Origin of the sequence: Mesorhizobium sp. M0954 (assembly GCF_040319155.1) — a bacterium.
Taxonomy (GTDB): Bacteria; Pseudomonadota; Alphaproteobacteria; order Rhizobiales; family Rhizobiaceae; genus Mesorhizobium.
The window spans coordinates 56,496-114,032 of record NZ_JAMYNR010000019.1 but is presented as its reverse complement, the minus strand read 5'-3'; the positions used below and the strand labels follow the sequence as shown (position 1 = coordinate 114,032).

The 57,537-nt window shown below is 61.4% G+C and carries 50 protein-coding genes and 2 pseudogenes (2 of these 52 running past the window's edge); 33 read left to right on the top strand and 19 right to left on the bottom strand.

Annotated features, from left to right (window positions below; translation table 11 throughout):
- From NKH93_RS23810 to NKH93_RS23795, 4 genes and pseudogenes are all read left to right on the top strand, one after another.
- Positions 1 to 963: the 3' portion of a zinc-binding alcohol dehydrogenase family protein gene (locus NKH93_RS23810; RefSeq protein WP_352972365.1), read on the top strand. It extends 63 nt beyond the left edge of the window; the window shows 963 of its 1,026 coding nt (coding positions 64-1,026); its start codon lies beyond the left edge, outside the window; the stop codon is at positions 961 to 963.
- Positions 964 to 1,061: 98 nt separating this feature from the next.
- Positions 1,062 to 1,163: pseudogene (locus NKH93_RS23805) on the top strand (EamA family transporter); the annotation flags it as partial.
- 131 nt (positions 1,164 to 1,294) lie between these two features.
- Positions 1,295 to 1,522: a CopG family transcriptional regulator gene (locus tag NKH93_RS23800; protein ID WP_352569963.1), complete on the top strand. Its 228-nt coding sequence runs from the start codon at positions 1,295 to 1,297 to the stop codon at positions 1,520 to 1,522.
- Positions 1,467 to 1,959 (top strand): annotated as a pseudogene (locus NKH93_RS23795) (TA system VapC family ribonuclease toxin). The gene NKH93_RS23800 and the pseudogene NKH93_RS23795 overlap by 56 nt, the downstream one beginning before the upstream one ends.
- A gap of 141 nt (positions 1,960 to 2,100) precedes the next feature.
- Here the strand turns inward: NKH93_RS23795 and NKH93_RS23790 are convergent.
- From NKH93_RS23790 to NKH93_RS23775, 4 genes are all read right to left on the bottom strand, one after another.
- Positions 2,101 to 2,520 carry a type II toxin-antitoxin system VapC family toxin gene (locus NKH93_RS23790; RefSeq protein ID WP_352972349.1) on the bottom strand — a complete coding sequence of 140 codons (420 nt, stop codon included), beginning with the start codon at positions 2,518 to 2,520 and terminating at the stop codon, positions 2,101 to 2,103.
- Positions 2,521 to 2,536: 16 nt separating this feature from the next.
- Positions 2,537 to 2,779, bottom strand: coding sequence for a type II toxin-antitoxin system Phd/YefM family antitoxin (locus tag NKH93_RS23785; protein WP_352467423.1), 243 nt, complete (start codon positions 2,777 to 2,779; stop codon positions 2,537 to 2,539).
- A gap of 456 nt (positions 2,780 to 3,235) precedes the next feature.
- Complete coding sequence (locus NKH93_RS23780; protein ID WP_352972346.1) at positions 3,236 to 4,363, bottom strand: NAD(P)/FAD-dependent oxidoreductase; 1,128 nt, start codon at positions 4,361 to 4,363, stop codon at positions 3,236 to 3,238.
- Positions 4,364 to 4,427: 64 nt separating this feature from the next.
- On the bottom strand, positions 4,428 to 5,429 hold the full coding sequence (locus NKH93_RS23775; protein WP_352972343.1) for an SIS domain-containing protein: 1,002 nt from the start codon (positions 5,427 to 5,429) through the stop codon (positions 4,428 to 4,430).
- 103 nt (positions 5,430 to 5,532) lie between these two features.
- Here NKH93_RS23775 and NKH93_RS23770 point away from each other — a divergent pair, with 103 nt between their 5' ends.
- The 4 genes from NKH93_RS23770 (at position 5,533) to NKH93_RS23755 (ending at position 10,225) form a co-directional block, all read left to right on the top strand.
- Entirely contained in the window at positions 5,533 to 6,369 is an 837-nt protein-coding gene (locus tag NKH93_RS23770) for a PfkB family carbohydrate kinase (protein WP_352683779.1), read from the top strand.
- A 179-nt stretch (positions 6,370 to 6,548) separates the two neighbouring features.
- The gene (locus NKH93_RS23765; RefSeq protein ID WP_352972339.1) at positions 6,549 to 7,385 is read left to right on the top strand and encodes an ABC transporter substrate-binding protein; all 837 of its coding nucleotides are present in this window, start codon (positions 6,549 to 6,551) and stop codon (positions 7,383 to 7,385) included.
- 76 nt (positions 7,386 to 7,461) lie between these two features.
- The gene (locus tag NKH93_RS23760) at positions 7,462 to 8,991 is read left to right on the top strand and encodes an amino acid ABC transporter permease/ATP-binding protein (RefSeq protein ID WP_352972362.1); all 1,530 of its coding nucleotides are present in this window, start codon (positions 7,462 to 7,464) and stop codon (positions 8,989 to 8,991) included.
- Between the two features lie 88 nt (positions 8,992 to 9,079).
- Entirely contained in the window at positions 9,080 to 10,225 is a 1,146-nt protein-coding gene (locus tag NKH93_RS23755) for a LacI family DNA-binding transcriptional regulator (protein ID WP_352972337.1), read from the top strand.
- 234 nt (positions 10,226 to 10,459) lie between these two features.
- Here NKH93_RS23755 and NKH93_RS23750 read toward each other — a convergent pair whose 3' ends face one another.
- Positions 10,460 to 11,536 carry an FAD-binding oxidoreductase gene (locus NKH93_RS23750; protein WP_352972335.1) on the bottom strand — a complete coding sequence of 359 codons (1,077 nt, stop codon included), beginning with the start codon at positions 11,534 to 11,536 and terminating at the stop codon, positions 10,460 to 10,462.
- 91 nt (positions 11,537 to 11,627) lie between these two features.
- On the bottom strand, positions 11,628 to 12,485 hold the full coding sequence (locus NKH93_RS23745) for a LysR family transcriptional regulator (protein WP_352972333.1): 858 nt from the start codon (positions 12,483 to 12,485) through the stop codon (positions 11,628 to 11,630).
- 133 nt (positions 12,486 to 12,618) lie between these two features.
- On the opposite strand from NKH93_RS23745, the gene NKH93_RS23740 reads away from it, so the two are divergent.
- The 7 genes from NKH93_RS23740 (at position 12,619) to NKH93_RS23710 (ending at position 20,474) form a co-directional block, all read left to right on the top strand.
- Positions 12,619 to 13,701, top strand: coding sequence for an amidohydrolase family protein (locus NKH93_RS23740; RefSeq protein WP_352972331.1), 1,083 nt, complete (start codon positions 12,619 to 12,621; stop codon positions 13,699 to 13,701).
- 11 nt (positions 13,702 to 13,712) lie between these two features.
- Positions 13,713 to 14,066 (top strand): Rieske (2Fe-2S) protein, encoded by a 354-nt coding sequence (locus NKH93_RS23735; protein ID WP_352503722.1) that lies wholly within the window; start codon positions 13,713 to 13,715, stop codon positions 14,064 to 14,066.
- Positions 14,067 to 14,178: 112 nt separating this feature from the next.
- Entirely contained in the window at positions 14,179 to 15,786 is a 1,608-nt protein-coding gene (locus tag NKH93_RS23730) for an ABC transporter substrate-binding protein (protein ID WP_352972328.1), read from the top strand.
- Positions 15,787 to 15,880: 94 nt separating this feature from the next.
- A complete protein-coding gene (locus NKH93_RS23725; protein WP_352972325.1) occupies positions 15,881 to 16,927 on the top strand; it encodes an ABC transporter permease in 1,047 nt (348 codons plus the stop codon).
- A complete protein-coding gene (locus NKH93_RS23720; protein ID WP_352972322.1) occupies positions 16,924 to 17,808 on the top strand; it encodes an ABC transporter permease in 885 nt (294 codons plus the stop codon). The genes NKH93_RS23725 and NKH93_RS23720 overlap by 4 nt, the downstream gene beginning before the upstream one ends.
- Positions 17,798 to 19,429 (top strand): ABC transporter ATP-binding protein, encoded by a 1,632-nt coding sequence (locus tag NKH93_RS23715; protein WP_352972319.1) that lies wholly within the window; start codon positions 17,798 to 17,800, stop codon positions 19,427 to 19,429. The genes NKH93_RS23720 and NKH93_RS23715 overlap by 11 nt, the downstream gene beginning before the upstream one ends.
- A 187-nt stretch (positions 19,430 to 19,616) precedes the next feature.
- Positions 19,617 to 20,474 carry a protein-L-isoaspartate O-methyltransferase family protein gene (locus tag NKH93_RS23710; protein WP_352972316.1) on the top strand — a complete coding sequence of 286 codons (858 nt, stop codon included), beginning with the start codon at positions 19,617 to 19,619 and terminating at the stop codon, positions 20,472 to 20,474.
- Between the two features lie 91 nt (positions 20,475 to 20,565).
- Here the strand turns inward: NKH93_RS23710 and ftsH are convergent, their stop codons facing one another.
- From ftsH to NKH93_RS23690, 4 genes are all read right to left on the bottom strand, one after another.
- Entirely contained in the window at positions 20,566 to 22,500 is a 1,935-nt protein-coding gene (ftsH, locus tag NKH93_RS23705) for an ATP-dependent zinc metalloprotease FtsH (RefSeq protein WP_352972313.1), read from the bottom strand.
- Between the two features lie 462 nt (positions 22,501 to 22,962).
- Positions 22,963 to 23,325: a hypothetical protein gene (locus tag NKH93_RS23700; protein ID WP_352503729.1), complete on the bottom strand. Its 363-nt coding sequence runs from the start codon at positions 23,323 to 23,325 to the stop codon at positions 22,963 to 22,965.
- Positions 23,326 to 23,839: 514 nt separating this feature from the next.
- On the bottom strand, positions 23,840 to 24,457 hold the full coding sequence (locus NKH93_RS23695) for a glutathione S-transferase family protein (protein ID WP_352972310.1): 618 nt from the start codon (positions 24,455 to 24,457) through the stop codon (positions 23,840 to 23,842).
- A gap of 91 nt (positions 24,458 to 24,548) precedes the next feature.
- Entirely contained in the window at positions 24,549 to 25,622 is a 1,074-nt protein-coding gene (locus NKH93_RS23690) for a pyridoxal-phosphate dependent enzyme (protein WP_352972307.1), read from the bottom strand.
- Positions 25,623 to 25,709: 87 nt separating this feature from the next.
- Between NKH93_RS23690 and NKH93_RS23685 the strand changes: the two genes are divergently transcribed.
- The 6 genes from NKH93_RS23685 (at position 25,710) to NKH93_RS23660 (ending at position 31,216) form a co-directional block, all read left to right on the top strand.
- Positions 25,710 to 26,192 (top strand): Lrp/AsnC family transcriptional regulator, encoded by a 483-nt coding sequence (locus NKH93_RS23685; protein ID WP_352540712.1) that lies wholly within the window; start codon positions 25,710 to 25,712, stop codon positions 26,190 to 26,192.
- Positions 26,193 to 26,462: 270 nt separating this feature from the next.
- A complete protein-coding gene (locus NKH93_RS23680; RefSeq protein ID WP_352490781.1) occupies positions 26,463 to 27,125 on the top strand; it encodes a TetR/AcrR family transcriptional regulator in 663 nt (220 codons plus the stop codon).
- 111 nt (positions 27,126 to 27,236) lie between these two features.
- Entirely contained in the window at positions 27,237 to 28,100 is an 864-nt protein-coding gene (locus NKH93_RS23675) for a TauD/TfdA dioxygenase family protein (RefSeq protein WP_352771848.1), read from the top strand.
- Between the two features lie 24 nt (positions 28,101 to 28,124).
- Positions 28,125 to 29,072, top strand: a complete 948-nt coding sequence (locus tag NKH93_RS23670; RefSeq protein WP_352771849.1) for a carbohydrate ABC transporter permease — start codon at positions 28,125 to 28,127, stop codon at positions 29,070 to 29,072.
- On the top strand, positions 29,062 to 29,898 hold the full coding sequence (locus NKH93_RS23665) for a carbohydrate ABC transporter permease (protein ID WP_352470924.1): 837 nt from the start codon (positions 29,062 to 29,064) through the stop codon (positions 29,896 to 29,898). Before NKH93_RS23670 ends, NKH93_RS23665 begins: the two co-directional genes overlap by 11 nt.
- A gap of 28 nt (positions 29,899 to 29,926) precedes the next feature.
- A complete protein-coding gene (locus NKH93_RS23660) occupies positions 29,927 to 31,216 on the top strand; it encodes an ABC transporter substrate-binding protein (RefSeq protein WP_352972304.1) in 1,290 nt (429 codons plus the stop codon).
- Positions 31,217 to 31,619: 403 nt separating this feature from the next.
- On the opposite strand, the gene NKH93_RS23655 is transcribed toward NKH93_RS23660, so the two are convergent.
- Complete coding sequence (locus NKH93_RS23655; protein WP_352972301.1) at positions 31,620 to 32,093, bottom strand: phosphatidylglycerophosphatase A family protein; 474 nt, start codon at positions 32,091 to 32,093, stop codon at positions 31,620 to 31,622.
- Between the two features lie 271 nt (positions 32,094 to 32,364).
- On the opposite strand from NKH93_RS23655, the gene NKH93_RS23650 reads away from it, so the two are divergent.
- A complete protein-coding gene (locus NKH93_RS23650; RefSeq protein ID WP_352972298.1) occupies positions 32,365 to 33,027 on the top strand; it encodes a CDP-alcohol phosphatidyltransferase family protein in 663 nt (220 codons plus the stop codon).
- Positions 33,028 to 33,046: 19 nt separating this feature from the next.
- Here NKH93_RS23650 and NKH93_RS23645 read toward each other — a convergent pair whose 3' ends face one another.
- From NKH93_RS23645 to NKH93_RS23620, 6 genes are all read right to left on the bottom strand, one after another.
- Positions 33,047 to 34,066 (bottom strand): LLM class flavin-dependent oxidoreductase, encoded by a 1,020-nt coding sequence (locus NKH93_RS23645; protein ID WP_352972295.1) that lies wholly within the window; start codon positions 34,064 to 34,066, stop codon positions 33,047 to 33,049.
- Positions 34,067 to 34,228: 162 nt separating this feature from the next.
- Positions 34,229 to 34,435 (bottom strand): hypothetical protein, encoded by a 207-nt coding sequence (locus NKH93_RS23640; RefSeq protein WP_352490787.1) that lies wholly within the window; start codon positions 34,433 to 34,435, stop codon positions 34,229 to 34,231.
- An 18-nt stretch (positions 34,436 to 34,453) separates the two neighbouring features.
- A complete protein-coding gene (locus tag NKH93_RS23635; protein WP_352449105.1) occupies positions 34,454 to 35,596 on the bottom strand; it encodes a DegT/DnrJ/EryC1/StrS family aminotransferase in 1,143 nt (380 codons plus the stop codon).
- A 254-nt stretch (positions 35,597 to 35,850) separates the two neighbouring features.
- Positions 35,851 to 36,774 carry a carbohydrate kinase family protein gene (locus NKH93_RS23630; protein WP_352449104.1) on the bottom strand — a complete coding sequence of 308 codons (924 nt, stop codon included), beginning with the start codon at positions 36,772 to 36,774 and terminating at the stop codon, positions 35,851 to 35,853.
- On the bottom strand, positions 36,771 to 37,217 hold the full coding sequence (locus NKH93_RS23625) for an RbsD/FucU family protein (protein ID WP_352449103.1): 447 nt from the start codon (positions 37,215 to 37,217) through the stop codon (positions 36,771 to 36,773). The genes NKH93_RS23630 and NKH93_RS23625 overlap by 4 nt, the downstream gene beginning before the upstream one ends.
- Before the next feature lie 2 nt (positions 37,218 to 37,219).
- Positions 37,220 to 38,449 carry an ROK family transcriptional regulator gene (locus NKH93_RS23620; RefSeq protein WP_352972291.1) on the bottom strand — a complete coding sequence of 410 codons (1,230 nt, stop codon included), beginning with the start codon at positions 38,447 to 38,449 and terminating at the stop codon, positions 37,220 to 37,222.
- Positions 38,450 to 38,678: 229 nt separating this feature from the next.
- Between NKH93_RS23620 and NKH93_RS23615 the strand changes: the two genes are divergently transcribed.
- The 10 genes from NKH93_RS23615 to bglA all read left to right on the top strand — a co-directional run bounded on the left by NKH93_RS23615 (position 38,679) and on the right by bglA (position 54,688).
- A complete protein-coding gene (locus tag NKH93_RS23615) occupies positions 38,679 to 39,695 on the top strand; it encodes a sugar ABC transporter substrate-binding protein (RefSeq protein WP_352449223.1) in 1,017 nt (338 codons plus the stop codon).
- An 89-nt stretch (positions 39,696 to 39,784) separates the two neighbouring features.
- Positions 39,785 to 40,867 (top strand): ABC transporter permease, encoded by a 1,083-nt coding sequence (locus NKH93_RS23610; RefSeq protein WP_352449101.1) that lies wholly within the window; start codon positions 39,785 to 39,787, stop codon positions 40,865 to 40,867.
- Positions 40,864 to 41,652 (top strand): ATP-binding cassette domain-containing protein, encoded by a 789-nt coding sequence (locus tag NKH93_RS23605; RefSeq protein ID WP_352490791.1) that lies wholly within the window; start codon positions 40,864 to 40,866, stop codon positions 41,650 to 41,652. The genes NKH93_RS23610 and NKH93_RS23605 overlap by 4 nt, the downstream gene beginning before the upstream one ends.
- 174 nt (positions 41,653 to 41,826) lie before the next feature.
- Positions 41,827 to 44,295 (top strand): glycogen/starch/alpha-glucan phosphorylase, encoded by a 2,469-nt coding sequence (locus NKH93_RS23600; protein ID WP_352490792.1) that lies wholly within the window; start codon positions 41,827 to 41,829, stop codon positions 44,293 to 44,295.
- Positions 44,296 to 44,441: 146 nt separating this feature from the next.
- Entirely contained in the window at positions 44,442 to 46,655 is a 2,214-nt protein-coding gene (gene glgB, locus NKH93_RS23595; protein WP_352972287.1) for a 1,4-alpha-glucan branching protein GlgB, read from the top strand.
- 35 nt (positions 46,656 to 46,690) lie between these two features.
- On the top strand, positions 46,691 to 47,956 hold the full coding sequence (glgC, locus tag NKH93_RS23590; RefSeq protein ID WP_352490794.1) for a glucose-1-phosphate adenylyltransferase: 1,266 nt from the start codon (positions 46,691 to 46,693) through the stop codon (positions 47,954 to 47,956).
- Positions 47,957 to 47,959: 3 nt separating this feature from the next.
- A complete protein-coding gene (gene glgA / locus NKH93_RS23585; RefSeq protein WP_352972285.1) occupies positions 47,960 to 49,405 on the top strand; it encodes a glycogen synthase GlgA in 1,446 nt (481 codons plus the stop codon).
- Between the two features lie 3 nt (positions 49,406 to 49,408).
- A complete protein-coding gene (locus NKH93_RS23580; RefSeq protein WP_352490796.1) occupies positions 49,409 to 51,037 on the top strand; it encodes an alpha-D-glucose phosphate-specific phosphoglucomutase in 1,629 nt (542 codons plus the stop codon).
- Positions 51,037 to 53,070 carry a glycogen debranching protein GlgX gene (gene glgX, locus NKH93_RS23575; protein ID WP_352972283.1) on the top strand — a complete coding sequence of 678 codons (2,034 nt, stop codon included), beginning with the start codon at positions 51,037 to 51,039 and terminating at the stop codon, positions 53,068 to 53,070. Before NKH93_RS23580 ends, glgX begins: the two co-directional genes overlap by 1 nt.
- Positions 53,060 to 54,688: a beta-galactosidase BglA gene (bglA, locus tag NKH93_RS23570; RefSeq protein ID WP_352972281.1), complete on the top strand. Its 1,629-nt coding sequence runs from the start codon at positions 53,060 to 53,062 to the stop codon at positions 54,686 to 54,688. The genes glgX and bglA overlap by 11 nt, the downstream gene beginning before the upstream one ends.
- Positions 54,689 to 54,704: 16 nt before the next feature.
- Here bglA and NKH93_RS23565 read toward each other — a convergent pair whose 3' ends face one another.
- The gene (locus tag NKH93_RS23565; protein ID WP_352770566.1) at positions 54,705 to 56,489 is read right to left on the bottom strand and encodes a pilus assembly protein TadG-related protein; all 1,785 of its coding nucleotides are present in this window, start codon (positions 56,487 to 56,489) and stop codon (positions 54,705 to 54,707) included.
- Between the two features lies 1 nt (position 56,490).
- A complete protein-coding gene (locus tag NKH93_RS23560) occupies positions 56,491 to 56,970 on the bottom strand; it encodes a TadE family protein (RefSeq protein WP_084641571.1) in 480 nt (159 codons plus the stop codon).
- A 381-nt stretch (positions 56,971 to 57,351) separates the two neighbouring features.
- Here NKH93_RS23560 and NKH93_RS23555 point away from each other — a divergent pair, with 381 nt between their 5' ends.
- Positions 57,352 to 57,537, top strand: partial view of a peptide ABC transporter substrate-binding protein gene (locus NKH93_RS23555; protein ID WP_352771877.1) — the beginning only. 1,407 nt of this gene lie beyond the right edge of the window; the window shows 186 of its 1,593 coding nt (coding positions 1-186); its start codon is at positions 57,352 to 57,354; the stop codon falls past the right edge of the window.

The following is a 57,537-nucleotide window of genomic DNA, read 5'->3' as shown; positions in this document are numbered from 1 at the left end:
ACTCCACCCGAAGGCTGGGCACTGATCAATGTCGCCTATGTCGGGATATGTGGAACCGACTACCACATCTTCGAGGGCAGACATCCTTATCTCGCCTATCCGCGCGTCATGGGCCATGAGGTTTCGGGAACAATCGCGGCAATCAACGCGCCGGTGGACCTGTCGGTTGGAGAGCAAATCCTCGTCAACCCCTATTTTGCCTGCGGAAATTGTGCCGCCTGCCGCCAGGGAAAGCCGAACTGCTGCATGTCGATCGAGGTGCTTGGCGTGCACCGTGACGGTGCCATGAGCGAGCAGATTCTCGTGCCGGCGCAGAACTTGATACCAGCGGCCGGCCTGTCACCGGTGGAGGCTGCCACGGTCGAGTTTCTGGCCATCGGTGCTCACGCGGTCCGCAGATCCATGGCGGGGCCGGGCATTCGCGCCTTGGTTATCGGCGCCGGGCCGATCGGCCTCGGCACCGCGCTTTTTGCGCGCATAGCGCAACTCAACGTGACCGTCATGGACGTCGATGCCGAGCGGCTGGCCTTTGCCGCAAGGCAATTGGGCTTCCTGGTGATCGACGCGTCGAAGGGATCGATCGCCGAAACGATAGCGGAGCGAACTGCGGGAGCAGGTTTCGACGTCGTCTTCGACGCAACGGGAAACAGCCGTTCGATGCAGGCTGCCTTTGCCTATGTTGCCCATGGTGGCGTCATGGTGATGGTCAGCGTCGTGCCGGATGACATAACCTTCTCAGATCCAGAGTTCCACAAGCGGGAAATGATGCTGATCGGCAGTCGCAACGCGACGCGTGGCGATTTCCAGCACGTCATTGCCTCGATCCGCGCTGGAAAAATACCAATCGACCGACTCGTCACCCATCGCACCACCCTGCGCGACAGCCCACGCGACATCGCAATCTGGGCGCAGCAGAAGTCCGGTCTGATCAAGGCCGTTGTCGACGTGGCTGGATCTGGCTGAGGTCAGCAAACACAATCAAGATATGTGACCGCAGCCCTGATGCTGCATTATGGGGGGAGTTGCTCGGTGACGCCAGGCTAAGCGGCGCGCTTGACACAGTATTCGGAGTGGGTTTCCTCAGTGAACAATTGTCCCTGCCGAACTGGCTTGGCGTTTCACTGATTGCAGCGGGCGCAGTTCTCGTCGCATACAAAGGTTGAAGCCGTGAAGCGACGATCCTTCCGGCACAAAATGCGTTCACGCCAAGTCCGCCGGGTATTCGCACCGGTTGAGTATCCGACGTCGCTATTTTATATGATGCGTGATGTTGATGCGCACCAAGCAGGGCAACATGAGAACCACACTGGCGATCGATGACGATGTCCTGGTCGCGGCCAAGGCCATGGCCCGGCAGCAGGATCGCAGCCTCGGCGAGGTCATCACCGATCTCGCCCGGCGCTCGCTGCGCCGGCCTCAAGCCGGCGGCGAGCGCAACGGGATCCCTCTTCTGTCGCCTCGGCCGGATGCACCTCCCGTCACGCTTGAGACGGTCAACGCCTTGCGAGACGAACTGCCGTAACGTGCTCGATGTCAATGTGCTGATCGCACTGATAGATCCTGGCCACGTCGCCCATGACGACGCGCATGGAGTTCGAAGAGACCGGTAACTCGGCATGGCTACGTGTCCCATCACCGAAAACGGCGTCCTGCGCATCGTCGGCAACCAAAGATATCCCAATTCTCCCGGCTCACCAGCTGTTGTTGCGCGAATCGTTACCAAGTTGCGGACCCTGCACGGGCACAGCTTCTGGCCCGACGATGTGAGCCTGGTTGGCTCCGGCGACATTGATGCAGCCAAAATCCTGACCTCGGCGCAGGTGACGGCTACGCACCTTCTCGCGCTTGCCAAGGCGCGCGGCGGCCAACTTGCCAGCTTTGACCGCAAGCTGTCACAAGCTGTCAGCGGCGGCCGTGAAGGGCGGGAAGTCTGCACTGCATCTGATTCCAACAAGGTAGAGACTCTTCGGTGCGGTCTACCTCCGATCTTCTCGGGTTTCTTCGGCGAGAAAGTCGCGGAGGTCCAGAGTCAGCACGGAATCGAGAGCGTCAAAGACTTCTGCACGTCGAATAACATAGGCAGGTGGCCGAGCGAAGAGGTCAATTGCCATTCGCGAGCGGCCCGAGAATTTGGAGTCCCTGGCGGCGTGCGGCAAGTGCGAGCTTCCGATCGAGGGTGGCCAGCGGCAACTCGGTTTCGATTGCCAGCGCCAGACAGGCGGCGTCATAGGCGCTGAGCCCGTGCGAAGCCGCTAATGTCAGCACTGCGCCGTCCGACCCGCCGCCGGCGTCCTCCAGCGGCAATCGGCGCAGCCGTGCCATGGTGGTGGCAGCTTCGCCCGCCGCGATGCGGCCACGCCGCTCGGCCATCAATACGACGTTACGCGCCTCGTGCCAGAACAGGGAAGGGACAGGCGCGGTTGCTCCCGGCAATCGTCGCATCAGGGCGGCCGCCGCCTCGCTGTCTTCATCGGGAAGAATCCAGGCAGCCGCCACGGAAAGGTCGACAACGAAAGGCATCAGACGATGATCGCCATCAAGCGCGGCGCCCTTCATCGCGCCAGGCCCGAATTTCGTCCTGCGTCACGGGCTTGGCGCGGGCGCGGGCAGCGCTGATCTCTTCGATCACGGCTTCGACATCGTTGCGGCGTTGAATCCGCGACAGTTTAGCGATGGGATCATTGCCGCGCGAAATAATCACCTCCTCGCCGGCTTCTACCCTTGAAAGCAGTTCCGAGAGATGCGTTTTGGCCTCGCCAACTTTCACCGTGATGGTCATTTCCTGTCCTTGCGCGCGTCGGGTCAACGTGGTGAGCCGTGTTCATTGCCGAGCTGAGTGTGGATTGCTCGACAATCGCTCTTGCACGCGACGATAGGCGCAATCCTGACCCTTGGTCAAGGCTTGGTCAAGTCATTGCCGACCCCTCGCACGCCGCAAGGCGGGCCGTCTCTTGACAAGGTGAAATCGTTCTGGAGCAACGGCTTCTGATTATGCGCAGTGTCTGATTTTGCGGGCGGAAGCTTGCGCAACTTGTCGCGGTTAGCGCACTCCAGTGGATCGCGAGTGGCTATCTGACCCTAGTTTGCGGGGCATTCTTCTTCGAGCGTTCGCGCTTGGACGCGCAGCGCCGATCTCTCGCCGTCTCTGTTGCCGTAGCACGACAACCTGATCACGCGGCTCTTCCCCAGGCCCGCGACCCATCTGGACAGTTCGGCCTTGCCCCAAATTGCCCTTTCAGCTGAAACGATTAGGGCGGAACGTTGCAAGCATGGGATGCGGATTGCCAGAGGCGATTTCTTTGGCAAGCAATTCGCCGACGATCAATCCAAGCGTGGCGCCGCTGTGGCTGAAGGCGACGTGAAGTCCGGCAACGGTCTCGACGCAGCCAAGCACTGGCTCGCCGTCGCCGGGGATGGGCTTCGGGCCAACTGCATAGGCAGCGAGTTGGAGCCGCGGATTGCCCTCGAGCACCGCACTAGCCTCATCGAGCAGTCCTTTGACGGTCTTGTCGTGCACGGTGTAGGTTCCGTCAGAGTTGACCGCGACTTCTTCCTCCGACCACGCCGAATCCAAAACAAGTGCGCCATCCGGCGTCGGGCGAACCGCCACGCGGGGCGTATTCAGCACGGAACGGAGCTCGGTCTTGATCGGCTTGGTCTTCAAGAGAAGTGAAATTGGCGTGGCGTCGGGGACACGAACTCCGATCTCTGCGAGCATGATAGGCGTCGCTGGCCCAACCGCAAGGACCACTGCATCCGCCTTTACCGGCACACCGTCGGCAGTGACGACGCCACGCGCGCGACCACCTGTGGCATCTATCCGGACGCGTCCAGCGTCCCGAACAAACTTGCCGCCGCTGGAGCGGAACTCATTGAGCAGCAGACTGATCAAAGACGGCAGGTCAACCCATCCTTCGCCGGGATTGAAGATGGCACCCTGGGGGGTAATTGCGCTCGCGTTGACGCCGGGCACCACTGCACCGACTTCGGCAGGGCCGAGCAGAAGCGCGTCATAACCAATATCCTGCTCCAACTGGCAGACGGACGCGATCTGGTTCGTCTCGTCATCCGCATCCCAGGTGAGGCCGCCGTCAAAGCGAAGCCACGATCCCGTTTCCGGCCTTGTGGCGGCCAGGGTCCGATAACGGTCGATGCCTGCAAGCCTCAAGCGGTGGTAGGCAGTGTCCGCACGTCGCGCTGAGTTCAGCCAGGAAAGTGAACGGCCGGATGCACCGTTGGCTGGCGCGCCGTCGTTGACAAGCGTTACATCAAGGCCAAGACGAGCAAGGTGCAACGCGGAAGAGATGCCGAAGATGCCCGCGCCGATAACAACAACATGGCGCGGCTTTGGTGATGCGGTCATAGAGAAATCCTTCTTCGCAGAAGCCGGGCTGGGAGTTGTTGGATGGCTGCAGAGCGCGGCGGAACTAATAGTCGGTGAGCTTCTTCATGTAGCGCCGGCCCTCAAGCATTGGACGGCCGCGCAGGGCGGCCAGCTCGTAGGCAAAACGCCAAAGCGTGTCGAAGAAGACCAAGGGCACGAGATAGGGTTTGATGTGTTCGGACATACCGCTGAGGTCGAGTTCCGCTCCATCGAGCACCAGGACGTTTTCCCGGCTGCCGTACTTGAAAAGGAAGTCTCGGGCACGTTCGGGAAGGCTCCGCGTTTCGTCCAAACCCAGCAAGACCACGAAGCAAGTATCCCGGTCGACCACCTCAAATGGGCCGTGAAAGAACTCGTTGGCGTGTATGGCCTGCGAATCGTACCACTGCATCTCCATCAACACGCAGATGGCGTACGAATAGGCCGCACCAAAGCTGGCACCGCTGGCCAGTGTGTAGATCGCATTGCGCGGCGCGAAACGGGGGGCGAAGGCCTGAAACCGGTCGGCATAGGTCCGGTGCGCACGCTCGATCGCCGGCTGAAGATGGCTCAGGCTCGTCAGCAGATCGGCAGTTAGCCCGGCATCCTCCCGAGCATCGATCAGGCCGGCGAGCAACATATAGAGCACGCCGTAGTTGCTGCAGGCTGAATCGATTGCTTTGCCCGTCGTGTAGGAGGCCTGGTAGGCGACTGCGTGGTCGACCGCCAGCGCGAGGGGCGATATCTGGTCGAGCGTCATGCCGATTGTCGTTGCGCCTCGATCCTTTGCATGATTGGCCGCTCGCACAGTTTCGCGGGTGGTGCCGGTCTGCGAGCAAAGGACAACGAGCGCGTCAGGTCCCAACCGTCGCGGGTCTCGGCAGACGAACTCATCCGCGTTGTAGATGTCGCAGGCGAATGCGCCGCTGTGACGGTCGACGAAGTATTTGCCTGCCATCATGATCGAGAGCGAACCGCCGCACGCCACGAGGAATAGGTGCGAAAACTGCCTGCCCGCCGTAGCGGTCAGGGCGCGTTCCACGTCGGCGGGCAGGGCGGAAATCATGAGCTTCCTCGTCTCGTTGGCAGAGCTAGGGGCGGGCCCACAATTGACAGGTGGGCGGCCATTGTGCGAACGTTATCACATCCTTTAAACTGAAAGTCCTGCAATGGTCAAGATTGCCGCGATAGGCGATAACGTGGTCGATTGTTATCTTGCTCGCGACGAGATGTATCCTGGTGGAAATTGCCTCAATGTCTCGGTTTATGTCAGCCGCTTCGGCGGGCGATCGGCCTATGTCGGAACGATCGGCAAAGACCGGGCAGGGGACCTTATCTGCACTGCACTGGCGTCGGAGCGCGTGGACATCACCCGATTGCGGCGTCTCGAGGGAGCGACCGCTTACTGCCTCATAGGTCACCGCAACGCCGATCGGATTTTCCTGGACTTCGATCTCGGAGTTTCGGTGTTTACGCCGACGCAAGAAGATCTGGATTTTCTCTCGGGCTTTCAGGCCGTCCACATCGGCCAGTCCAGCGGTTTGGACCCGTGGGTTGCCGCTGTATCAAGTAAGTCACTGTTGTCTTATGATTTTTCCACGCGACGGGAACCGGGACATCGACGCGAGATTGGACCCTATTGCTATCTGGCTTGTGTCTCGGGTGACGGTCTCGACGACAAGGAATTGGCCGCAATCGCGGCCGAATTGCTTGCATGTGGTTCAAAGTGGGTTCTTGTGACTCGTGGTCGAGCCGGCGCGGTGCTTCACGGCGACACCGTCTCTTACCGAACCCCGGCGCGGTTGGTCAAACCCGTCGACACCCTGGGCGCGGGCGACACCTTCATCGCAAGAACGCTGTTCGGCCTGCTTAAGAAGGAGGCGCCTCAAGACATCCTCGGCCATGCCGCGGACGCGGCGGCTGCTACCTGCCGGTACTACGGGGCAATCGGCCATGCGACAGCAATCGACTTAGGAAAGATGACGCCGAAGATCCCCCACGCTTAACACTGGAAACCATCTAGCTGCGAAATTCTCCGAAACAATTGACGCGAGAAATGGACAATGCTAGAGAAAATGATAACGTTCTCACCTTCCTGGCCGAACGCCGTCCAAGAGCGTTTTGATAGATGAGACGTCGAGTGGGATCGCAAGGCCGAGTTCGGCCAATCGTAAGAGGAGAAGACATGCACACGAATTCGAGCAGGCGCCTACTTTTGAAATCCGGTCTGGCGCTGACGATCGCGCTGTTGACAGGACTTGGCACGTTGGCCTCGTCAACTCAGGCAAACGCGGCGGACAACCGTTATAACCTCATCGACCCGACGGTGATCAGCGTCGGAACCATGGGCGATGCGAAACCCTATGTCTTCACCGATGCCAACGGCAACTTCACCGGCTTCGACGCCGAACTCTTCCGTGATGTGGCGCGCCGGCTCGGGTTCAAGGAGGAGCAGGTCGTTTTCACCGGCCAGGAATTCTCGGCGCTGCTGCCCTCCGTTGCCAACGGCCGCTTCGATGTCGCTGTCGCCGCCATCGGCACAACGGCGCAGCGCAAGAAGACGGTGGATTTTGGCGACGGCTATCTCGCCGGCTACCTGTCGATCATTTCGGCGGATCCGGCACTGACGAGCAATGAGAGCACCGCCGGAAAGCGCATCGGCGTGATCCAGGGAACGCTGCAGGAAATCTATGCCGAGAAGAACCTCAAGGGCGACATTGTCAAATTTCCCGACAACAACACTGCGGTGGCGGCGCTGAATAACGGGACGATTGATGGCCATTTCACTGACTATGAGTCCGCCAAGCAGTATGTGGAGCGCTATAAGAACCTGAAGATAACAATGAACGTGCCGTCCTTCGATGCGCCGGCCGGGTTCGTGGTCAAGAAAGGCAACGATGCCTTCCGCGAGGCGCTCAACAAGGCGCTGCGCAAGGCCATGGACGATGGCACCTGGAAACGGCTGCATGAGAAATGGTTCCCGGGCACTCCGATGCCGGATCAATATCTGCCCAAGAAGTGAATTCGCGCGTATTCATTTTCGTTTCCGGCCGGGCCCGTCAGCAACGGTGCCCGGCCGAGTTATAGATGGACTTGATATGAGCTGGTTCGATACCTTCGCCCGCAGCTTCCTTGATTTCCAGGCGATGGCAGAAGTTCTGCCAAACATGGTGATGGTCGGCCTCAAGAACACTTTGATCCTGGCCCTTGCCTCGACGTTTTTCGGAACGCTGATCGGTATCGTCCTCGCAGTCATGGGGATTTCAGAGAACCGGCCGCTGAAACTCCTTGCCCGAGTCTACACCGATATCTTCCGTGGGCTTCCTGCCATTGTCACAATCCTGATCATTGGCCAAGGCTTCGCGCGGTTGGGCCGAGATCTGTTCGGTCCATCGCCTTATCCGCTGGGCATTCTGGCGCTCAGCCTGATCGCCGGAGCCTACATCGGGGAGATTTTCCGCGCCGGCATTCAGAGCGTCGAGCGGGGTCAGATCGACGCCACGCGCACTCTCGGTATGACGTATGGCCAAGGCATGCGCCTGGTGGTGATCCCGCAAGGCATCCGTCGCGTCCTGCCTGCACTGGTCAACCAGTTCATCGGCAATGTCAAAGACTCCAGCCTGGTCTATTTCCTTGGTCTGCTCGCCTCCGAACGCGAACTGTTCCGCGTCGGCCAGGACCAGGCTGTGCTGACCGGCAACTTGTCGCCCCTATTGCTGGCCGGAGTGTTCTATCTCGTGATCACGGTGCCGCTGACCCATCTCGTCAACTACATCGACGCGCGCATGCGCGTCGGCAAACGAATAACCGCCGTGCAGAGTGGCCTCCAAGAGGTCGCCGAGCTTGCCGAAGCCGTCGTGCCGGGAGCAGCGACGTTGCCTGCAGCAGCGCCCACACGCTTCAAGGGTGGCGGCATCGAGGTCAAAAATATCGACATGGCCTACGGCGCCGTCCAGGTGCTGCATGACGTCGGTCTGAAAGTGGAGCCCGGGACCGTCACCTGCCTCATCGGTCCGTCCGGATCGGGCAAGTCGACCTTGCTGCGCTGCCTCAACCGTCTCGTAGAATGCCGAGCCGGTGACATTCTGCTCGACGGCGAAAGCATCTACAAGCAGACCCCTGACCAACTCCGGCGGCGCGTGGGCATGGTTTTCCAGCAGTTCAATCTGTTCCCCGACCGTAGCGCGCTCGCCAACATCACCTTGGCGCTGCGCAAAGTTAAACGCATGTCGCGCGAGGAGGCTAATGACGCGGCCTTGGCGAGGCTAAATGAAGTCGGACTGCTGGAGCGTGAGGACCATCGGCCGGCCAATCTCTCGGGCGGGCAACAGCAGCGGGTGGCCATCGCGCGTGCGCTCGCCCTCGAACCCGAAATTATGCTGTTCGACGAAGTCACCAGCGCCCTCGATCCAGAATTGGTCAAAGGTGTCCTGAACTTGATGGCCGACCTCGGGCGGGGCGGGATGACGATGGTGGTCGTTACACACGAGATGAATTTCGCTCGCAAGGTCGCGAACCAGGTCGTGTTCATGGACGAGGGGCGGATCGTCGAGGCAGGCCGGCCAGAAGACCTATTCGACAATCCGCAGAGCCCGCGTCTTCGACGCTTTCTGTCGGAGGTGCTGTGATTCAAATGGTGTGCGCAGCGGCGGGTTCTGCGGTGTTCGGCCTTGCGGGGCGTGCCTAACTGCCGCTAGTTCGTCGCCACGACGTTGCATGGTCGGCGGGACTTGCTGGGTGACTCAAAGATCCAAAAACGCAACTATCATCGAAGTCGCTCGCCGGGCTGGAGTGAGCTCTGCCACGGCTGGGCGCGTGCTTGGTGACTACGGGTACAGCAGCCCTGAGGTCCAGGAGAAGGTGCGCGCCGCGGCATCTGCGCTGGGTTATCGGCCCAATCGCCTGGCCAAAGGCCTGATCACCGGTAAGACCCAGACTATCGGCGTTGTCGTGGGCGACATCGAAAGCCCATTCTATGCAAGCGTGCTGCGCGGAATAGGGGACGTCGCGCGCCGTGGCGGCTTCGGGGTTATCGTTACGAATAGTGACGAAAATGCCGAACTCGAGCGAGAGGCGGTGCAGCTGCTGTTGGAAAAGCAGATCGATGGTTTAGTCGTCTCATCGACCTTCTTGGACAAGCCGGATCATCTTCGTGACGCAGTCGCGGCCGGCTGTCCCGTCGTGCAGTTCGACCGCATCGTGGCGGGCATGGAAACCGATTCGGTCGTGGTCGATAACGTTTCTGTAACGCGTAGCAGCATAGCGGCGATCATCGCCGCCGGACACAGCCGCATCGGAATATTGGCGGAACTCGGGCCGGACCAACGCGATGATGTTGGTTCCTTTGTCACAAACGCTGATCTCTCCAGCTCCGACGTTCGCTACCATCATCCAAGCTGGCAACGGTTGTTGGGTTATCTCGAAGCCCATCGCGCTGCGGGCATTTCGCCGGATCCACAGTTGATCCGCCGCGTGGCGGTCTATTCCAGCGAGGCAGCCCGAAAGGAGGCACTCGATCTGCTGACAATGCGCAATGCGCCGTCCGCCCTGTTTACCGCCGACGGTGTGATGTCGACAGGCGTTCTGGAGGCGACATCCGCACTGAAGCTTGCGATTCCGGGAGAGGTTTCGCTGCTTTGCTTCGACGATCTCGACTGGATGCAGTTCGTGGCCCAAGGTATCACAGCCATCGCGCAGCCGGCGCATCTGATCGGGGCGACGGCAGCCGAGCTTCTCTTGAAGAGGCTGGCTGGCGACACCGCACCGTTTGAACACCGTGTCCTCGCGGCTCGCCTGGTGAACCGTAATTCGATTGCGGTTCATCTCAACCGCAACGCCCCTGATCCGGCCGCGACGGTGTAGCTGGAGCCGAATTGCCGCGCCTCTTTGTGTCGAGGTCGATCCCATGCAACGGCTGAATGATAGCTCAAGCATATTGCTGGGTAGGACTTTTGTCGTTTGCGATGCCCAGCGTGAGCTGCGCCAGAAATCGGGCGAGCCCATCCGGGTTCCGAGACCTAATCACGTGCGGTCGCAGTAGTATGGCTTGGTCGTTGAACGCAAAGGCTGCCCGATTTCGTTCCGCGATGGGTACAATTATAGATCAAGCAAAATGTCGCCTTGTGGGCGGCTGCAGCACGCCAGGATGTAGCCTGCCGATTTGTCCTCCAAGGTCAGTCCGCCTAGGTCATCCATGACGACTTCGCCAGACAGCTTGGCGATCCGGCACGTACCGCAAACTCCCTGCTGGCAAGCGGTTGGGACATAGACGCCACATTGGCGCGCCGCTTCCAGCAGGGTCTCTCCGGGCGCGCAATGATATGCAAGGCCGGAGCTGGCGAAGCGGACCGAAGACGAAACCTTTGAATCCGATAGCGAACGCGAAATGTTGCCGCCCCCGAAGCTCTCCTCATGATACTGTGAAGGGGCGAGCCCGATTGCATCGAGGCAGCTGCGTGCAGCCTTTATGTAGGATTCCGGCCCACAGGCAAAAATCGTGCGGCTATGGAGATCGGGAACCAAAGTCAGGAGCATTTCACTGTTAATTCGCCCGGTTGGACCCGTCCAGGCCGGGTCTCCATGACTGCAAATGCAAGTCACATGAACATTGGGAAAGCGAGTGGCAAGTGCGTCCAGTTCGAGCCGAAAAATGATGTCGTCCGGCGTTCTCGCACTATGAATGAAGTGGATATCCTGGTTTGCTGCGCGGTCGGTAAATGCCCGCAGCATCGACATGACGGGAGTTATCCCGCTGCCACCTGAAAGGAAGAGGGACTTTGCATGCGGCAGATCGTCGAGATTGAACGAGCCGAGCGGCCCTTCGATCTCGATCCCATCGCCCGGCTTCAAATTGTCATGGAGCCAATTCGAAACGAGCCCGCCCGGCGTCCGTTTCACGGTGATCTGCAGGTCGAGCGGTCGCGTCGGCGGTGATGAAACAGAGTAGGAGCGTGTCACCGCGGCCCCCTCGATCCTCAGGTGCACCACAACATATTGGCCAGCGCTGAAGCAGAACATCCGATCTGAAGCGGGTGTGAGAACGAATGTTTTCACATCGTGCGTCTCGTCGATCACGCGTCGGCAGAGCACAAGCTGCGGCGTGGTCTGTGCCCACTCCCGGTGAAGCTTTGTTGGGGCGAAGCCGGAGGCTGCAAAGGCCGCGTAAGCATTCATCATTCAACTCGGGTTTGAAGTGGAGCCAAGATGCCACTTCAAACCCCGCTGAACAGCCGCGCAATCCTGCCGTTATGATCGGTAATTTCGATTAAACTTCCAGGGACATTACAGCCACCTGGAGAGCTCGGATGCCCTTGCGAATAATGGGTTCGTGTTTGCGGCGCGCAAGGATCGCGGTGTGGACTGGCTGGTGCAGCGTCGGCGCTCCCTCGACGAGGGACGATGGGAGCTCGGCCGTGAACCGGCGCGCATCGTCGCTGCGCATGTAGCAGGTGCCGCCCGTTCGTCGCAGCATGATCTCCGCCAGAGTTTCCGATCCCGTCGAAAGCCGACAGATCGCAAGCTCGGCCAGCAGCTCTGCGTGCGTCTTTTCCAGCACCGCGGTGTAGCCTGGGCGAATGTAGGTTTCAGGGTCGACATCAGACAGCGTTCTGGCAGCCGTCGAAACCATCACATATTCCTCGACCATCAGATGCTCGTAGGCGATCTCAGGCAGGTAGCGAGGCGCATAAAGCACGGCAATATCGAGATTTCCCATGCTTAGGTCGCTGACCATCTGGTTCGAATAGTCCGACTCGACATGGATCGAGGATTTTGGAAGCGCCTGGCACAGTGTCTCGACCCATCCCGGCAGGACCGAACGGGTCATGCCCACCTGTGCGGCGATGCGCAACGTGCCCTCGAAACGGTTGAACGCTCGCACATCGTGTCGAGCTTGCGACCACGTCGACAGCAAGGATCTGGCATAGGCTTCGAACCGCCGCCCGGCGGCTGTCGGCTCAGCGCCGGCGCGCCCGCGCAGAAAGAGCTCGGACCCGATCGCGCTCTCCAGATTCTTGATGCGGGTGCTGATCGTCGACTGGGTCAAGCCCAGCCGGTCGGCGGTACGATTGAAATTTCGCGACTCGATGATGTCGAGAAAGGTTTCGATGTGATCTAGCTGCACATGACCTCCGATCGAAAAAGTCGATCATATTGCGCAGGATCATAAGCTTGATCAAACAATACTCAAGGCGGAAGCTGCACGCGGTGAAATCGGCCGGCAGATCGAGCAGGCTGAAGCTACGGAGCTGAGCAACGTGTTCATAGTCGACTGCGATTGCCACAATTACTGGTCAAGCGCGACCGTGTTGGAGCCTTACCTTTCCGGCCTATGGAAGGACATGTTCGTTGAAGGCGAGAAGACAGGTCCCGTTGGCGCCTTCCCGCATGGCCACCGTCCCTGGTTTCATCCGCAGGACTTCTCACGCAAGGACGTCCGTCCGAAAACAGAAGCCGACAACTATCTCATCATGAAGGAAAAACACCTCGACAAGTACAAGGTCGATGTGGCGATCCTGACCGGCGATGAGCCGATCGAGGCTTCCACCCTCGCCAATCCCTATTATGCCAGCGCCCTCGTCAGCGCCTACAATGACTATCAGATTGACCAATGGCTGCCGAAGGACGATCGCTTCATGGGCTCGATCATCGTCGCGCCACAGGATCCGAAGCTCGCGGCCGCCGAGATACGCCGTCTGGGCAATCACCCGCGCATGGTTCAGGTTCTCGCTTCGCAAGGCTCCGTCAAGCCCTATGGCGATCCGTTTTACCATCCAATTTATGAGGCTTGCGCCGAGGTGGGGCTGCCCTTTGCCATTCATCTGGGCGGCCATGGTGGCGTGAATTCGACCGCGATTGCTCCGGCCCCGACGACATTCTTCTGGGAGACCCATGCCATCCTGCACATGTCGGCCATTTCGCATGTCGCAAGCATGATTGCGCATGGCGTCTTCGAAAAATGGCCGGACCTCTACTTCGTGGTCATCGAATGCGGCGTCGCCTGGGTGCCATCGGTATTGTGGCGCCTGGACGCCGACTACAAAGCCCTACGCAAAGAGACGCCATGGCTGAAAATGCTGCCGTCCGAATATTGCCGGCGAAATATCCGCTTTTCCACGCAGCCGCTGGAGCAGCCCGCAAATATTCAGCATCTCTGGTCCACTCTCGAGGCGATGGACGGCGAAAATACGCTGTTGTTTGCCTCCGACTATCCGCATTGGGACTATGACGATGCCAACACGCTGCAAATCCCTCCTGCCTGGAAGAGCAAGATCATGGGGCTGAATGCGCTGGAGGTTTACAAGCGCATCCCGCGCGCGCAAGCGGCGAATGCTGCCTGAGGAAGCAGACGATGCCCGAGAAGACATACATCTGTAGAGTCGACGAGATCGAAACCGGATCTCCCTTCATCGCCAAGATCCGCAGCCTTTCGGTCGGCGTTTTTCGCATCGGAGATTCATTCCACGCGCTGCTGAATGTTTGTCCGCACCGCGGCGCTCCCCTTTGCGAGGGGCCGCAATGTGGAACAACTGCACCGGTCGAAGAGGCGCAGTTCATCTATCACCGCCAAAACGAGATCGTGCGCTGCGCCTGGCATGGCTGGGAATTTGACATCAAATCGGGCGCGGCCCTGGTCGATCCGTCCGTTCGCGCGCGCACATTTCCAGTAACGGTCGAGGCGGGCAGCATCTATGTGACGGCCTGATTGAGGTACGGATTCGAAGAGTAGCAGAAATGATGATCGCGGCTAACGGGCAGATTTCTTCACAGGGTGCGTGACGAACAATAACGCGGAAAATCCGCAATGGGAGAGTCAAATGTCAGAATCTGGATACAAGCTTGCTATCGCTCAAAGCCTGATCGGTCGCGGCAAGATTTCCCGTCGCGATTTCATTAATCTTGGGCTGGCCGCTGGGCTGACGGTCACCGCTGCGGATAAGCTCTTCGTCAGCACGGCCCGCGCCGAACCGCTGCAGGGCGGCTTCGCCAAGCTCGGAATGGCACATGGCGCGACGACGGATTCGATCGATCCGGCCGGCTACCCGGACACCTTCACACAGACAGCGTTCTCGGGCTCGATGTCCAACAGCCTCACCGAGGTCGACGCCAAAGGCAACGTCCAACCGGACCTTGCCGAGAGCTTTGAATCGTCCGATGGCGCCAAAACCTGGGTCTTCAAGCTTCGCAAGGGCGCAACCTTCCACAACGGCAAGAATGTGACGGCGGACGATGTCGTGACTTCGCTTCGCTATCATATGGGCGACGAAACCAAGTCGGCGGCGAAGCCGCTGCTTGAGCCCGTCGCCAGCATTAAGGCGGATGGCCCCGAAACGGTTGTCTTCACGCTGAAAAGCGGCAACGCCGACTTCCCCTACATCATGAGTGACTACCATCTGGTCATCATGCCGGCCAAGGACGGCAAGGCGGATTGGGGATCGGGCGTTCGCACCGGCGCTTTCGTGCTTGAGAATTTCCAGCCCGGCGTTTCGGCCAAACTCAAGCGCAATCCGAACTACTTCAAGAACGGCAAACCCTATCTCGACGAGGTGGAGTTCATCGCCATCACCGATCTCGCCGCTCGCATGGCCGCGCTATCGACAGGGGAGGTGGACTATATTGGCCGCGCCGACCTCAAGACCCTCGGCATGTTGAAACGCAACCCCAAGGTGGAGATCGTCGAGGTCACCGGCTATGGCCATTATACCTTGCCCGTGAACGTCACGATGGCGCCGTTCGATAATCCGGATGTCCGGATGGCCTTAAAGTGGGCGATCAACCGTCAGGAGATCGTCGACAAGATCTTTCTCGGTCACGCCACTGTGGCCAATGACAACCCGATCGCGCCGGCGATTAAATTCGCCACCAATCCGCAGCCGCAGCACAGTTTCGATCCGGAGAAAGCCAAGCATTATCTGAAAAAGGCTGGAATGGAGAAACTGAAGGTGGACCTCTCGGTCGCCGATGCCGCTTTTGCAGGCGCGGTGGACGCGGCTGCGCTGATCCGCGAGACGGCAGCCCAGTGCGGTATCGACGTAAACGTCGTGCGCGAGGCCGAGGACGCCTATTGGGACAATGTCTGGCTCAAGAAACCTTGGTGCGCTTCCTATTGGAGCGGTCGCGCGACGGCCGACTGGATGTTCACGCAAGCCTTCGCCGCCGATTCCAGCTGGAACGAGTCGTTCTGGAAAAATCCCCGCTTCAACGAGTTGCTTGTCGAGGCGCGCGCCGAGACGGATGAGGCCAAGCGGGCGGCAATGTATGCCGAGATGCAGCAACTGACGCATGATGATGGCGGCAGCATCGTGCTGGTCTTCAACAACTTCGTCAGCGCCAAATCCAATAAGCTCGCACATGGCGAAGTGGCGCCGAACTGGGAGAACGACGGACTGAAGATGGCCGAACGCTGGTGGATCGCCACTGCGTGAGAGAGCGGGCCGGACCCGCGATGGCTACTGGGCTTCGGCTTGCAGCCGCGTGCCCTGCCGGCAGGGCAGCGACGGCAACGGGAAACGCGAGCAAATGAACCCGGTCGCAAGAACGGTTCTGCAGCGCCTTGGCCTCGGCCTGGTCACGCTGTTCATCGTCTCCATCATTATCTTCTCTGCGATTGCAATGCTGCCGGGCGACTTCGCCAAGGCGATGCTCGGACAATCCGCGACACCCGAAACGGTCGCCGCCTTCCAGCGAGAAATTGGCATCGACCGTCCGCCTGTCGAGCGTTATTTCGTCTGGGTCGGGCAGATGCTCCACGGGGATTTCGGCTCTTCGTTCGCGAGCCGCACCGGATATCGGCGCACCGTCGCCGAGATCATCGCGCCGCGCCTTTACAATACGATGTTCCTCGCATCGATGACCGCGCTGATCGCAGTTCCGCTCGCCCTGGGACTGGGCATCCTCGCTGCGCTCCACCGCAATGGCTGGTTCGACCGGCTGGTGAACGCAGTGACGCTGACAACCATTTCGTTCCCGGAGTTCTTCGTCGCCTATATGCTTGCCTACCTGGTCATCTCGCGCGACACATTCATCGGCTCCGAGTTCGCACAATCCCTGCCGCATTGGCTTGCAGTGTCACTGAACTGGATACTTAACGCAGTTCCCAAGTTCCCGACATTGTCGAACGTGAACGACCAGACGCCGTTCTGGGATCAGGTCTGGAGAGTAGCCTTGCCGGCGACCACGCTTACGCTCGTCATCGTCGCACACATGATGCGCATGACACGAGCGGCGATCATCAACATGCTTGCAAGCCCCTATATCGACATGGCGCGTCTCAAGGGAGTCTCGCCGATGGCCATCGTACTCAGGCATGCCTTGCCCAACGCATGGGCTCCGATCGTCACGGTGGTGGCCTTCAATCTTGCTTATCTCGTGGTCGGAGTGGTCGTCGTCGAAGTGGTGTTCGTCTATCCCGGCATCGGTCAGCTGATGGTCGACGCGGTCAAATCAAGGGATGTTCCGGTTGTCCAGGCTTGCGCCTTGATTTTCGCGGCAACCTATATCCTCCTTAATCTGACCGCCGACATCATTTCCATCGCCACCAATCCCAGGCTCTTGCATCCACGATGACCAGCTACGAACCCATCGCGCAGGTTCACAGGCTGAGGCGCTCGCGCGCCACCCGGGCCAAAACGGCGCTGAAGAAGGCACCCTTCAGTGCCTGGTTCGGCATCCTCGTGATCATTGGCTATGTCGTCGTTGCGGTCTTCGCGCACTGGATCGCCCCATACGGCGAAACACAGGTCTTCAGCGAGGCCTTCGCACCGTGGAACCAGCAGTTCAAATTGGGTACCGACCAACTCGGCCGCGATATGCTCACACGCTTGATTTACGGTGCGCGCAACACCATCGGTATAGCCGTCGCGACTACATTGCTGTCCTTCGCAGTCGGCGTCTCGCTAGGCCTTCTTGCCGCATTGTACAGAGGATGGCTCGATCAGATACTGTCGCGTGCGGTCGACGTCTTGATGTCGATCCCAAGCCTTATCTTCGCCCTGGTGCTGCTTTCGATCTTCGGCTCGTCGATCACAAGCCTGATAGTCATCATTGCGCTGCTCGATTCTACCCGTGTCTTTCGGCTCGCACGCGCCGTCGGGCTTAACGTGGCGGTAATGGACTATGTCGAAGTGGCGCGATTGCGCGGCGAAGGCCCGAAATGGATCATCGCCAAGGAAATCCTTCCCAACGTGATGCCGCCGCTGGTCGCGGAGTTCGGCTTGCGATTTTGCTTCGTATTCCTCACGATCGCGGCACTGTCCTTCCTGGGGGTCGGTATTCAGCCACCGACCGCCGATTGGGGATCGATGGTGCGCGAGAATGCGACCCTGATCACCTACGGCGATGTCACGCCGCTGCTGCCGGCCGGCGCGATTGCCCTCCTCACGGTCTCTGTGAATTTCGTCGTGGACTGGTTCCTGCATGCAACAAGCGGGTTGCGGGATGAAAAATAGCGCTCCCGGATTGCGCGAAAAAGGCAAGGATCTGCTTCAGATCCGCAATCTGCATGTGGAGGGTTTCTCGGACGAGCGGTGGTATCCCATTGTCCGCGGGGTCGATCTGGCGCTGAAGCGGGGGGACGTTCTTGGCCTGATCGGCGAGTCAGGCGCCGGCAAATCCACCATTGGCCTCGCGGCGATGGGTTACGCCAAGCCGGGCTGCCGTATTACACAGGGCTCGATCCTGTTCGACGGGATCAATCTTCTGGCACTAAGCGAAACAGGGCGGCGTCGCCTCAGAGGCTCCCGTATCGCCTATGTCGCGCAAAGCGCGGCGGCCTCTTTCAATCCGGCCCACCGACTCCTCGATCAGACTGTCGAAACCGTGGTGGCGCATGGGATTGCCAGCCGAGAGAAAGCGAACCGGAGTGCGGTCGATCTTTATCGGCGTCTTCAGCTTCCAGATCCGGAGACCATTGGCTTTCGCTATCCTCATCAGGTTTCCGGCGGACAGTTGCAACGGGCGATGACCGCGATGGCGATGGCTTGCCGTCCGGACCTCATCGTCTTCGACGAGCCAACGACGGCGCTCGATGTGACAACGCAGGTCGAAGTTCTCGCCTCCATTCGCAACATCGTGGAGGAGTTCAACACCGCTGCAATCTATGTGACGCATGATCTGGCGGTGGTGGCGCAAATGGCGGACCGCATCATGGTTTTGCGCCATGGACTAACCGTGGAGGAGGCAGAAACGCGCCAGATGCTCGCCTCGCCCACCCAGGAATATACCAAGACGCTCTGGGCCGTGCGCAAGCTCGCCAAGCCCGAAGTTCCGGCCGATGAATATTTGCTTACGATAGACAACGTCACCGCGGCCTACGGCCGGGCGGTTAAGGTGCTCCAGGATGTCTCGATCAAAGTTCCTCGCGGAAGAACAGTGGCTGTGGTCGGCGAGTCCGGTTCCGGCAAATCGACGCTCGCTCGCGTCGTTACCGGCCTGCTGCCCCCGCTTTCGGGGTCGATTTCCTTTGCCGGCCAGGCCCTTTCCAAGACCGTGAAGTTGCGCCCAAAAGAGATCCTGCGACGCATACAGATGATTTATCAAATGCCCGACAACGCCCTAAATCCGCGCCAGACGGTCGAAGAAGTTATAGCTCGTCCGCTTGAATTCTACCTTGGCCTCAAGGGTGCACAACGGGATCGGCGGATCGGCGAACTCATGCACATGGTCGAGATGAGCGAAACTTACCTGGATCGTCTGCCGGCCGAACTGTCGGGAGGCCAGAAGCAGCGCGTTTGCATCGCCCGGGCGTTGGCCGCCGATCCGGAGCTGATAATCTGCGACGAAATCACGTCCGCGCTCGACCAGATTGTGCAAGAGGAAATCCTGAAGCTCTTGATCCGGCTTCAGCGCGAGCTCGGCATGAGTTACATTTTCATCACCCATGACATTGCCACCGTGCGGGCGATCGCCGACGAAATTGTGGTCATGCACCAGGGTAAAGTCGTTGAGCAGGGATTAAAGAGCGAAATTCTCACGCCGCCGCATGCCCCCTATACCGAACGGCTTCTGTCCTCCGTGCCGGAAATGGATCCGGATTGGCTCACAAGGCTGCTCGCCAGCCGGACGATGTGATCGTCGGGCAGAGTGTTCTTCCATATCGCCACGGTTTACAGTCTCGCGGAAGGCGCTCGGCGAGACCGCGCTCGGTCGCAAACGGACAGCGCGCGTCGCCCCGTCCATACGAGGATAGGCGCCCTTTGCCGTCACTCGGTTTTCTGAGAGCATGACTCGGTACGCGCAATCCGGGAGCCGATATTCCATGCCAACAGAAATCGATGCTAGTGAAGCGCGCCGATGGTTTGCCGAAGACCTGCGTGTCTCATCACCTGTCTTGCACAATCCTGCGGTCATCGAGGCCTTTGCAAAGGTTCCGCGCGAACACTACCTTGGCGACGGGCCATGGCGTATCCATTCGAGATTGCAAATCGGGGCGGTCCATACCAGCCCTTCAGCCGCACTTCATGAGATCTACCACGACGTTCTGGTCTTGCTTGACGAAAAACGCGGATTGAACAGCGGCTTGCCGTCGCTTTGGGCACTGGTTTTCGACCATCTGAACATCACTCCCGGCCAGACCGTCCTTCAGGTGGGCGCCGGTGTCGGCTATTTCACCGCCATCCTCGCTGAACTGACGGGTTCTGAAGGACGCGTGATTGCATATGAGATCGACGAACAACTAGCTCGGCGCGCGCAAGGCAATCTCGCTCATTATGCGCACGTCGAAGTGACGTGCGGTGATGCAACGCAGGCAATTGATCTGCCAGACCTCGATGTCGTGATCGCCTTTGCCGGAGTGACGCACGTGCCGGAACGGTGGCTTTCAAATTTGTCCGACGCTGGCCGGATGGCATTGCCGTTCACGGGTGACGACCGACGAGGTTTCATGATGCTTCTGGAAAGGGCTGGCGATACGTTTCCCGTACGATCACTTGTGCCATGCGGATTTTACCCCTGCAGCGGAGCCAGGCGCAGTGACGAAGAAAAGGCCTTGATGGTCGCCCTCAAGGCTGCGCGAGGCAAGGTCACCCGTCTCGCGCAATATCACCGAGGGCGACCGAAAAATGGCATCGAGAACGCTTGGTTGGTGACCGACACATACTGGATTTCGAAAGCCTAGAGATCGATGTCGATCTTGCGTATCACCGTCATAGCGTGCGGCACGGCTTTCCACGAGCGATTTATGCCGGCGGGAGCAGTCCGAAACATCATTATTGCGTCCGAAATTTCCCCGATCCGCGCGTGGGGATTGCAGCCGCGGTCCTGGCCGGCTGCAGCACAGCCTTCTTCTTATGCGAAGACAGACTGGAACTATACTGCGCAGCATGATCAGCCGTCGAGGCGTCTCCGACCAGCGCCGCAAGGTCAGTCTCATCGAGCGTCTCGGTCTCGAGCAGCCTGCGTGCCGCCCTTTCCAGCACGTCGCGCCGCTCGGTGAGCAGGCTGACGGTTCGTTCGAACGCGGCCTCCACAATGTCGCGCACTTCCGCGTCGATGGCATCGGCGGCGGCTTCGCCGTAATCGTGCTCGCGCGGTCCGCCGGCGAGCGGGTTGGGGCTCAGGAAGGAGCGTGGGTCCTTTTCCAACGCCACGTGCCCGAGTTTTGCCGACATGCCGTAACGCGTCACCATGGCGCGCGCTATGTCGGTTACCTTGGCGAGATCATCGGCGGCTCCGGTGGACAGATGGCCGAATACGATCCATTCGGCCGCCCTGCCGCCGAGCAGCACTGCCATTTTGTTGTCCAGCTCCTCGCGTGTCATCAGGAAGCGATCCTCGGTCGGACGCTGGATAGTGTAGCCGAGCGCGCCGACGCCGCGTGGTATGATCGACACCTTGTGCACCGGGTCGACGCCAGGCAGCGCCATGGCTGCCAGCGCATGACCCATTTCATGGTAGGCGACGATCTCGCGCTCCTTCGGGTTCAGGAGCCGGTTGCGTTTCTCCAGTCCCGCGACGATGCGCTCCACCGCATTGTTGAAATCTCCCATCATTACCGCATCCGCCTTGCGGCGCGTGGCGAGCAACGTCGCCTCGTTCACGAGATTGGCCAGGTCAGCACCGGTGAAACCGGGCGTCAGCGCCGCCACTTTTTCCGCGTCGACATCCGTCGCCAGCTTGGCCTTGCTCATGTGAACCTGCAGGATCTTGATGCGACCCTGCTTGTCGGGCCGGTCGACCAATACCTGGCGGTCGAAACGGCCGGCGCGCAGAAGTGCCGGATCAAGGATCTCAGGACGGTTCGTCGCGGCCAGCAGCACGACGCCGATCTGTGGATCGAAACCGTCGAGTTCGACCAGAAGCTGGTTGAGCGTCTGCTCCTTTTCGTCGTGGCCGCCGACCATGGTCCCGCGGGCGCGGCCAAGAGCGTCGAGCTCGTCGATGAATATGATTGCGGGAGCCTTGGACCGCGCCTGCTCGAAAAGATCGCGCACGCGCGCGGCCCCGACCCCCACGAACATCTCGACGAACTCCGAACCGGAGATCGAGAAGAACGGGACCTTGGCTTCGCCGGCGACGGCCTTGGCGAGCAGAGTCTTGCCCGTGCCCGGCGGTCCGACCAGCAGCACGCCTTTGGGCATGCGGCCTCCGAGGCGGCCGTATTCGCCCGGGTTCTTCAGAAAATCCACAATCTCCTGCAGCTCGGCCTTGGCTTCATCGACCCCCGCCACATCGTCGAACGTCACGCCGGTATTGGCTTCGACATAGACCCTGGCCTTGCTCCTGCCAATTTGCATCAAACCTCCGACGCCGCCGTCCATGCGTCTTAGAAGCAGCATCCACAGGCCAAAGAAGACGAGCACCGGCACAACCCAGGAAAGCAGGTCGCTCAGGAAGGTGCTTTCGACCTGGCCGGTCACAGTGACACCGTGCTCCTGCAGGTCACGGGCGAGGTTCGGCTCGACGCGTGTGGTGATGAATAGCGGCCTGCCGTCTTGCGGCTCCTTGAAGCGGCCCTGGATGAAGCGGTCCGAAACCTGCACCTCGGCGATTTTGCCGGCGTTCAGCAAGGTCTCGAACTGGCTGTATGGTATCTCGGCGACGTGCTGCGTCGTGGCATAGATATACTGGACGACCATCACGCCCACGAACGCCGCGACCCAGTACCAGATATTGAACCGCGTCTTTCTGTTGCTCATGTCCATGGCGGCCTCCACAGGGAACCGGATATAGGTCGCCAAGCCCGCGCGGCATCGGTGCAGGCCAGGTACGGCGCAAAAAAGTGGGAAGCCCAGACCAGCCGGCGACGATACTGGGTCTGCATTGTCCTTTCCTGCGCGGCATGCCCGGCATGCCGTTTTCCTCCGCCGGATAGACCCCCTTCAAAACGTCGTTGAAATGATGGCTGACGGCCGCAATGCACTCGCAGGCAAGCGCCTGCGACCGGTGGCGGTTGCTGCTCTGCAGCAACGCCAGGCAGTTCCAGACAACATCTGCGCCGGCATGCGGCCGCTTTTCCGCATGGCAAGGATTCAACACTCAGGCGAGAGCCGGACCTATGAAACCCTACATGAATGGACGCGGAGAGAACGCGCCAGTCCTCGCCCGCCGGCGAGTTCCCCGCCGGCAGGCGGATGCCTCGGATGCAGAGAGTGGCCGCGTTCAACTCAAAGTCGATCGACGGATGCTGTAAAACCGGTGACCGCGATACTTTCGATTTCACGACCGCGACCGGCGCCGGGAAGCTTCTCCAATTGATCCAATTGGCGCAACGCGTCCATGATGGCATCGAAGCTGACCGGTTCGGTTGCTCCGGGCGGCATGCGCAGCGCCGGCACCGATTCCACTGCACAGGCATCCGATGCCCATGACGAAAGGATTGCACGCTTCTCCTGGAAGTCCAGCGTCACGTCGGTCAGCACGTTCTCAGGTCGCTCGAAATGCCGTGCCGGATGGAGCAACCGGTCAAGAAAAACATCAGGGCCCTCGGGCCCGATTGGGGGAAAACTCGTCGAAATGGCTCCTTCCATCGATAGTCCTCCGCTTTGAATAGTCTCCTCTGTTGACGTCGTCTGTGGTGGCTCTCGCGATTTCCACCAGCTGAAAATTTTGGAGAGTTTCGACCAAATTTCAATAGCCCCGCAACGCCACATCCTCGCAGTTCCGCCCGCCATCAACATTTTTTCGAACCGGTGAAACAATCGGCGTGAATGTCAGTTCTTGCGCCTGGGACAAGTCGCGCGGCAGCGCCAGGGCGGTCGGGCGGGAGAACCAATCATTTCTTACATTTCCAGGAAGCGACTGTGCATTGGCTTGGTCGCAGGAATTTTGATGCTCTCGGCTGGCGGCTTTGCTCCGGTTTCAGCAAAGGAAATCCCGAACGACTTCGGCGCAATCCTGCGTCAGAAGCTGCCGGCCGTGGTCGCGAGCCCTGGCAAGATTACCGGTTTCGCGCTCTATTATCGAGGCCGACAAGCAAATGGCCGCGAGAATGCCTGGCTGATGAGGGACACATGCTGGAACTCGAAGGCGTGGCGATCGATATCAATCTCGCGTGTCGCCGCCGTAGGGCGTGGCACGCATTGAAGGGCGTTCCACGAAAGATCTATACCATTGTTCCAGTCGTGGCCTTCCCTGCAGGAAGTCGGGCAGTCCGCGGAATTCCAGCCAGCTTAGACAAGTGGCGAGCGCGATATGGCCGACATGGAGCGGCGCGTCGAATTCGACCTCGCTTTCCACGAAGTCATAGGAGTCGATAAGCTTCATCGTCATGCCTGCACCCAAGGCGGGATAACGCAGATGTTCAGGGCGGCGCTCGTTTTCCCACCGAATGGAAATGCCTGCGTCGCACATGCCGCCGGCAAGCGCCTGGAGGCGCAGGGCGGACCATTTGGCCCGCCCTGTTTCGGGGATGAGCCGACGACTGCTTTCGAGGTTGTCGAGATAGTCGCAGATTACGCCCGAATCGAAGATCGCATAGCCGTCGTCGACAACGAGAACGGGCACCTTGCCAAGCGGATTGATCGCAAACACATCATCGTTGCGATTGATGGGGCTCGTCTCCTGATGAATGACGCGCAGAAGTCCGGCAAGGCCCGCCTCGTGGGCAAAGACCAGAACCTTGCGCGCGTAGGGGGAGTGGGTCTGGTAGATGAGTTTCATGGACCCGTTCTGCGCTGGGTCTGGCGGGCATATCGAGCAGTCCGCGGCCCAGCCGCTCTTCCGTTCAATGATCCCGGGTCCGGTGCCATCGTCATGCGTCCTTCTCCAATTCGGCCTCGGTCACGATGATCAGCACCCGGCTCGATTCGTCGAGCGCAAGCTCCTGCGACAGGCCGTAAGCCGTGACGGCGGTGGCGAGGCCGGCGAGGCCGGCGGCACCCGACGGGGTTGTGTCTGGACCGTTTGCCTCACGAAGCCGGCTCTTCGCGTCGGCAAGCGCCGCTTCGGACACGGTTATGACCCGAGCGTTGCCTTGGCGCAGTACGTCGAGCGCCGATGCTGCTGCTTCGCCACAGGCGAGCATGTCTGCCGACGTCTTGAGATCGCCGGATATCCGAACTGAGCGTGCTTGCGACAGCGCGGCCGCGACGCAGGCTGCGGCCTCTGGTTCTACCACGACGATCATGGCCGGAGGCATCAGCCAGTCCTTCAGCCCAGTCGTCAGGGCGGCGGCAAGTCCACCGACACCGGCCTGCACGAAAAGGTGGGTTGGCCTCAGATGGCCAATCTCGTCGACTTGGCGACGGATTTCCGCGGCAATCACGCCATAGCCAGCGACGACATCAGCGACCGCTGGATCATCCGGGTCGCTCGAGGTATCGGCCACCAGAATGCCTTCCCCGGCGCGGGCTGCCGCAGAGGCCCGATCGACGGCATCGTCATAGGTGCCGTCGACCCACACGATTTCGGCGCCTTGGGACTCGATACGCCGCACCCGGGCCGCAGGAACGCCCGTATGGAGGTATATCCTTGCCCTCCCGCCGGCAAACTTCGCCGCCGCGGCGACGGCAAGTCCGTGATTGCCGGCGCTGGCCGTGATTAGCGCCGGCAGCGGCGTCTGGGCCCGCTCTGGATCGAGCAGTTCATCGATATCCATCCCGGTAGCGCGAGCGAGAGCGCACAGACCGGCATAGGTGCCGCCGAGGGACTTGAAGCTGCCCAGGGCACGGTGGCCCTCGTTCTTGGCAAGCACCTGGGTCACATCCAGGCTCGCAGCCAGGCTTGGCAGGTCGAGCAGCGGTGTCGGTGCATAAAACGGCGACAGGCGCTGTAACAGCGCCGCAATGAGATCAGGGCCAAGGCCCGGCTGTGTGTCTGTGGTCATGAGGCGAAATTCTATTCCCGAAACGATGGCGCTTGGCGCCTATTATCGTTGCCCAGCTGCCTGATTTCGTCATAGATGCCTGTCCAAATGACGAAAACCGCTGCCCTCGATCGCTTCGACCATGTGCTGCTGTCGCTGGTTCAGCGCGACAACCAGATCCCGGCGCGGCGTCTCGCCGAGCAGGTCGGGCTTTCCCAGAGTGCGGTCCTGCGCCGCCTGCGCCGGCTGCGGAAGGATGGCGTGATCGCGGCGGATATTGCCGTCATTCGTCCGGCGGCCGTGGGCCTGCCGCTAACCATCCATGTGCTCGTTTCGCTGGAACGGGAGAGTGCTGTCGAGTTGGACGCCTTCATCGGCAAGCTCCGCGGGCGCTCGGAGGTTCGTCAGGCCTGGTATGTCACCGGTGAAGCCGATTTCGTGCTCCTCCTGCAATTGCCGGGGATGGAGGCGTACGATGTCTTCGCGCGGGAAGTCTTCCACGCCAATTCGAACGTGAGGGCGTTCCGCACCATCGTGACAATGCGGGAAGTGGTTGGCGCAGCGGATGCGCGGCCGCTATCCACTGCCTGAGTTGCGGCGTGCCCCGGCAAGCTGACTGCCCTGCTTGACCCGGAATTCTAGTCAAGGGCGCGAAACCCGATTGAAGTTCGCTACACGCATCCCGTATCTACTCACCCGCCGCACCGAGCTAATCGCTGCCGCCAAGATGCTTCGCGAATGTCTGCCCCTGGCGCAAATTACTTCCACTCGTGCGTAGAAGAATATCCATGTATGAAACGGGGGGTGCAGCTCGCTCCCGTATACTGATCGTCCAACGGCGGCATGAATTTCGGAAGGGACATGAGAGCCAACACTTCAGGATCTCCCGGTGATGAGGCGCACTCTACCCGCAGCAGAATCAAAGAGGTCGCAGCCGAGTTCTATGTCCTGCGCGGCCACGATGGTTTCAGCTTCGGCGATATAGCGACGGCAATCGGCACGACGCGCGCCAACATCCATCATCACTTCGGCAACAAGCGTCAGCTGATGGAGGAATTGATCGCGGACTTCGCCGCCAACGCCGAGGCCCGCATCAAGCGCTTTTGGACGACCCCCGATATCCGGTTCTTCGACCGTCTCGATATGCAGCTCGAGGATCTGCGCCGCTTCTACGAACGTTTCAACGCTGAGAAGGGAGCCCGCAATATGTGGAGCCCGCTTTCGCGCCTTCGCCACGACCTCCCGGTTCTCGGAGAACCAGCGGAACGTGCCCTGGAGCGCGTCAACCGGGTCTATGATCAGAGCCTGCGTCATGCGGTGGACCAGGCGGTGAAGGACGGAGAGCTTTCCTCCCACACACTCAGGAACGAACTCGTGCACATGCTGCGCATTACCCTTCTGTCCTGTCCACCGATGACGCAGGACACCGGAAGCTTCGACGAGGTCGCCAGGACCTTCGCAGCGCTCGCCGCGATCATCCGCGCCGCTTGGCAGGATGCGGGAAAGGGCTCGGATCGAGGCTAGACATCGGGTGGATCAAAGCGAGGGTGAGTTGACAGCCTTTGGCTTTCACGTTACTTACTTGCAGGTAAGTCAGCCCATGATGGCGACGAGGCGCGTATTAGGGAGGATCACGTGCTGCGCGATGATGCATTCACCCGTTTCGAGGTCAGCCCCTTCACTGGTGCACTCGGTGCGGAAATTCGCGGGATCGATCTGGCGAGCGCGAACGAGGATGCCTTCCAGGACGTTCGCCGCGCGCTCTACAAATATCATGCGCTCGCCGTGCGCGATCAGGAGCTTGACGCCGCTGGCGTCCACAAGGTCGCCCGCCGGTTCGGACCATTTAGCGGCAATCCGGTGCACACGCCGATCGACGGCTTTGACGATATCGTGCGCTTCGTGCGCGAGCCGGACGACACGGGCAAAGTGATCGGTGAGGACTGGCACATGGACCTCGCCTGGCTACCGAAGCCACCGGGCATTACGATTCTCTACGGTGAGGAGGTGCCGCCGGTTGGCGGCGACACCTGCTTCTCCAGCCTCGAGAAGGCATATGACTCGCTTTCGCCGCGGCTGGTCGAGATCCTGCAAGGCCTGACGGGCGTCCATAGCGGCCGCGGGGTCTTCGCCATCAACGCGGCCCACAGCCGGCTCGGCGTCAAGGCCGATGTCGAGGCGATCGAGAATGCCGTCGTCGAGCATCCTGTGATCTGTCGCCACCCCGAGACTGGCCGGCGCTATGTCTTCGTCAGCAGCGTGATGACCAATTTCAAGGGGATGACGGAGGAAGAAAGCAAGCCGATGATCGACTTCCTGATGGCGCGGGCTGTCCGGCCCGAGTTCAACTGCAGGCTGCGTTGGGAACCGAAGACGCTCGGTATGTGGAACAATCCCCATGTCCTGCACACCGCCATCAACGATTATCCCGGATATCGCCGGGTGATGTACAGAACAACGGTGGAGGGCACCGTTCCACTTGCCGCCAGGGACGGCTGACGCACAACCGCTCAGGGAGGAGCAATGGCATTTGGTTCCGAGGCGTCCGTCGGCCACAGGGGGGAAGGGGCGGCGGAAGCGGCTGGCGAGACCAAGAGGCGGCGCTTCGCGTTTTCGCCTGCCTACCTCTATGCGACGCCCGTGCACCTCCTGGTGCTTGGGATCATCGTGCTCCCCGCGATCTTCGTCCTGTGGCTGAGTTTCGAAGCCTCGTCATTCGGCCAATCGGCAACCTTCGTTGGCTTCGATAACTATATCCGCGTCCTCACCGATCCCTATTTTTGGGGTTCGGTCTGGAACACGGTCCTCGTCGTCGCCGTGGCGGTTCATATCGAACTGCTGCTCGGCCTTGGCCTGGCCCTGCTTTTCGCCTCCGGGCTTCCCCTCCAGCGCGTCATGCTCGTCGTGGTGCTCGCTCCCTACGCCATCAGCGAGGTGACGGCGGTCGCAATGTGGCGCTTCCTGTTCGATCCAGACGTCGGCCCGATCACGCTGATGCTGCGATACACCGGTCTGCCGACGCTCGACTGGACGTTCATCCCTTCTCACGGCCTCATCCTCGTCGGCCTGCTCACGATCTGGCTGCACCTGCCATTCACATTCATCATCCTCTATGCGGCACGGCTCGCGGTTCCGAAGGAGCTCTACGAGGCTGGGCGCACCGACGGAGCCAATGCGTTCCAGCTCTTCCGCAACATCACGCTGCCGCTTCTGGCGCCAGCGATGCTGATCGCGCTGCTCTTCCGCTACATCTTCGCCTTCCGTCTCTTTTCCGAGGTCTGGCTCCTGACCCAGGGCGGCCCGGCACGCACGACCGAGGTCGTTTCCGTTTATCTTTATCAGGAAGGCTTCCGCTACAACTCGTTCGGCACGGCGGCCGCGACGGCATGGATGATGGTCGTCATCTCGCTGCTGCTTGCGACTGGCTATGTCTGGCGGCTGCGCAAGGAATCCGTGGCCAATGCGTTCTAGGCGTCTCGCCATCGGTGCCGGAAAGACGCTCGCCGTTGCGGCAATCGTCGTCTGGTCACTGTTTCCGATCGGCTTCATCGTGCTCTCGTCGTTCAAACCCGGTCGCGAGATTTTCGCGGTTCCACCGGAGCTCTTCTTCGAACCGACCTTCGAGCACTACGCCTCGCTGTGGCAGCGCTGGCCGGCCTTTTTCGACGGGCTCGTCAACAGCCTGGTCATCACCACCGGGGCGACGGCGCTTGCCGTTATGGCAAGTCTGCTCGCCGGTTTTGCCTACTCGCGCTATCGAGGCGTCCGTTTCCTGGAGGGATCGGTGATGTTTCTGATCGGATCGCGGCTGATCCCGCCGATCGTCGTAACGCTGCCACTGTTCCCGGTCGTCAATCGGCTCGGGCTCAACGACACCCATCTGGTGCTGATCCTGCTCTACGCGACCTTCTTCGTCTCGCTCGGCACGCTCCTGATGCGCACGTTCATCGACCAGGTACCGCGCGAACTCGACGAGGCGGCCGTCCTCGACGGCGCGCGGCCGCTGACGATCCTTGTGAAGATCATCTTGCCGCTCGTAGCGCCCGGCATGCTCGCCGTCGCCGTCTTCGTGGTCGTCTTCGCGTGGAACGAGTTTCTGTTCGCCTATATCTTCACCGCCAACCACGCCAAGACCGCGCCTCTGGTCCTTTCGGAGATGATCAGTTCGATCGATGGCGTCGACTGGGGCGTCCTCTTTGCTGCCTCTACCGTCCAATTGCTGCCGGTTCTCGTCTTCGTGGTCCTGATGAACCGGTTTCTCGTCGCCGGATTGACCGCCGGCGCGACCAAGGGGTGACGACGTCACCGAGAAAGGGAGGAAGACAATGCCTTTGCACATGACACGCAGAGCCCTGCTGACGACGGCGATAGCCGCCGGCGCGACGGGTGCCTTGGGTCGGTTGGCCCATGCCCAGGTAAAGACGCTGAATGTGCTTTGCCATCGCGTCCACCAAGCCAACCTGACGACCGGCGCCGCCGGCAATGTCATCAAGCCCTGGGAGGACAAGAACAATGCCCAGATATCCTGGACCACGCTTGACAGCAATCCGCTCCAGGACCGGCTGTTCCGAGAGGCGAGCCTGAGCGAGACCGATTTCAACATCGGCTATGTCATCGACAACCGCATGACGTCGCAGATCGCCTCGCTATTCGAGCCGCTAGACGATCTCCGGAAAGCCGAGCCGATTGAGGATTTCGACGATATCGCCGAGGGCCTGCGCCACTCGATGACCGTCGGCGGCAAGCTCGTCGGCGTTCCGGTGCGCCATGCCACGCAGGGGCTTTTCTACAACGAGGAGCTGCTTCAGGAGGCCGGCATTTCGGCGCCACCGAACACGCTGGAGGAGCTGGTCGACCAGGCGAAGAAGCTGACCTTCACCTCCAGGTCCGGCACGCCCGTCGTCGGCATGATCCTTGCGAGCGACCTCGCCGTCTTCCCGGTCATGTTCGCCCGCGCCTTCGGCGGCGATTTCATCGACAAGCAGTTCAAGGTGGTCCCCGATCCGGAGGCGATGGAAAAAGGCCTGTCCGCGCTTGCCGACCTCTTCAAGGCCGGCGCGCTCCCCCGCAGCTATGCCACAACGCGCAACGACGACATGGTGACGTGGATGCAGCAGGGGCGCGCGGCCTTCGCGGTGCTGCCTTTCGCCCGCTACGCACAGCTCAACAACAAGGAACAGTCGACCGCACCGGGAAAGATCAAGGCGATCGAGTTCCCCGGCTCCAAAACCCTCGGCAGCGGTCACGAAATGCATCCGGTCGTCGAATCCTGGGCGATGGCCATTCCCGCCAATTCGACGGACAAGAAGCTCTCCTGGAGCTACATCCGCTTCGTAGCGAGCAAGGCCGCCACACTCGACATGGCGCGCAACGGCAATGGCCCCGTCCGAACCTCGACCTATGCCGAGCCGTCGTTCGCCGGGTCGCTGCCGCAGGCGAAGGTCGAGGCTGCCGCGCTCGCCAAAGCGCGACCGGCCTTCCCGGCTTTTCCCGAAGCCGCTCGCGCTCAGTCGACGTTTCTCGAGGAGGTTCAGCTCGCTGTCCTCGGTCGCAAGAGCCCGAAGGAAGCGGTCGCCGCCATTGTCGATCGCGTCAAGCCGCTGATGCCAGCGTAATCGTACGGGCCACGTCGCCAAGTCGCCAGGCACATTCCAGGCGAACAAACGGCGAGGATCAGCACGGTCGTAAAGTGGTCGTCGGGTGAGGCGATGTTCCATGGTGCTGAATTCGATCGCGCGAGCTCAGGACTGCCTGGCAGTGCGCTGGCGCAGACAGCAGGTTCATCGAACCGCCGCCGATATCCCACCACACGGCATAGGCAATGGCAGACCGTCGGATGCCTTCTGCGTTCCGATGCCAAGGGCGCAGACGGCCAGCGCACGAAGCCCGGCCGCTACGACTCCCTTGCCGATCCCATCGCCTGGAATGGCCGCGATCCTGTGGCTTCGCATCGGTCCGGTCTCCCCTTGTGGCGCTAAACTCCGATCCACCGTGGCCTTGGCAGACCGAATGTCGCCGTTACCGCAAATGGTCAATCAAACCGTTCAGCAGGAGCAGCAACGCCCCAGCGACGACAGCCGCGGCCGCGTCGTCCAGCATAATGCCGGCCCCACCCCTTACCTTGTCATGCATGATACGGATGGGCCAAGGCTTGACGACGTCGAAAAACCGGAAAGCAAGGAAGCCTGCTGCCCACCAGAGCGGGTCGAGCGGCAGCATGGAAACTGTCACGGCAGCGCCGAAGGTCTCATCGATGACGACGATCTGCGGGTCCTCCGTCCCGGTACGGGAGATGACATGCGATGACGCCCATACGCCGACGACGAACAGGGCCGCATAGGCAAGCACGGTCAGCCAAGACGATGCAGGTATCAGAGCCGCCGCAACAGCCACTCCAACCATTGCGCCGGCCGTGCCCGGCCATATTGGAGATAATCCCGCGCCGACAGAGGTCGCGAGCAGATAGGCAAACTTGGGTGGAAATTTATGCATCGAGTTTCGGCCGGCTTCCCGAGGATTGCAAGCAATCATAGTCACATCGTTCGGGTGCGGCCGCCAGACCGCCGGCCGATTTGCTCGTCAGCTTCGTGAGCACTTTAATGCGCCGGCCGCATTCGCCAAAAGAAATCGCTGTTGCGGTGACTTGGGAATGTCGTGAGCCCGGCCTCGGCCCGCTTTGACCAATTGGAGCGGTAGCGATGGTGGAACAAACCCGCAAATTGCTGGTAAAGCTCGGTGAAACGACATCATCAGAGGAGCCGCCATGATCGCCGGTCTCATGAAAAGTCGCATCGACCCACTATGGGAGCAGGCCGCTTCTCCGCTGATCGGGATCGGCATGACGCCGAACCAGGTTACGGCCAGCGGGCTGGTGCTCGTCGCTTTGTCCTCGGCGGCCTACGTCTACCACCATTCAAGCCTTGCCTTTGGCCTTTGCCTGGCGTTTGCCTTCACCTTCGATGCGCTGGACGGTGCGGTCGCCCGCCGGACAAATATGAGCACCAAGGCCGGTGGCTATTTCGATGCCGTCGTCGACCGCTATCAGGAATTGGCCGTCTTTGCGGCTATCGGCTGGGTCGCCGATCTGTGGGCGATCGCAATGTTCGCGTTCGCCGGCGGGATCCTGACCAGTTACGCCAAGGCGCGGACGGCGCTGGAAATCCCGGTGAAAAACCATGGTTGGCCGGATTTCTTCGAGCGGATGGAACGTCTGGTGTTCATTTGCGTGCTGCTCGCCGCCGACGGAGTCGCGACCGCCATGGGCGCGGCTTCGCCCTGGATTCTGGCGGGCGGGTTCGCGCTGTACGCAGTGCTGGCCAACGCCACAGCCCTGCAACGGATCAGTCGCGCATTTGCGATGCTGAAACGAGCCGACGGGAAGCAGCCGTCAGACCGCAAGAACACGGGCATCGTACGATCGCCCTGACTTTTCGAACAAAGTCGCGTCAGCGCCAGCCCAAGCCAGGGGCGACATGGGTCAGGATCGCCTCGATGACATGGGCATTGTAGTCGACGCCGAGCTGGTTGGGGACGGTAAGCAGCAGCGTATCGGCCTCGGCGATGGCTTCGTCGCCCTTTAGCTGCTCGATCAGGACGTCCGGTTCGGCGGCATAGGAGCGGCCGAACACCGCGCGTCTGTCTGCCTCGATGTAACCGAAATGATCTCCGCTCTGGTTGCCGCCGAAATAGGCCCGGTCGCGATCGTCGACCAATGCAAAAACGCTCCGGCTCACCGACACCCGCGGCTCGCGCGTGTGTCCGGCCGCCTTCCAGGCCTCACGAAAGGCCCGGATCTGTTCGGCCTGCTGGATGTGAAACGGCTTTCCGCCTTCATCGAATTTGAGCGTGGAGCTCTGCAGGTTCATCCCCAGCCTCGCCGCCCATTCCGCCGTGGCGTTGGTGGCGGCGCCCCACCAGATGCGGTCGCGCAGGCCCTCCGAGTGTGGTTCAACGCGAAGCAGGCCGGGCGGGTTGGGAAACATCGGCCGCGGGTTGGGCTGCGCAAAACCTTTGCCCAGCAACACTTCGAGCAGCACTCCGGTGTGTCTGCGGGCCATGTCAGCATCGCTCTCGCCCTCTTGCGGGGCGTAGCCGAAGTAGCGCCATCCCTCGATTACCTGCTCCGGCGAGCCGCGGCTGATGCCCAGCTGCAGACGCCCTCCGGCGATTAGGTCGGCGGCGCCGGCGTCCTCGGCCATGTAGAGCGGGTTCTCATAGCGCATGTCGATCACCGCCGTGCCGATCTCGATTCGGCTGGTCTTTGCGCCGACCGCCGCCAGCAGCGGGAAGGGCGAGGCGAGCTGGCGGGCGAAGTGATGCACGCGGAAATACGCGCCGTCCGCACCCAGCTCCTCGGCCGCGACCGCCAACTCGACGGACTGCAAAAGCGCGTCGGATGCCGTCCGCGTCTGCGATTGCGGCGAGGGCGTCCAGTGCCCGAACGAGAGGAAACCAATCTTCTTCATGAGAACCAGCCTAAAGGGGAGCCAGGTGCAGACTATGCTGCGGCGCGCAGCAAAGCATCGCAAAATCGGTGCCGATGACCGCCTGCCTTGACGCGCAAAGCTTGAATCGGCGGTTGTTGATCAACGATGGCCGACCGTGCCGAGCTGCCGTCGGACGCCAGCCTAGGAAGGTGCCGCGAATGCGAGCGCTATCGCGATGAGGATCAACAGCGGTCCCATCCATTTGAAGCGAGTCCCAAAGTTGGTCCACCATGCTTGCTGCTGGCCGGGGCGAGCTTGGAACGGGTCCGCGAGAAATCCGAAGCCGACGCCAGCCATCCACAACCCGGCGCAGAACATGATGAACTCGTCGATGTATTCCGCGACCATGCTTCGAAGCTTTCGAATTTATGCCGCCGCTACATGCGCCGAATTCGAGCCGATATAGTTTCGGATCGTTTCGATGATCCGGTCCTGGTCAGCCTCGCTCAGATAGGGATGCATTGGCAGGCACAGGATGCGCTTCGGCAGCTCTTCCGAAACGGCAAGGCCGGTCGGCGTGCGCGGATAATCGCGATAGGCAATCTGGCTGTGCAGCGGTTTCACATAGTAGATGACCGACGGAATGCCCTTTTCACCGAGATGTGCCTTGAGCCCGTCGCGTTTCGGCGTTTCGATGGCGTATTGCGCCCAGGCCGAGCGGCCGCCGCCCAGATTGCGCGCCGCCTTGACGATATCGCCGAGACCTTCGGCATAGCGATTGGCGACCGCTTGCCGCGCCACCATCTCGTCCTCGAGGATGGCCAGCTTCTCTATCAGGATCGCCGCCTGAAGCGTGTCGAGCCGTGAATTGATGCCGACGCGGACATTGTCGTATTGCGTTTCGCCCTTTCCGTGAAAGGCGAACGAGCGCAGCTGTTCGGCCAGCGCATCGTCATTGGTGAACATCGCACCGCCGTCGCCATAGCAGCCGAGCGGCTTTGCCGGATAGAAGCTGGTCGAGCCCACGGTGCCGAACGAGCCGCACATCTTGCCGTCAGCCGAGCCGCCGGTCGCCTGCGCCGCATCCTCGATGACCATCAGGCCTTCGCGATCGGCGATGGCCATGATCGCCTCGTAATCGGCGGCGAGGCCGAACAGGTCGACGGGAATGATTGCCTTCGGCCTCAGCCGGCCCTCCGCCTTGATCATGGCAATTGCCGCCTCGAGGCTGGCGATGTCGATATTGTAGCTGTCGGCATCGACATCGACGAACACCGGTTCGGCCTTGGTCAGCGCCACCACTTCGGCCGTGGCGGCGAAGGTGAAGCTCGGCACGAACACCGCGTCGCCCGGGCCGATGCCGGCGGCAAACAGCGGCAGCAGCAGCGCATCGGTGCCGTTGGCGCAAGCGACCACGTGCTTGGTGCCGATATAGGCGGCGAGCTTGTTTTCGAATTCGGTGACCTGCGGTCCGAGAATATAGCGGCCTTCGTCGACAACCCGGTCGATTGCCGCTTTCAGCCTGTCGCGGATGCGTTCGCGCTGCGCGCCAAGATCGATGAACTGCATGTCGGCCTCAAACGGTTTTAGTCAGATAACCGGCCGCTGGTAGCAGACTTGGTACGGCCGAGAAAGCCGCAGGGCAAAAACCCTGAATTGCTCAAGTGTCGCAGCCTGTTACCTCTGATTTCCGATCTGCCCTCTTAAACGCGGGGAAATCCGGGCTTCGGCCGGCCTGATACAGGCTTCGCATCCCGCCCGCCAGGCTGGACGAAACATAAAGTGATCGTCGGTGAGCAGTCCATGGGCTGCGCACCAGCCGGTCAAGCGATTTCATGCCGCCATGGCGGGTTGGCGCCGGCCCGCGATACCGTCACCGCCGCCGCCTTGGCACCGAGCGTCAGCGCCTTGTGGATGGCGTCTTCCGGCAAACTGGCGATTGCCGTCTTCGACAGCAGACCCTGTTCGTGCAAGGAGGCAAGAATGCCGGCATTGAATGTGTCGCCGGCGCCGACCGTATCGACCACCTCGACCTTGTCCGGCACGACGGTGACCCGGTGCTGGCTGCTGTAACCGACCGCGCCTTCGCTGCCGTGGGTGACGACGATCAGCTTCGGGCCGCGATCCAGCCAGTTACGGACGACGTCCTCATGCGAGCCGGCTTCGCCGAACCAGTTCAAATCCTCGTCCGACAGTTTCACGACGTCGGCCATCGCCATCATGCTGCGGATGCGCCTGAGGTGCCTGGCCTTGTCGGGAATGAAGTTTGGCCGGATGTTGGGGTCGAGCATCATCACGCGGCGCTCATGCTCGCGCCGCATGAACTCTTCATAGGCCGACCCGGCCGGCTCCGAGATCAGGCTGATGGCGCCGAACAGCATGGCCTCGATCTCGCTGCCGAGTTCCGGCAAGTCCTCGATGGTCAGCATGCGCCCGGCGGTGTTCTCGTCGTAGAAGGTGTAGGTCGCCTGGCCGTTGGTGAGCCGCACGAAGGCGAGAGTAGTCGGACGCGGCGAGGTGTGCGCATAGGTGGAACTGACCTTGCTGGCCTTCAGCGCCTCCCTGAGCTGGCCGCCGAACAGATCCGACGACAGGCCGGAGAAAAAGGCAGCGGGCGCGCCGAGCCGGCCTAGCGCAATGGCCGAGTTGAAGACGGCACCGCCGACATAGGGGGCAAAGGCCGGCTCGCCCTCCGTCGTGGTCCGCGGCAGCATGTCGATCAGGGCTTCGCCGCAGCAGAGGATCATGAAGTCTTGCTTTCCGGCGGATAGATCACGCCCTTGCGAATGATGATGTTGGCGTAGAGCCGCGGCTCGCTCGTCGCGACGATCGCGTGCGCGGCCTTGACCCGTGCATAGAAGTCGGCACCGGCAAGCGCAACCACCTTGCGGCCCGGCGCACGCCTGGCGCAGATCGCTTCCATCTCATGGTGAACCGGATCGGCGAGCAGGGGATCGCCTTTGGCCGAGGCGCGAAACAGCGCCTGCGGCACGGCGTCGTCGACCGGCAATACGCTCAATACCGCATCGAGCACGGGGACGAGATGATGACCATCGGCGCGGACCAGCCGCTGTGCCTGCTGCTCGGCCGGGTAGTTGCCGTCGACCAAGGCGATCTCGTCGCCATGGCCCATGGCGCGCAATATCGCCAGAAGCTCGGGGCCGAGCAGCGCCGGGATGCCGATCAGCATGCTCAGAAGCTCCGGGAAATCGTGGTCGAGCCGATGAGGAAGCGCTCCGACAGCGGCAGGCTGGCGCCACCCAGCGCCCGTGCATGGATGCCGACGGTTCCCTCGCGAACGGCCGGCAGCCTCAGGCCCTCGCCGTCGATCCGGCCGATGGCCTGGATAATGGCATCGACAAGCCGCCTGCGCACGGCAAGCGGCATCCATCCGTCGATCACCGCGGCATCGAAGTCAATGACGGAGGAGGCCGAAACGATGGCATAGGCAAGCGCCTGCGAGGCGCTGGCGATCCAGTCGTCAAGCTCGGCGCCGATCTCGCCCCAGTCCCCCGGTGATGTCCACAGATGCGAGGCCTCGATGCCGCGCGCGTTGAGCGCCTTTTCCAGCATGGCGATCGACGCCACGTCGATCAACTGCGTCGGCTTGCCGTCCGGCCCTGGCACCGGCATCGAGCCCAGCGCGCCGGCATTGCCGGTTGGGCCACCAAACAACCGGCCGTTCAGCACGATGCCGCCGCCGGCAAAGGCACCGATATAGAAATAGACGAAATCGCGTGCCGCACCCGCCGCGTGGCCGAACACGAGTTCGGCGCCGCAGGCCGAGGTGGCGTCGTTCTGCAGATAGACTGGAAATTCGCATTGCGCCTGGATATCGGCGCGGATGTCGCGATGGCGCCATTCGTCCATGATTTCGCGCGGTGCGCCGGCGGTGTCGGCCCAGTTCCACAATTCGAACGGCATGGCGATGCCAAGCCCGGCAATGCGTTTATCCTGCACCGGGGTGAGTTCGCCGCGCATCTTCTTCATGCCGCTTGCGACGAATTCCACCGTTTCGCGCGGCGCCGGATAGCGGTAGGAATGCTGCAGCATAGAGCGCACATTGCCGAGGAAATCGATCAGCACCAACTCGGCGCTGCGGCGGCCGATCTTCAGGCCGATGAAATAGGCGCCGTCGGGATTGAGCGCCATGGGTATCGAGGGCTGGCCGATCTTGCCGCGCAACGGCGCCTGGCGGACGAGCAGGTCGTCCTCCTCCAGTTCGCGCATGATGACTGACACTGTCTGCGCCGAAAGGCCGGTCATACGTGCGATGTCGGATTTGGCCAGGCTGCCGTGCTGGCGCACCAGCGACAGCACCAGCCGCTCATTGTGGTCCCGCATGCCGCTTTGATTGGTGCCGCGGTGCAGGCGGCTTTCGGCCGCATCGGGCGAGCCGTGCCTCGTAATGCCGGTCTCCACCCTGTTCCTCCCGTCGTTTCCCCTCAATGCTTTTGGTCTAGAGTGAGTGAACGATCCTGCGTTGTCAATAATAAATAAGAGTGATTTAATTATTGACAGTGCTGGCGGACTGGTGTCTCTTGAGTGTCGGCGCCGACACTGGGAGATTTCGTCGGACGCGCTGCAGATGCCGGTTGGCCGGCATCCTAAATGGTTCCATGGGAGGAAAATCGTGACCACGTCAAAACTGTTGAAATCCACCGTGTTTGCCGCGGCCGGACTGAGCCTGATGGCCTTTGCGTCGACGGCATCGGCCGCCGGGGTCGGCGCCTGCTTGATCACCAAGACCGACACCAATCCCTTCTTCGTCAAGATGAAGGAAGGTGCCGCCGCGAAAGCCAAGGAAATTGGTGTCGATCTGAAGGCCTACGCCGGCAAGGCGGAAGGTGACAATGAGGGCCAGGTTGCGGCGATCGAATCCTGCATCGCCGACGGCGCCAAGGGCATTTTGATCACCGCCACCGACACTGCGGCCATCGTGCCGGCGGTGAAGAAGGCGCGTGATGCAGGGGTGCTGGTGATCGCTCTGGACACCCAGCTAGAGCCTGCCGACGCCGCGGATGCGACGTTTGCGACCGACAATTTCAAGGCCGGCGAGCTTATCGGCTCCTGGGCAAAGGCCACCTTGGGCGACAAGGCCAAGGACGCGCACATCGCCTACATGGATCTTATCGCCAGCCAGCCCTCCGTCGACGTGCAGCGTGATCAGGGCTTCATGAAGGGCTTCGGCATCGACCTCGGCGATCCCAACAAGATCGGCGACGAAACCGACGCACGCAATGTCTGTCACGATCTGTCGAGCGGCAATGAGGATGGCGGGCACACTGCCATGGAGAATTGCCTGCAGAAGGATCCGGATATCAACGTCGTCTACACCATCAACGAACCTGCGGCCGCGGGCGCCTACCAGGCGCTGAAGGCCGTCGGCAAGGAGAAGGACGTCCTGATTGTCTCGGTCGATGGCGGCTGCCCGGGTGTCAAGAACGTTGCCGAGGGCGTGATCGGCGCCACTTCACAGCAATATCCACTGCTCATGGCCTCGCTCGGCATCGAGGCGATCAAGACCTTTGCCGACAGCGGCAAGAAGCCTGAGCCGTCGCCCGGTCTGAACTTCTACAACACCGGCGTGACGCTGATCACCGACAAGCCTGCCGCCGGCATCGAATCCATTGACACGAAGCAAGGCCTCAGCAAGTGCTGGGGTTGATTTGATCCCCTGATCGGCTCAACTTCAAAAGAACAATAGAGAATGTGGAGCGGTTTCGGCCGCTCCACATCACAGGCGGGGAGGCCGACTTGAGCGTCGAAACAACCAGGAGCAAGGGACCGCAGGAATTCGAGACGGTCCTGGCCACTAGTGACACCAGCGTCGCTTCATTCGAGACGCATTCCCGCTCGACGCTCGAGAGCATCCAGCACCGCTTGCACAAAAGCCCTGCCATGGTGCCCCTGATCATCCTGATCATCTCGGTGGGTCTGTTCGCAGTGGTCGTCGGCGGACGCTTCTTTTCTCCTTTCACCCTCACCCTGATCCTCCAGCAGGTGGCGATAACCGGCATGGTTGGCATCGCGCAGACACTGGTGGTGCTCACCGCCGGCATCGACCTGTCCGTCGGTGCCATCATGGTGCTGAGCTCGGTCGTCATGGGCCAGTTTGCCATGCATTACGGTGTTCCAGCGCCGGTGGCCGTTGCCGTCGGGCTGCTTGTCGGCGCGATTTGCGGCTTGATCAACGGCATTCTCATCGCTTGGGTGAAACTGCCGCCATTCATCGTGACGCTCGGCACCTGGTCGATCTACGCTGCCATCAACTTCATCTATTCCGGTAACGAGACCATCCGCAGCCAGGATCTCGAGACGACGGCGCCGCTGCTGCAGTTTTTCGGCGGATCGTTCAGGATCGGGGGCGCCGTCTTCACCTATGGCGTGCTGTTGGTGCTGATCATGGCGGCAATTGCCTGGTACGTGCTCAATCACACCGCGTGGGGCCGGCACGTCTATGCGGTGGGCGACGACCCGGAGGCCGCGGAACTGTCGGGAGTGCGCGTCAGCCGGATGCTGGTCGCGGTCTACACGCTGACTGGTATCATTTGCGCCATCGCCGGCTGGGCCCTGATCGGACGCATCGGATCGGTCTCGCCACAGGCCGGGCAGTTCGAGAACATCAATTCGATTACCGCCGTGGTGATCGGCGGCACTTCGCTGTTCGGCGGCCGCGGCTCCATCCTCGGGACCATCTTCGGTGCGCTGATCGTCGGCGTGTTCGCGCTCGGCCTCAGGCTTTGGGGGACAGATCCGCAATGGACGCAATTGTCCGTCGGCGCCCTTATCATCATCGCTGTTGGTATCGACCAGTGGATCAGGAAGATCTCGGCATGAACCAGACTCACGAACCGATCCTTACCGCGCGCAGCCTGGTCAAGCGCTACGGCCGCGTCACCGCTCTCGACAGCGCAGACTTCGACCTCTATCCGGGCGAAATCCTTGCTGTCATTGGCGACAACGGCGCCGGCAAGTCATCGCTTATCAAAGCCATTTCCGGAGCGGTCACCCCCGACGAAGGTGAGATACGGCTTGAAGGCAAGCCTATCGCCTTCAAATCACCGATGGAGGCGCGCGAGGCCGGCATCGAGACCGTCTATCAGAACCTGGCTCTGTCGCCGGCGCTGTCCATCGCCGACAACATGTTCCTCGGCCGCGAGATCCGCAAGCCGGGCTTTCTTGGCAACTGGCTACGCATGCTCGACCGTCCGGCGATGGAAAAGCGCGCCCGCGACAAGCTCACCGAACTTGGCCTGATGACGATCCAGAACATCAGCCAGGCGGTGGAAACGCTTTCGGGCGGCCAGCGCCAAGGCGTGGCGGTGGCCCGCGCCGCCGCCTTCGGCTCGAAGATGGTCATCATGGATGAGCCGACGGCCGCGCTCGGCGTCAAGGAGAGCCGCCGCGTGCTCGAACTGATCCTCGACGTTAAACGGCGTGGCCTGCCGATCGTGCTGATTTCACACAACATGCCGCATGTTTTCGAGGTGGCGGACCGCATCCACATTCACCGGCTCGGCCGTCGCCTCTGCGTCATCGATCCGAAGCAGTATACGATGTCCGACGCGGTCGCCTTCATGACCGGCGCCAAGGTGCCGCCGGAAGCGGCGCTGGCGGCCTGAGCAAGAACTTGAGGCCCATCGCGGAGGTCCCAAACGCGCTGTTTCCAAATGCCAAATTGCCGCAGGGCAACCCGGCTTGCGATCACCTGAATCGATTGAACATCCGGTGGGATGTACTAGCATTGGCAGAGATGGTGAAAGCCGCATGATCCTGGCAACGTCACGAGAGGCAGCATGACGCGCGCGATGACAACCGAAGCTCCTCTGCCCACGCTCAAAAACCCGGATCCCAAGACGCTCGCCGAGGAAGTCTTGCAAGCCCTCAAATACAGGGTCGGCAAGGGCACCAACGTTGCAACCCAGTACGATTGGCTCACCGCCTCGATCAAGGTTGTACGCGACCGCATCGTCGATCACTGGATGCAGGCGACCCAAGAGGCCTACGCCCAGCAGGAAAAGCGCGTCTACTACCTGTCACTGGAATTCCTCATCGGCCGCCTGATGCGCGACGCCTTCTCCAATCTCGGCCTGATGGACAATATGCGCGAGGCGCTGTCGTCGCTTGGCGTCGACCTCGACATCATTGCAGCGCTCGAACCGGACGCTGCCCTTGGCAATGGCGGTCTTGGCCGGCTCGCCGCCTGCTTCATGGAAAGCATGGCGACCGTCAATATCCCCACGCATGGCTACGGCATCCGCTACGCCAACGGCATGTTTCGGCAGGAGATCCATGACGGCTGGCAGGTGGAGCTGCCCGAGACGTGGCTCGATCACGGCAATCCCTGGGAGTTCGAGCGCCGCGAACGCTCCTTCGAGGTCGGCTTCGGCGGCTCGGTGGAATCGGTCACGTCGAAGGACGGCAGGCTCGAGCGCCACGTCTGGAAGCCGACGGAACATGTTCTGGCCGTCGCTTACGATACGCCAGTGGTTGGCTGGCGGGCCAACCGCGTCAACACGCTGCGTCTGTGGTCCGGCATGCCGGTCGACCCGATCCTGCTCGACAAGTTCAATGCCGGCGATCACATCGGTGCGCTCGCCGAAAGCAACAAGGCCGATGCGTTGTCGCGCGTCCTTTACCCGGCCGATTCCCACAAGGCCGGCCAGGAGTTGCGGCTCAGGCAGGAGTATTTCTTCTCCACCGCCTCGCTGCAGGACATCGTCCAGCGTCATCTCAGCCAGTATGGCGACCTGCAATCGCTGCCCGACAAGGCGGCGATCCATCTTAACGACACCCATCCGGCCATCGCCGTCCCCGAGTTGATGCGCCTGTTGATGGATGTCCATGGCATGGATTTCGACCAGGCCTGGAGCATCACCAAGCGCACTTTCGGCTACACCAACCACACGCTCCTTCCCGAAGCGCTGGAAAGCTGGCCCGTGCCGCTGTTCGAGCGGCTGTTGCCGCGCCACATGCAGATCGTCTACGCCATCAACGCCGAGGTGCTGCTCGAGGCGCGCGCCTCCGACCAGTTCTCGGACGAGCAGATCAGCCGCATCTCGCTGATCCAGGAAAATGGCGATCGGCGCGTGCGTATGGGCAATCTGGCCTTTGTCGGCTCGCACTCGATCAACGGCGTGTCGGCACTGCATACGGAATTGATGAAGGAGACGGTGTTTGCCGACCTCCACAGGCTCTACCCGGATCGCATCAACAACAAGACCAACGGGATCACACCACGGCGCTGGCTGATACAGTGTAATCCCGGCCTCACTGCACTCACCCGAGAGGCGATTGGCGACGGCTTCCTCGACGACATCGACGAGATAAAGCGGCTTGATCCTTTCGCTGAGGACGCAGCCTTCCGCGACAAGTTCGCCGCCGTCAAACGGGCGAACAAGATGAGGCTTGCCAAGCTCGTTGCCGACCGGCTCGGCATCAAGGTCGACCCATCGGCGCTGTTCGACATCCAGGTCAAGCGCATCCACGAATACAAGCGCCAGCTCTTGAACATTCTCGAAGCGGTCGCGCTTTACGACCAGATCCGCTCGCATCCGGAGCGCGACTGGATGCCTCGCGTCAAATTCTTCGGCGGCAAGGCGGCGCCCAGCTATCACAACGCCAAGCTGATCATCAAACTTGCCAATGACGTCGCCCGGGTCATCAACCGCGACCCGGCGGTGCGCGGCTTGCTGAAAGTGGTATTCGTGCCGAACTACAATGTCAGCCTGGCCGAGATCATGATGCCGGCCGCCGATCTTTCGGAGCAGATATCGACCGCCGGCATGGAAGCGTCCGGCACCGGCAACATGAAGTTCGCGCTGAACGGCGCGCTGACCATCGGCACGCTCGACGGCGCCAATGTCGAGATCAAGGAATGCGTGGGCGACGACAATATCTTCATCTTCGGCCTGACCACCGATGAGGTCGCCGAGCGACGCAACAATGGTTACGATCCTCGCGCTGTGATCGAGGGATCGCCTGAATTGGCGCAGGCGCTGGCCGCGGTTTCATCCGGAGTCTTTTCACCTGACGATCCGGACCGTTATCGCGACCTGATCAACGGTCTTTACCAGAGCGACTGGTTCATGGTCGCCGCGGATTTCGATGCCTACGCCGCCACCCAGCGCGACGTCGATGCCGTCTGGCGCAACAGCCCGGACTGGTACGCCAGAGCCATCCGCAATGTCGCGCGCGTCGGCTGGTTCTCGTCCGACCGCACGATCCGCCAATATGCGAAAGACATCTGGCACGTGCCCGCCTGATGTGATTGCATGAGACTACGAACAATGTGGCCCTAGTGGAGTGATTTGACCCTCGCATCCCTTGGAGGGTAAGGCGGCATGGCGAATGTCGAATTCAAAACTCCACTAGAAACATACACTTGGTGCCCGGGGAGGGTCACTGCCTGATGAGCAAGCCGCGCGCGACCGTTGCGACAAACGGGCCGGACGGACTGGCGCCAGCCGGCGATGTCGCGGCGATTGTCGCCGGCACGCACGGCGATCCGTTTGCCGTGCTTGGCGTGCATGAGGCGGGAAAGGGCTTTGTCGCCCGCTGCTTCGTCCCTCATGCCGAGTTCGTCACCGCCTATACGCTGACCGGCAAGAATGCCGGCGAACTGTCGAGACGCGACGACCGCGGTTTCTTCGAAGGCAAACTGTCGCTGCGCAAACGCCAGCCGCTGCGCTATCACGCCAGGAATTCCGGCGGTGACTGGTGGCTGACCGACCCATATTCCTTCGGTCCCGTGCTCGGCCCGCTGGACGATTATTACATCGCCGAAGGGTCGCATCTCAGGCTGTTCGACAAGCTTGGCGCCCATCTCATCGACCATGAAGGTGCATCGGGTGTGCATTTTGCGGTGTGGGCGCCCAATGCAAGGCGCGTCTCGGTGGTCGGCGACTTCAACGAGTGGGACGGCCGCAGGCATACCATGCGCGTCCGCCGCGATACCGGCATCTGGGAGCTGTTCATTCCCGACATCGGCGCTGGCCGCCCGTATAAGTATGAAATCATCGGGCCGGATGGCGTGAGATTGCCGCTCAAAGCCGATCCGTTCGCCTTCAAGTCCGAACTGCGCCCGGCCACCGCCTCGGTGACGGCGCTGCCGCCGGCGCACGAATGGGGCGACGAGGCGCACCGGAACTACTGGCGCAATGCCGACCAGAGGCGCGAAGCCGTATCGATCTACGAGGTCCATGCCGGGTCATGGCGGCTTCACGACGACGGCAGCTTCCTGTCGTGGGACGAGCTCGCCGACAGGCTGATCCCTTACGTGGTCGAGACCGGCTTTACCCACATCGAATTCATGCCGATCGCCGAACACCCTTATGACCCGTCCTGGGGCTACCAGACGACGGGTCTTTATGCGCCGACTGCCCGCTTTGGCGATCCGGACGGTTTTGCCCGCTTCGTCGACGGCGCCCACCGCGCAGGCATCGGCGTCATCCTCGACTGGGTGCCGGCGCATTTCCCGGTTGACGAACACGGTCTGGCAAAGTTCGACGGTACCGCGCTCTACGAACATGCCGATCCGCGCAAGGGCTTCCATCCCGACTGGAGCACCGCGATCTACAATTTTGGGCGCCGCGAAGTGATTTCGTTCCTGGTCAACAATGCGCTGTTCTGGGCCGAGAAATATCACGTCGACGGACTGCGCGTCGATGCGGTCGCCTCGATGCTTTATCTCGATTATTCGCGCAAGGCCGGTGAATGGATTCCCAACGAGAAGGGCGGGCGGGAGAACCTCGAAGCGGTCAGCTTCCTGCAGCGTATGAACAAGGAGGTCTACGGCCACCATCCAGGTGTGATGACCATCGCCGAGGAATCGACCTCGTGGCCGAAAGTCTCGCAGCCGGTGCATGAAGGCGGACTGGGCTTCGGTTTCAAATGGAACATGGGCTTCATGCATGACACTTTGGAGTATTTCTCCAAGGAGCCGATCTTCCGCAAGCATCACCACAACGACATCACCTTCGGCCTGGTCTACGCTTTCAGCGAGAATTTCGTGCTGCCGCTGTCCCATGATGAGGTGGTGCACGGCAAGGGCACGCTGCTCAACAAGATGGCCGGCGACGACTGGCAGAAATTCGCGACGCTGCGCGCCTATTACGCCTTCATGTGGGGTTATCCCGGCAAGAAGCTGTTGTTCATGGGCCAGGAGTTCGCACAGCGCCGCGAGTGGAGCGAGGCGCGCGCGCTCGACTGGAACCTGCTCGATTTCCGGCTCCACCGCGGCGTCTGGCAGACGGTGCGCGATCTCAACTATCTCTACCGCTCGCGCCCCGCGCTGCATGCCCGCGACTGCGAGCCGGAGGGCTTTTCCTGGCTGATCGTCGACGACAGCGCGAACTCGGTATTTGCCTGGCTGCGCAGCGCGCCGGGCGGCAACCCGGTCGCCGTCATTTCCAACTTCACGCCGGTGCCGCGCGACAATTACCGCGTGCCGTTGCCGCAGGCCGGAAAATGGCGCGAGATCATCAACACCGATGCCACGGATTATGGCGGTTCCGGCAAGGGCAATAGCGGCGTCGTCGAGGCTCGGGCGGAAGGAGGAGGCATTTCGGCGACGATGCTTTTGCCGCCGCTGTCGACGATCATGCTCGAATTCGTCCCGGACTGAGCTATGTCTGGAGCATCTAACCTGGGAGGATAGGAATGGCTGAAATAAAACGAACACAGCCGCTGGCACGCGACGCCATGGCTTATGTGCTGGCAGGCGGCCGTGGTAGCCGGCTCAAGGAACTGACCGACCGCCGCGCCAAGCCGGCGGTCTATTTTGGCGGCAAGACCCGCATCATCGATTTCGCGCTCTCCAATGCGCTCAATTCCGGTATCCGCCGCCTCGGCGTCGCCACCCAGTACAAGGCGCATTCGCTGATCCGCCATCTGCAGCGCGGCTGGAACTTCCTGCGGCCCGAGCGCAACGAGAGTTTCGACATCCTGCCTGCCAGCCAGCGTGTATCGGAAACGCAATGGTATGAGGGCACCGCCGACGCCGTTTACCAGAACATCGACATCATCGAGGCCTACGGGCCGGAATACATGGTCATCCTGGCCGGCGACCACATCTACAAGATGGACTACGAAATGATGCTGCGCCAGCATGTCGAGGCCGGCGCCGACGTCACCGTCGGCTGCCTCGAAGTGCCGCGCATGGAAGCCACCGGCTTCGGCGTCATGCATGTCGATCCCAAGGACACCATCATCTCCTTCATCGAAAAGCCCGCCGATCCGCCGGGAATTCCCGACAAACCGGATTTCGCGCTGGCCTCGATGGGCATCTATGTGTTCAAGACCAAATTCCTGATGGAGCAATTGCGTCGCGATGCGGCGGAGCCCGGCTCGAGCCGGGACTTCGGCAAGGACATCATCCCCTACATCGTCGAGCACGGAAAGGCGATCGCCCATCGTTTTGCCAAATCCTGCGTGCGCTCGACCGCCGAGAACGAGGCCTATTGGCGCGACGTCGGCACGGTCGACGCCTATTGGGAGGCCAATATCGACCTGACCGACATCACGCCGGAACTCGACCTTTACGACCGCGATTGGCCGATCTGGACCTATGCCGAGTTGAAGCCGCCGGCAAAATTCGTGCATGACGAGGATGGCCGCCGCGGGTCGGCCGTGTCGTCTCTCGTGTCGGGCGATTGCATCGTTTCGGGCGCTTCGCTGAAGCGAAGCCTGATCTTCACCGGCGCGCGCATCAATTCCTATTCGACGCTGGAGGAGGTCGTCATGCTGCCGGACGTCCATGTCGGCCGCAACGCCAGGCTGAAGCGCGTGGTCATCGATCACGGCGTCAGGATCCCGGAGGGTCTGGTGGTCGGCGAGGATCCCGTCCTCGACGCCAAGCGTTTCCGCGTTTCGGAAAAAGGCATCTGCCTGGTCACGCAGGACATGATCAACAGGCTGGGATCGTAGTGCATGCAGGTTCTGTCGGTGGCGCCCGAGATCTTTCCGCTGGTCAAGACCGGAGGGCTCGCCGACGTAACCGGCGCCTTGCCCATGGCATTGGCCGGCAAGGGCGTCACCATGCGCACGCTCGTCCCCGGCTACCCGCAGGTGATGGGCGCCTTCAGGAGAAAGAAGCCGGTTCAGCAATATCCATTGCTGCAGGGCGGCAAGGCTTCGGTGCATGCCGCCCAGATCGCCGGGCTCGACCTGTTCGTGCTCGACGCGCCGCATCTTTTCGACCGTCCCGGCGGCCCATACGGCAACGCGACAGGCGCCGACTGGCCGGACAATTGGCGCCGGTTCGCGGCCTTGAGCCAGGTAGGCGGTGATATTGCCGGCGGCGCGATCTCGGGCTACCTGCCCGATATCGTCCATGCCCATGACTGGCAGTCGGCAATGACGCTTGCCTACATGCGCTACGGCAAGGCGGTCGGCACGCCGTCGATGATCACCGTGCACAACCTAGCCTTCCAAGGCCAGTTCGGCGCCGGCATCTTTGGCGAGCTTGGCCTGCCGGCGGCGGCGATGGCGCTCGACGGCGTCGAATATTACGGCGGCGTCGGCTTCCTCAAGGCCGGCCTGCAGGCGGCGTGGGCGATCACCACGGTCAGCCCGACCTATGCGCAGGAAATCCGCTTGCCCGAATTCGGCATGGGCCTCGACGGCCTGATCAACATGCGCTCCGTCGATCTCCATGGCATCGTCAACGGCATCGATACCGAGATCTGGAACCCGGAAACCGACAAGCATCTGGTCTCCAACTACACCGCAAAGACGCTCAAGGCGCGAATGCCCAACAAGGCCGCGGTCGAGGACCGTTTCAGCCTCGATCGCGATGACAGTCCGATCGTCTGCGTCGTCAGCCGGCTGACCTGGCAAAAGGGCATGGACATACTGGCTGCGGCCATCGACGGCATCGTCGCGGCAGGTGCACGGCTGGCGATCCTCGGCTCCGGCGACGCTGGGCTGGAAGGCGCGTTGCTTGCCGCCGCAGCCCGCCATCGCGGCCGCATCGGCGTCGTCGTCGGCTATGACGAGGGACTCTCCCACACCATGCAGGGCGGCTGCGACGCAATCATTATCCCATCGCGCTTCGAACCTTGCGGGCTGACACAGCTTTACGGCCTGCGCTATGGCTGCGTGCCGGTCGTCGCGCGCACCGGCGGCCTTGCCGACACGATCATCGATGCCAACGAAGCCGCCATTTCTGCCGGCGTGGCGACCGGTTTCCAGTTTGCGCCCGCCAATGCCGGCGCCTTGCTGCACGCCGTCCGCCGCCTTGTCGAGGCGCATGCCAATCCCACAGTGTGGACGTCGATGCAGCGGCAAGGCATGAAGGCCGACGTTTCGTGGGACAAAAGCGCCGAAAAATATATCCAACTCTATCGCTTGCTGCTTTCGAAAAGGGCTGCCTGACTGATGATCCGCACCGTCGCCACCAAACCCTATCCCGACCAGAAGCCCGGCACCTCCGGGCTGCGTAAAAAGGTCCCGGTGTTCCAGCAGGAGCACTATGCCGAGAACTTCATCCAGTCGATCTTCGACGCGCTGGACGGGTTCGAGGGCAAAACCCTGGTGATCGGCGGCGACGGCCGCTTCTATAACCGCGAGGTCATCCAGAAGGCCATCGCCATGGCCGCGGCAAACGGCTTCGGCAAGGTGATGGTCGGGCAGGGCGGCATCTTGTCGACGCCGGCCGCTTCGCATGTCATCCGCAAATACAAGACCTTTGGCGGCATCATCCTGTCGGCCAGCCACAATCCGGGTGGCCCGCATGAGGATTTCGGCATCAAGTACAATGCCGGCAATGGCGGCCCGGCGCCGGAAAAGCTGACCGACGCGATCTTCGAAAAAACCAAGGCGATTTCAAGCTTCAAGATCGCCGATATCGGGCAGGTCGACATCGACACGATCGGCACGGTCAAGACGGGGGACATGACCGTCGAAATCATCGATCCTGTCGCCGACTATGCCGAACTGATGGAAAGCCTGTTCGATTTCGACGCATTGCGGGCGCTGTTCAGGTCGGGCTTCCGCATGCGCTTCGACGCCATGCATGCGGTGACCGGCCCCTACGCCAAGGAGATCCTCGAAAACCGGCTCGGCGCGCCCAACGGCACCGCCCGCAATTTCATTCCGCTGCCGGATTTCGGCGGCCATCATCCCGATCCCAATCTGGTGCACGCAAAACACCTATACGACGAGATGATGGGGCCGGATGCGCCAGACTTTGGCGCCGCCTCGGATGGCGACGGCGACCGCAACCTGATTATCGGCAAGGGAATTTTCATCACCCCGTCGGATTCGGTGGCGATGCTCGCCGCCAACGCCCATCTGGCGCCGGGCTACAAGGCGGGGCTGAAAGGCATCGCCCGCTCGATGCCGACCAGCGGTGCTGCCGACCGGGTCGCCGAAAAGCTCGGCATCGGCATCTACGAGACGCCGACCGGCTGGAAATTTTTCGGCAATCTGCTCGATGCCGGCATGGCAACGATCTGTGGCGAGGAGAGTGCGGGGACCGGCTCCAACCATGTCCGCGAAAAGGACGGCCTGTGGGCTGTGCTTTTATGGCTCAACATCCTTGCCGTTCGCGGCGAAAGCGCCAAGCAGATCGTCACCCAGCATTGGACGGCCTATGGCCGTAACTATTATTCGCGCCACGACTACGAGGAGGTCGAGACCGATCGTGCCAACGCGCTTGTTGGCGAGTTGCGCGCCAAGCTCGGCTCGCTGCCTGGCACCCGCGTGCGCGGCATGACGATCGCCAGCGCTGATGATTTCGCCTATCACGATCCGGTCGACGGCTCGGTCAGCGAGAACCAGGGCATCAGGGTGCTGTTCGAAGGCGGCTCACGCGTCGTCTTCCGCCTGTCCGGCACCGGCACCTCGGGCGCGACGCTGCGGCTTTATGTCGAGCGCTACGAGCCGGACAAGAACCGCCACGATCTCGACACCCAGGAGGCGCTTGCCGATCTGATCGCGGCGGCCGACGACATTGCCGGGATTCGCAGCCATACCGGCCGCGCCAAGCCGAGCGTCATCACCTGATGTCGTCGGGACTATCCGCCGGCTATCGTCCGCGATTTGGCGGGCTTGCCGGGGAGGGTGGTATCCGCTTCGCCGCATGGTCCTCGTCGGCTCGGCGCATCTGGGTTTCGATTTTCGACGAACACGGCAACCGCGAAGTCGACCGGCTGGAACTCCAGTCGGAAGACGAGGGCGTCCATGCACTTTTTGTTGCCGGTCTCGCCGCCGGGACCCGATACGGGTTCCGCGCCGATGGCGACTACGCGCCGGAACACGGTCTCTGGTTCGATCCCGACAAGCTGCTGGCCGATCCCTATGCCGTCGAGATCGACAGGCCCTATGCCTATGACGGCCGGCTCGCCGCGCGCCGAGGCGAGGGGGCCGACACGGCGCCGCTGATGCCGAAAGCCATCGCCGGCGCCTTGCCGGAACCCTTGCCCGCCTTGCCGCCGCTGTTTCGGCCCGGCGGCCTTATCTACGAAGTGCCGGTACGCGCCTTCACAAAGCTGCATCCCGACATTCCCGAGAAGCAACGCGGCACCATTGCAGCGCTCGCTCACCCCCTCGTTGTCGAGCATCTGCAAAAACTCGGCGTGGCAGCCATTGAGTTGATGCCGGTGACTGCATCGATCGACGAACGGCATTTACCGCCGCTCGGTCTGCGCAACGCCTGGGGTTATAATCCCGTGACCTTCATAGCGCTCGATCCGCGACTGGCGCCCGGCGGTCTGGCCGAGTTGCGCGGAACGGTCGCCGCGCTGCGCGAGGCCGGCATCGGCACCATTCTCGACCTGGTGTTCAACCACACCGGCGAAAGCGACCGGCTCGGCCCGACATTGTCGCTGCGCGGGCTCGACAGCCGCGCCTATTATCGGCACGAGCCGGACGGCGCTCTGGTCAATGACACCGGAACCGGCAATACGCTCGCCTGCGAGCATCCGGTCGTCCGGGAAATGGTCCTCCACACGCTTCGCCACTTTGTCCAGCGCGCCGGTGTCGACGGATTCCGCTTCGACCTGGCGCCGATCCTCGGCCGCGTCGACGGCGTTTTCGACGCCGATGCGCCGCTGCTGAACGCCATTCGCAACGACCCTGTTCTTGGCGACCGGGTGCTGATCGCCGAGCCTTGGGATATCGGACCGGATGGCTATCAGCTCGGCAATTTTCCGCCGCCCTTCCTCGAATGGAACGACAAATACCGCGACGATATCCGCCGCTTCTGGCGCGGCGACGGCGGCATGATCGGTGCCCTGGCGACGCGGCTTGCCGGTTCGTCCGACGTCTTTGCCAAAGCAGGCCAGACAACGAGCCGCAGCATCAACTTCATCGCCGCGCATGACGGCATGACGCTGGCCGATATCGTCGCCTATGGGCACAAGCACAACGAGGCCAATGGCGAACTGAACCGCGATGGTCACGACGACAACCTGTCCTGGAACGATGGCGTCGAGGGCGAGACCAGCGACCAGTCAATCGTTACGGCCCGTTTCGATGACCAGCGCGCGCTGCTGGCGACGCTCTTTGCCTCGCGCGGCACGATCATGCTGACGGCCGGCGACGAGTTCGGCCGCACGCAGCGCGGCAACAACAACGCCTACGCGCAGGACAATGACATCACCTGGCTCGACTGGGCCGGGCGCGACCTGGCGCTCGAGCATCATACGGCTCTGCTCGCCAGGATGCGTCGCGCCGTGCCGGCGCTCTTGGACACAGCATTCCTGACCGGAGAACAGCCTGCGGGTTCGGAAATCCCAGACGTAGCCTGGCTGACGGAAACCGGCGTGCCGTTCGAAGAGGCAGCCTGGGACGATGCCAGGCGGCACCGGCTGGTCATGGTTCTCGGTAGCGGTGAGAACAGTCGCCTTGCCGTGATCATCAACGGCGACCGCCGGGCCTGCACGTTCACGCTGCCGGAACGGGCGGGTTTTCATTGGCGCCCAGCTATCGAACCGGATAGTAGCGATATCTCGCGGCCGGTGCCTGGGCGAACAGTCCTGTTCATGATCGAAAGCAGGACAGCGTGTGCGGGCGCAGGGGAGAGCCATGATGGCTGACAATGCCGAATGGTGGCGCGGCTGCGTCATCTACCAGATCTACCCGCGCTCCTTCCAGGACACGACAGGCGACGGCAGCGGCGATCTCAGCGGCATCACCTCGAGGCTGGCCCATGTCGCATCGCTCGGTGCCGACGCCGTTTGGCTGTCGCCTTTTTTCAAGTCGCCAATGGCCGATATGGGTTACGACGTTTCGGATTACTGCGCCGTCGATCCGATGTTCGGCACATTAGAGGATTTCGACGCACTGATTGCGGAGGCGCACCGGCTCGGCCTGAAGGTGATCATCGATCAGGTCTTGTCGCATTCGTCGGATCGGCACGAATGGTTCGTCGAAAGCCGCACGAGCCACGACAACCCCAAGGCCGACTGGTACGTCTGGGCCGATGCGAAGCCCGACGGCACCGCCCCCAACAACTGGCTGTCGCTTTTCGGCGGCCCGGCCTGGGAATGGGACGCAACGCGCAGGCAATATTACCTGCACAATTTCCTCGCCTCGCAGCCGGACCTGAATTTCCACAACCCACAGGTGCAGGACGCCTTGCTGGAAACGGTGCGGTTCTGGCTCGAGCGCGGCGTCGACGGTTTCCGGCTGGATACGGTCAACTATTACGTCCACGACCGCTGGCTGCGCAGCAACCCGCCTTTGGCGGAAAGCGTCGCCGGCACCAATACGGCAACCAGCCCCTATCTCTATCAGGAGCATCTGTTCGACAAGAGCCAGCCGGAAAACCTTGCTTTCCTAAGGCGCTTCCGGGCCTTGCTTGACGAATATGAAGGCCGCGCCGCTGTCGGCGAGATTGGCGACGAAACGCGTTCCTTGCAGACACTCGCCGCCTATACCGGCGGTGGCGACAAGCTCCAAATGTCCTACACGTTCGACTTGCTCGGCCCGCAATTCTCGGCGTCGCATGTGCGTGGCTGTGTCGAGGCCTTCGAGAGTAAGGTATTCGACGGCTGGGTTTGCTGGGCGTTCTCCAATCACGATGTCGTGCGCCATGTCAGTCGATGGAAAAGGCCGGGCGGCGATCCGGACAGGGTGGCGAAATTCTCGATCGTGCTGCTTTCCTGCCTGCGCGGATCGATCTGCCTCTACCAGGGCGAAGAACTCGGGCTGGAGGAGGCCGAACTGGCGTTCGAGGATTTGCGCGATCCTTTCGGCATCCGCTTCTGGCCGGGGATCAAGGGGCGGGATGGGTGCCGAACGCCGATGGTCTGGGAGGCTGGCGCCGACAATGCCGGCTTTTCGACGGGCAAGCCGTGGCTTCCGGTCCCGGCAAGCCATCGCGCCCAGGCGGTCGACGTCCAGGATGGCGAGCAAACCTCCGTCCTGGCGAGCTACCGTGCGATGCTGGCCTTGCGCAAGCAGCATCCGGTGCTGGTTCGAGGCTCGATCCGGTTCCTCGATGCCGAAGGCGACGTCCTTGCTTTCATTCGCGAAGGCGGTGACGAAAAGCTGCTCAGTGTCTTCAATTTCGCCGACGAGCCGGCCGGCTGGCAATTGCCACCGGATCTGGAAGCGATAGAGCCGATAGACCTTGGCGGTGCTGCCGGCGTCTTGCAGGAAAGAACGCTGTCGCTGCCGCCGCTGGGCTGCTTCCTCGGCCGGATTGGCTGAGCTCTATTTCATTATCTCATTGAACGAGCACGGAGCGCCCGCAAGTCGCGCCGACAACCCGCACATCGGCCTCGCCGACATGCACGCCGACAGCTGCAAGCACGTTATAGACCAGTTCGTCGACCGGCGCCGTCACGCCGTTCAGAACCGTTACCACCGCCGGCTTAACCGTTCCGAGCAGGGCCGTCACGTCCAGCCCGAGGCCCAGTGCATTGACCGAGAGCGAGAGGCCGCTGACCAGCGATGTCGTGAGTGATTGCGTCAGGTTTTTTGTGGCGACAGTTTTTATCGTCTTGTTGGCGATATCGGTGCTGTCGAACGTCAATGTGGTCGGATCGTTGTTGGTGATGGCAAGTGATGACGAACCCTTCACATCGAGCAGATTGAGGGTAAGCAGCAGAAGCTTCACGCTTACCTGGGCAATCGTGGCATCGGAGAACGATTGCGGATTGCTGAAATCGGCGAAGGCCGATGGGTTGTTGTCGGCGTCGCTGGTGGCAAGGTGCAGCGAGGCCACGCCAGGCTGCGCGGCGATCGAAACCTTGATGCTATCCGGCCGGCCCGTCGGGCAGCTGATGTCGGTTAGCTTGGCTTCCGCATAGGCGACTTCGACATGCAGAGGCAGGTTGACGGACAGCAGGCTGATGCCGCCGCCGAGATTGGAATTGCCGATGCCCACTGTGGTGACCAGCTTGATGCGCGTCTGCGCGGTGCGCACCACGGTGCCTTTTTCCCCGACGGCCAGCCAGGGTGAGTATTGCATCGGTTCACCGATGGCGATGGCGAGCGTGGTGGAGGTAAGTCCCGGAATAGTGGCGCCGAGATCGACCTGGACCTGGTTTGAGCCATTGGCCAGCGAGGCGGCGGCACCCAGCATGCCCATCGCGCTTGCGTCGACGGAAAAGCCGGGAGACTTTTGTCCGAGACCGAGCCTGCCGATCGAGCCAAGATCGATAAGATGACTGAGGGGTATCTTGACCGTGTTGGTGGCCCTCGACGCGATCGTCTGCAGCACAAGTTTGCTGGCGCTGCCCGATCCGGACGCATTGGCCATGGCGGTCGCGATCTGGCCTACCGTCGCTTTTGACGCCAGAACGTCGGAATAGCTGACACCTGTCAGTTGCAACTGTACGGCAAGGGCATCGACGAACGAAAGCACGTTTACATCGGCCGAGATCAGCGCGTTGTAGTCCATGACGCTGAGCGAAATGTTGGCGCCCAGCAACTTGCTGAGAAGCGCGTTGAGGATGCCGCCATTGACGCTGAGGAGCCTGGACCCGACCGAGAACATCGCTTGCGGGGTCACGCTGGCAATGGCTTCGGTGCCGACAACCGGAGTAGGGATGAGCGAACTGGCGAAATACCGGGCGGGGATTTTTCGCAGAGTGACGCGAACGGCGTTGTAAGGCGTTTTGCCGGCTTCGAAGCGCTTGTCGACACCAACGGAGGACGCCGCTGAGTATCGGCCGCCGGTGACCGACACGACGGTTTTGCCAACCGTGGGAACGATTGTCTGACCTGCCTTTTGAACAATGATGCCGGGCATTCGGTTGTCACTGAGCGTGGTTACCGCCGCGGCTTCCATATTGTTGATGTTCGACGCCGCGGTGATCGCCGCCAGATCGGTCATCGCCTGGGCTTCCCTGCGCTCCGTGTAGATCGAACCTTCGTCGACAGCGAAGGCAGCCAGCCCCAGCGCGAATGGCGCTGTCAGCGCCGTCATGACGGCAAAGTTCGCCTTCTTGTCGCCAACCATCGAGCGAGCGATCCGCCCGATGCTCCTCAGCAAGAACTGCGACATTTCAAATGCCTCCAATCCTGATGGTAGATCTGCGCGACATCGTGGTTTGCGGCATCGCAAGGCTTGGTAACAGGTTCCAGATCGGCAGGTTGCTGGCATCGTACTGGATCGACACGACGAACTGATTTCCGTCGGCCGTGCTGTCCGTCGCCTGATAGGTCAGCTTGCCGGAATCGACAAACGGGTATCCACTGGCATTGTTCTTGACGAAACTCGCCACCAGCGCCTGGCGCTCGGTTTGATTCAATCCGGCAATTGCGGTGCGGGCGGCATCGGCGGCGATTTGCTGCAAGGAGTTGCTTGCACCAAAATAGATACCATATGCAACCATTCCGAGCAAAAGAAGGATAAAGATTGGGGAAAGCAGGGCGAACTCGACCGCGGAAGTTCCGGACTCTTCTCCAATTTTGCGTAGATTCGTCCGTATGTGGCGCAATATTTTACGCTTCAATGCGACAGTATTACTGTCTATCTTGTTCATTGCCCTTGCCCGTTGGAACCCAAGGTCGATGTGCCGATTCCATCGAAATTTGTAACCCTTGGTTGCCTAAGAACCAATTAATACATTCCGGTAAACTGAAAAGATCGGTCAGATTATTTCCCAGATCGGCGTTCTGGCCAGGAAACCCAGTCAAACTCATGGTTTCGACCATTGATTGGCCGCCCGCAAAACGACTGCCCCGGCCCCCTTACTTTGGGTGACCCCGAGAGTCTGTTGAAATAAAAAATCTCCACGTTACTGTTTGGCCACCAGCTGCCGGAAAGGGAACCGGCTGCGCGCTCGAAAGGAACCAGCCAATCGGTTTCGGGGCGTCAACACTTAGAGACGTGGCCGAAGGGCGACGTCGTTAGGGAGAACTCCATGCTGAAACATGTGCTGAAGGCGACGGTACTCGCCACGACCATGGTCTTGGCCGCCGGTACGTTCTACACGCCGGCTTTCGCCGAGACCGTCTACAACCGCGGAGCCGCCGCCGAAGCGGAGACGCTCGATCCGCACAAGACCTCGACGGTCTACGAAGCCGATATCATACGCGACCTGTTCCAG

Excerpts from the sequence above, each read along its gene's own strand:
- NKH93_RS23800 (WP_352569963.1), top strand. The coding sequence starts at position 1,295 with ATGAGAACCACACTGGCGATCGATGACGATGTCCTGGTCGCGGCCAAG.
- NKH93_RS23790 (WP_352972349.1), bottom strand. The coding sequence starts at position 2,520 with ATGCCTTTCGTTGTCGACCTTTCCGTGGCGGCTGCCTGGATTCTTCCC.
- NKH93_RS23785 (WP_352467423.1), bottom strand. The coding sequence starts at position 2,779 with ATGACCATCACGGTGAAAGTTGGCGAGGCCAAAACGCATCTCTCGGAA.
- NKH93_RS23780 (WP_352972346.1), bottom strand. The coding sequence starts at position 4,363 with ATGACCGCATCACCAAAGCCGCGCCATGTTGTTGTTATCGGCGCGGGC.
- NKH93_RS23775 (WP_352972343.1), bottom strand. The coding sequence starts at position 5,429 with ATGATTTCCGCCCTGCCCGCCGACGTGGAACGCGCCCTGACCGCTACG.
- NKH93_RS23770 (WP_352683779.1), top strand. The coding sequence starts at position 5,533 with ATGGTCAAGATTGCCGCGATAGGCGATAACGTGGTCGATTGTTATCTT.
- NKH93_RS23765 (WP_352972339.1), top strand. The coding sequence starts at position 6,549 with ATGCACACGAATTCGAGCAGGCGCCTACTTTTGAAATCCGGTCTGGCG.
- NKH93_RS23760 (WP_352972362.1), top strand. The coding sequence starts at position 7,462 with ATGAGCTGGTTCGATACCTTCGCCCGCAGCTTCCTTGATTTCCAGGCG.
- NKH93_RS23755 (WP_352972337.1), top strand. The coding sequence starts at position 9,080 with ATGGTCGGCGGGACTTGCTGGGTGACTCAAAGATCCAAAAACGCAACT.
- NKH93_RS23750 (WP_352972335.1), bottom strand. The coding sequence starts at position 11,536 with ATGAATGCTTACGCGGCCTTTGCAGCCTCCGGCTTCGCCCCAACAAAG.
- NKH93_RS23735 (WP_352503722.1), top strand. The coding sequence starts at position 13,713 with ATGCCCGAGAAGACATACATCTGTAGAGTCGACGAGATCGAAACCGGA.
- NKH93_RS23730 (WP_352972328.1), top strand. The coding sequence starts at position 14,179 with ATGTCAGAATCTGGATACAAGCTTGCTATCGCTCAAAGCCTGATCGGT.
- NKH93_RS23725 (WP_352972325.1), top strand. The coding sequence starts at position 15,881 with ATGAACCCGGTCGCAAGAACGGTTCTGCAGCGCCTTGGCCTCGGCCTG.
- NKH93_RS23720 (WP_352972322.1), top strand. The coding sequence starts at position 16,924 with ATGACCAGCTACGAACCCATCGCGCAGGTTCACAGGCTGAGGCGCTCG.
- NKH93_RS23715 (WP_352972319.1), top strand. The coding sequence starts at position 17,798 with ATGAAAAATAGCGCTCCCGGATTGCGCGAAAAAGGCAAGGATCTGCTT.
- NKH93_RS23710 (WP_352972316.1), top strand. The coding sequence starts at position 19,617 with ATGCCAACAGAAATCGATGCTAGTGAAGCGCGCCGATGGTTTGCCGAA.
- ftsH (WP_352972313.1), bottom strand. The coding sequence starts at position 22,500 with ATGGACATGAGCAACAGAAAGACGCGGTTCAATATCTGGTACTGGGTC.
- NKH93_RS23700 (WP_352503729.1), bottom strand. The coding sequence starts at position 23,325 with ATGGAAGGAGCCATTTCGACGAGTTTTCCCCCAATCGGGCCCGAGGGC.
- NKH93_RS23695 (WP_352972310.1), bottom strand. The coding sequence starts at position 24,457 with ATGAAACTCATCTACCAGACCCACTCCCCCTACGCGCGCAAGGTTCTG.
- NKH93_RS23690 (WP_352972307.1), bottom strand. The coding sequence starts at position 25,622 with ATGACCACAGACACACAGCCGGGCCTTGGCCCTGATCTCATTGCGGCG.
- NKH93_RS23685 (WP_352540712.1), top strand. The coding sequence starts at position 25,710 with ATGACGAAAACCGCTGCCCTCGATCGCTTCGACCATGTGCTGCTGTCG.
- NKH93_RS23680 (WP_352490781.1), top strand. The coding sequence starts at position 26,463 with ATGAGAGCCAACACTTCAGGATCTCCCGGTGATGAGGCGCACTCTACC.
- NKH93_RS23670 (WP_352771849.1), top strand. The coding sequence starts at position 28,125 with ATGGCATTTGGTTCCGAGGCGTCCGTCGGCCACAGGGGGGAAGGGGCG.
- NKH93_RS23665 (WP_352470924.1), top strand. The coding sequence starts at position 29,062 with ATGCGTTCTAGGCGTCTCGCCATCGGTGCCGGAAAGACGCTCGCCGTT.
- NKH93_RS23660 (WP_352972304.1), top strand. The coding sequence starts at position 29,927 with ATGCCTTTGCACATGACACGCAGAGCCCTGCTGACGACGGCGATAGCC.
- NKH93_RS23655 (WP_352972301.1), bottom strand. The coding sequence starts at position 32,093 with ATGCATAAATTTCCACCCAAGTTTGCCTATCTGCTCGCGACCTCTGTC.
- NKH93_RS23650 (WP_352972298.1), top strand. The coding sequence starts at position 32,365 with ATGATCGCCGGTCTCATGAAAAGTCGCATCGACCCACTATGGGAGCAG.
- NKH93_RS23645 (WP_352972295.1), bottom strand. The coding sequence starts at position 34,066 with ATGAAGAAGATTGGTTTCCTCTCGTTCGGGCACTGGACGCCCTCGCCG.
- NKH93_RS23640 (WP_352490787.1), bottom strand. The coding sequence starts at position 34,435 with ATGGTCGCGGAATACATCGACGAGTTCATCATGTTCTGCGCCGGGTTG.
- NKH93_RS23635 (WP_352449105.1), bottom strand. The coding sequence starts at position 35,596 with ATGCAGTTCATCGATCTTGGCGCGCAGCGCGAACGCATCCGCGACAGG.
- NKH93_RS23630 (WP_352449104.1), bottom strand. The coding sequence starts at position 36,774 with ATGATCCTCTGCTGCGGCGAAGCCCTGATCGACATGCTGCCGCGGACC.
- NKH93_RS23625 (WP_352449103.1), bottom strand. The coding sequence starts at position 37,217 with ATGCTGATCGGCATCCCGGCGCTGCTCGGCCCCGAGCTTCTGGCGATA.
- NKH93_RS23605 (WP_352490791.1), top strand. The coding sequence starts at position 40,864 with ATGAACCAGACTCACGAACCGATCCTTACCGCGCGCAGCCTGGTCAAG.
- NKH93_RS23600 (WP_352490792.1), top strand. The coding sequence starts at position 41,827 with ATGACGCGCGCGATGACAACCGAAGCTCCTCTGCCCACGCTCAAAAAC.
- glgB (WP_352972287.1), top strand. The coding sequence starts at position 44,442 with ATGAGCAAGCCGCGCGCGACCGTTGCGACAAACGGGCCGGACGGACTG.
- glgC (WP_352490794.1), top strand. The coding sequence starts at position 46,691 with ATGGCTGAAATAAAACGAACACAGCCGCTGGCACGCGACGCCATGGCT.
- glgA (WP_352972285.1), top strand. The coding sequence starts at position 47,960 with ATGCAGGTTCTGTCGGTGGCGCCCGAGATCTTTCCGCTGGTCAAGACC.
- NKH93_RS23580 (WP_352490796.1), top strand. The coding sequence starts at position 49,409 with ATGATCCGCACCGTCGCCACCAAACCCTATCCCGACCAGAAGCCCGGC.
- glgX (WP_352972283.1), top strand. The coding sequence starts at position 51,037 with ATGTCGTCGGGACTATCCGCCGGCTATCGTCCGCGATTTGGCGGGCTT.
- bglA (WP_352972281.1), top strand. The coding sequence starts at position 53,060 with ATGATGGCTGACAATGCCGAATGGTGGCGCGGCTGCGTCATCTACCAG.
- NKH93_RS23565 (WP_352770566.1), bottom strand. The coding sequence starts at position 56,489 with ATGTCGCAGTTCTTGCTGAGGAGCATCGGGCGGATCGCTCGCTCGATG.
- NKH93_RS23560 (WP_084641571.1), bottom strand. The coding sequence starts at position 56,970 with ATGAACAAGATAGACAGTAATACTGTCGCATTGAAGCGTAAAATATTG.